The 57671-nt window shown below is 36.5% G+C and carries 50 protein-coding genes (1 of these 50 only partly in view); 19 read left to right on the forward strand and 31 right to left on the reverse strand.

Features of this window, described 5'->3' with window-relative positions; all coding sequences use genetic code 11:
• A protein-coding gene (locus tag ACFQ13_RS14460; RefSeq protein ID WP_386118556.1) for a GEVED domain-containing protein crosses the window boundary here: on the reverse strand, positions 1–3354 show its 5' portion. It extends 2670 nt beyond the left edge of the window; the window shows 3354 of its 6024 coding nt (coding positions 1–3354); it begins with the start codon at positions 3352–3354; its stop codon lies beyond the left edge, outside the window.
• A gap of 225 nt (positions 3355–3579) precedes the next feature.
• A complete protein-coding gene (locus ACFQ13_RS14465; protein WP_386118558.1) occupies positions 3580–4530 on the reverse strand; it encodes an endonuclease/exonuclease/phosphatase family protein in 951 nt (316 codons plus the stop codon).
• 72 nt (positions 4531–4602) lie between these two features.
• Here ACFQ13_RS14465 and hflX point away from each other — a divergent pair, with 72 nt between their 5' ends.
• Both hflX and ACFQ13_RS14475 read left to right on the forward strand, forming a co-directional pair.
• Entirely contained in the window at positions 4603–5814 is a 1212-nt protein-coding gene (gene hflX, locus ACFQ13_RS14470) for a GTPase HflX (RefSeq protein WP_114308217.1), read from the forward strand.
• 17 nt (positions 5815–5831) lie between these two features.
• Positions 5832–8102, forward strand: a complete 2271-nt coding sequence (locus ACFQ13_RS14475) for a penicillin-binding protein 1A (protein WP_386118561.1) — start codon at positions 5832–5834, stop codon at positions 8100–8102.
• 76 nt (positions 8103–8178) lie between these two features.
• Here the strand turns inward: ACFQ13_RS14475 and ACFQ13_RS14480 are convergent, their stop codons facing one another.
• The 13 genes from ACFQ13_RS14480 to ACFQ13_RS14540 form a co-directional block, all read right to left on the reverse strand.
• Positions 8179–9108 carry a DUF3078 domain-containing protein gene (locus ACFQ13_RS14480; RefSeq protein WP_386119466.1) on the reverse strand — a complete coding sequence of 310 codons (930 nt, stop codon included), beginning with the start codon at positions 9106–9108 and terminating at the stop codon, positions 8179–8181.
• Between the two features lie 208 nt (positions 9109–9316).
• A complete protein-coding gene (locus tag ACFQ13_RS14485; RefSeq protein WP_386118563.1) occupies positions 9317–9832 on the reverse strand; it encodes a DUF2480 family protein in 516 nt (171 codons plus the stop codon).
• A gap of 21 nt (positions 9833–9853) precedes the next feature.
• Complete coding sequence (locus tag ACFQ13_RS14490; protein WP_386118566.1) at positions 9854–11689, reverse strand: ABC transporter ATP-binding protein; 1836 nt, start codon at positions 11687–11689, stop codon at positions 9854–9856.
• 13 nt (positions 11690–11702) lie between these two features.
• Positions 11703–12026 (reverse strand): iron-sulfur cluster assembly protein, encoded by a 324-nt coding sequence (locus tag ACFQ13_RS14495; protein ID WP_114308221.1) that lies wholly within the window; start codon positions 12024–12026, stop codon positions 11703–11705.
• Between the two features lie 79 nt (positions 12027–12105).
• Complete coding sequence (locus ACFQ13_RS14500) at positions 12106–12528, reverse strand: SufE family protein (RefSeq protein WP_386118568.1); 423 nt, start codon at positions 12526–12528, stop codon at positions 12106–12108.
• 33 nt (positions 12529–12561) lie between these two features.
• Entirely contained in the window at positions 12562–13386 is an 825-nt protein-coding gene (locus ACFQ13_RS14505) for an META domain-containing protein (protein ID WP_386118570.1), read from the reverse strand.
• 45 nt (positions 13387–13431) lie between these two features.
• A complete protein-coding gene (locus ACFQ13_RS14510; RefSeq protein ID WP_386118572.1) occupies positions 13432–14646 on the reverse strand; it encodes an aminotransferase class V-fold PLP-dependent enzyme in 1215 nt (404 codons plus the stop codon).
• 60 nt (positions 14647–14706) lie between these two features.
• Positions 14707–16020 (reverse strand): Fe-S cluster assembly protein SufD, encoded by a 1314-nt coding sequence (gene sufD / locus ACFQ13_RS14515; RefSeq protein ID WP_386118575.1) that lies wholly within the window; start codon positions 16018–16020, stop codon positions 14707–14709.
• 154 nt (positions 16021–16174) lie between these two features.
• The gene (gene sufC / locus ACFQ13_RS14520) at positions 16175–16927 is read right to left on the reverse strand and encodes a Fe-S cluster assembly ATPase SufC (protein ID WP_386118577.1); all 753 of its coding nucleotides are present in this window, start codon (positions 16925–16927) and stop codon (positions 16175–16177) included.
• Positions 16928–16931: 4 nt separating this feature from the next.
• Positions 16932–17339: a hypothetical protein gene (locus ACFQ13_RS14525; RefSeq protein ID WP_386118580.1), complete on the reverse strand. Its 408-nt coding sequence runs from the start codon at positions 17337–17339 to the stop codon at positions 16932–16934.
• A 64-nt stretch (positions 17340–17403) separates the two neighbouring features.
• The gene (gene sufB / locus ACFQ13_RS14530; RefSeq protein WP_114308228.1) at positions 17404–18852 is read right to left on the reverse strand and encodes a Fe-S cluster assembly protein SufB; all 1449 of its coding nucleotides are present in this window, start codon (positions 18850–18852) and stop codon (positions 17404–17406) included.
• A 57-nt stretch (positions 18853–18909) separates the two neighbouring features.
• The gene (locus tag ACFQ13_RS14535) at positions 18910–19239 is read right to left on the reverse strand and encodes a HesB/IscA family protein (protein WP_386118582.1); all 330 of its coding nucleotides are present in this window, start codon (positions 19237–19239) and stop codon (positions 18910–18912) included.
• 145 nt (positions 19240–19384) lie between these two features.
• On the reverse strand, positions 19385–19624 hold the full coding sequence (locus tag ACFQ13_RS14540) for a hypothetical protein (protein WP_386118585.1): 240 nt from the start codon (positions 19622–19624) through the stop codon (positions 19385–19387).
• 300 nt (positions 19625–19924) lie between these two features.
• Here ACFQ13_RS14540 and thiL point away from each other — a divergent pair, with 300 nt between their 5' ends.
• Positions 19925–20980: a thiamine-phosphate kinase gene (gene thiL, locus ACFQ13_RS14545; RefSeq protein WP_386118587.1), complete on the forward strand. Its 1056-nt coding sequence runs from the start codon at positions 19925–19927 to the stop codon at positions 20978–20980.
• Here thiL and ACFQ13_RS14550 read toward each other — a convergent pair.
• The 3 genes from ACFQ13_RS14550 to ACFQ13_RS14560 form a co-directional block, all read right to left on the reverse strand.
• A complete protein-coding gene (locus ACFQ13_RS14550) occupies positions 20961–21194 on the reverse strand; it encodes a hypothetical protein (protein ID WP_114308232.1) in 234 nt (77 codons plus the stop codon). The genes thiL and ACFQ13_RS14550 overlap by 20 nt on opposite strands.
• Positions 21195–21276: 82 nt before the next feature.
• Positions 21277–21519, reverse strand: coding sequence for a hypothetical protein (locus ACFQ13_RS14555; protein ID WP_114308233.1), 243 nt, complete (start codon positions 21517–21519; stop codon positions 21277–21279).
• A 77-nt stretch (positions 21520–21596) separates the two neighbouring features.
• On the reverse strand, positions 21597–22373 hold the full coding sequence (locus ACFQ13_RS14560) for an alpha/beta fold hydrolase (protein WP_386118590.1): 777 nt from the start codon (positions 22371–22373) through the stop codon (positions 21597–21599).
• Between the two features lie 93 nt (positions 22374–22466).
• Here ACFQ13_RS14560 and ACFQ13_RS14565 point away from each other — a divergent pair, with 93 nt between their 5' ends.
• The 3 genes from ACFQ13_RS14565 to ACFQ13_RS14575 all read left to right on the forward strand — a co-directional run bounded on the left by ACFQ13_RS14565 (position 22467) and on the right by ACFQ13_RS14575 (position 26837).
• Positions 22467–24020 (forward strand): serine hydrolase, encoded by a 1554-nt coding sequence (locus tag ACFQ13_RS14565; RefSeq protein WP_386118593.1) that lies wholly within the window; start codon positions 22467–22469, stop codon positions 24018–24020.
• Positions 24021–25331: a branched-chain amino acid transport system II carrier protein gene (brnQ, locus tag ACFQ13_RS14570; protein WP_386118595.1), complete on the forward strand. Its 1311-nt coding sequence runs from the start codon at positions 24021–24023 to the stop codon at positions 25329–25331.
• A 177-nt stretch (positions 25332–25508) separates the two neighbouring features.
• The gene (locus tag ACFQ13_RS14575; RefSeq protein ID WP_386118601.1) at positions 25509–26837 is read left to right on the forward strand and encodes an aspartate kinase; all 1329 of its coding nucleotides are present in this window, start codon (positions 25509–25511) and stop codon (positions 26835–26837) included.
• A 77-nt stretch (positions 26838–26914) separates the two neighbouring features.
• Here ACFQ13_RS14575 and ACFQ13_RS14580 read toward each other — a convergent pair whose 3' ends face one another.
• Entirely contained in the window at positions 26915–28210 is a 1296-nt protein-coding gene (locus tag ACFQ13_RS14580) for an aminopeptidase P family protein (RefSeq protein ID WP_114308238.1), read from the reverse strand.
• A 354-nt stretch (positions 28211–28564) separates the two neighbouring features.
• Between ACFQ13_RS14580 and ACFQ13_RS14585 the strand changes: the two genes are divergently transcribed.
• The 5 genes from ACFQ13_RS14585 to ACFQ13_RS14605 all read left to right on the forward strand — a co-directional run bounded on the left by ACFQ13_RS14585 (position 28565) and on the right by ACFQ13_RS14605 (position 35725).
• Positions 28565–30181, forward strand: coding sequence for an aspartate:alanine exchanger family transporter (locus ACFQ13_RS14585; RefSeq protein ID WP_386118606.1), 1617 nt, complete (start codon positions 28565–28567; stop codon positions 30179–30181).
• A gap of 206 nt (positions 30182–30387) precedes the next feature.
• Positions 30388–31059 (forward strand): succinate dehydrogenase cytochrome b subunit, encoded by a 672-nt coding sequence (locus tag ACFQ13_RS14590; protein WP_114308240.1) that lies wholly within the window; start codon positions 30388–30390, stop codon positions 31057–31059.
• A 12-nt stretch (positions 31060–31071) separates the two neighbouring features.
• The gene (locus ACFQ13_RS14595) at positions 31072–33084 is read left to right on the forward strand and encodes a fumarate reductase/succinate dehydrogenase flavoprotein subunit (RefSeq protein WP_386118609.1); all 2013 of its coding nucleotides are present in this window, start codon (positions 31072–31074) and stop codon (positions 33082–33084) included.
• Positions 33085–33094: 10 nt separating this feature from the next.
• The gene (locus tag ACFQ13_RS14600) at positions 33095–33841 is read left to right on the forward strand and encodes a succinate dehydrogenase/fumarate reductase iron-sulfur subunit (RefSeq protein ID WP_114308242.1); all 747 of its coding nucleotides are present in this window, start codon (positions 33095–33097) and stop codon (positions 33839–33841) included.
• Between the two features lie 111 nt (positions 33842–33952).
• Positions 33953–35725, forward strand: a complete 1773-nt coding sequence (locus tag ACFQ13_RS14605; RefSeq protein WP_386118611.1) for a MutS-related protein — start codon at positions 33953–33955, stop codon at positions 35723–35725.
• Positions 35726–35727: 2 nt separating this feature from the next.
• Here the strand turns inward: ACFQ13_RS14605 and ACFQ13_RS14610 are convergent, their stop codons facing one another.
• The 3 genes from ACFQ13_RS14610 to rplU all read right to left on the reverse strand — a co-directional run bounded on the left by ACFQ13_RS14610 (position 35728) and on the right by rplU (position 37100).
• Complete coding sequence (locus ACFQ13_RS14610) at positions 35728–36066, reverse strand: hypothetical protein (RefSeq protein WP_386118613.1); 339 nt, start codon at positions 36064–36066, stop codon at positions 35728–35730.
• 88 nt (positions 36067–36154) lie between these two features.
• Positions 36155–36415 (reverse strand): 50S ribosomal protein L27, encoded by a 261-nt coding sequence (rpmA, locus tag ACFQ13_RS14615; protein ID WP_013869859.1) that lies wholly within the window; start codon positions 36413–36415, stop codon positions 36155–36157.
• A 43-nt stretch (positions 36416–36458) separates the two neighbouring features.
• The gene (gene rplU, locus ACFQ13_RS14620) at positions 36459–37100 is read right to left on the reverse strand and encodes a 50S ribosomal protein L21 (protein ID WP_114308245.1); all 642 of its coding nucleotides are present in this window, start codon (positions 37098–37100) and stop codon (positions 36459–36461) included.
• A 298-nt stretch (positions 37101–37398) separates the two neighbouring features.
• Here rplU and ACFQ13_RS14625 point away from each other — a divergent pair, with 298 nt between their 5' ends.
• Together ACFQ13_RS14625 and ACFQ13_RS14630 are read left to right on the forward strand one after the other, a co-directional pair.
• The gene (locus ACFQ13_RS14625; RefSeq protein ID WP_386118617.1) at positions 37399–38718 is read left to right on the forward strand and encodes a M16 family metallopeptidase; all 1320 of its coding nucleotides are present in this window, start codon (positions 37399–37401) and stop codon (positions 38716–38718) included.
• A 1-nt stretch (position 38719) separates the two neighbouring features.
• Positions 38720–40795: a M16 family metallopeptidase gene (locus ACFQ13_RS14630; protein ID WP_386118620.1), complete on the forward strand. Its 2076-nt coding sequence runs from the start codon at positions 38720–38722 to the stop codon at positions 40793–40795.
• Between the two features lie 67 nt (positions 40796–40862).
• Here ACFQ13_RS14630 and ACFQ13_RS14635 read toward each other — a convergent pair whose 3' ends face one another.
• The gene (locus tag ACFQ13_RS14635) at positions 40863–41747 is read right to left on the reverse strand and encodes a DMT family transporter (RefSeq protein ID WP_386118623.1); all 885 of its coding nucleotides are present in this window, start codon (positions 41745–41747) and stop codon (positions 40863–40865) included.
• A gap of 96 nt (positions 41748–41843) precedes the next feature.
• Between ACFQ13_RS14635 and ACFQ13_RS14640 the strand changes: the two genes are divergently transcribed.
• On the forward strand, positions 41844–42359 hold the full coding sequence (locus ACFQ13_RS14640) for a cation transporter (protein ID WP_386118626.1): 516 nt from the start codon (positions 41844–41846) through the stop codon (positions 42357–42359).
• Positions 42360–42438: 79 nt separating this feature from the next.
• On the opposite strand, the gene ACFQ13_RS14645 is transcribed toward ACFQ13_RS14640, so the two are convergent.
• The 3 genes from ACFQ13_RS14645 to ACFQ13_RS14655 form a co-directional block, all read right to left on the reverse strand.
• Complete coding sequence (locus tag ACFQ13_RS14645; RefSeq protein ID WP_386118629.1) at positions 42439–42807, reverse strand: hypothetical protein; 369 nt, start codon at positions 42805–42807, stop codon at positions 42439–42441.
• Positions 42808–42879: 72 nt separating this feature from the next.
• Positions 42880–44337 (reverse strand): DUF5689 domain-containing protein, encoded by a 1458-nt coding sequence (locus ACFQ13_RS14650; protein WP_386118631.1) that lies wholly within the window; start codon positions 44335–44337, stop codon positions 42880–42882.
• 42 nt (positions 44338–44379) lie between these two features.
• Positions 44380–47142: a carboxypeptidase regulatory-like domain-containing protein gene (locus ACFQ13_RS14655; protein ID WP_386118633.1), complete on the reverse strand. Its 2763-nt coding sequence runs from the start codon at positions 47140–47142 to the stop codon at positions 44380–44382.
• A 156-nt stretch (positions 47143–47298) separates the two neighbouring features.
• Here ACFQ13_RS14655 and ACFQ13_RS14660 point away from each other — a divergent pair, with 156 nt between their 5' ends.
• A complete protein-coding gene (locus tag ACFQ13_RS14660; protein ID WP_386118635.1) occupies positions 47299–48354 on the forward strand; it encodes an endonuclease/exonuclease/phosphatase family protein in 1056 nt (351 codons plus the stop codon).
• Between the two features lie 65 nt (positions 48355–48419).
• Here the strand turns inward: ACFQ13_RS14660 and ACFQ13_RS14665 are convergent, their stop codons facing one another.
• On the reverse strand, positions 48420–48866 hold the full coding sequence (locus tag ACFQ13_RS14665; RefSeq protein WP_386118637.1) for a hypothetical protein: 447 nt from the start codon (positions 48864–48866) through the stop codon (positions 48420–48422).
• 547 nt (positions 48867–49413) lie between these two features.
• The gene (locus ACFQ13_RS14670) at positions 49414–50265 is read right to left on the reverse strand and encodes an SH3 domain-containing protein (protein ID WP_386118639.1); all 852 of its coding nucleotides are present in this window, start codon (positions 50263–50265) and stop codon (positions 49414–49416) included.
• Between the two features lie 483 nt (positions 50266–50748).
• Here ACFQ13_RS14670 and amaB point away from each other — a divergent pair, with 483 nt between their 5' ends.
• From amaB to ACFQ13_RS14685, 3 genes are all read left to right on the forward strand, one after another.
• Positions 50749–52302 carry an L-piperidine-6-carboxylate dehydrogenase gene (gene amaB / locus ACFQ13_RS14675; RefSeq protein ID WP_386118641.1) on the forward strand — a complete coding sequence of 518 codons (1554 nt, stop codon included), beginning with the start codon at positions 50749–50751 and terminating at the stop codon, positions 52300–52302.
• A gap of 125 nt (positions 52303–52427) precedes the next feature.
• Positions 52428–53123 carry a hypothetical protein gene (locus tag ACFQ13_RS14680; RefSeq protein ID WP_386118643.1) on the forward strand — a complete coding sequence of 232 codons (696 nt, stop codon included), beginning with the start codon at positions 52428–52430 and terminating at the stop codon, positions 53121–53123.
• A complete protein-coding gene (locus ACFQ13_RS14685) occupies positions 53101–53805 on the forward strand; it encodes an outer membrane beta-barrel protein (protein ID WP_386118645.1) in 705 nt (234 codons plus the stop codon). Before ACFQ13_RS14680 ends, ACFQ13_RS14685 begins: the two co-directional genes overlap by 23 nt.
• Before the next feature lie 217 nt (positions 53806–54022).
• Here ACFQ13_RS14685 and ACFQ13_RS14690 read toward each other — a convergent pair whose 3' ends face one another.
• The 3 genes from ACFQ13_RS14690 to ACFQ13_RS14700 are packed head-to-tail and all read right to left on the reverse strand — an operon-like array spanning position 54023 to position 56873.
• A complete protein-coding gene (locus ACFQ13_RS14690) occupies positions 54023–55156 on the reverse strand; it encodes an ATP-binding protein (protein ID WP_386118648.1) in 1134 nt (377 codons plus the stop codon).
• Positions 55157–55200: 44 nt separating this feature from the next.
• Complete coding sequence (locus ACFQ13_RS14695) at positions 55201–55962, reverse strand: SDR family NAD(P)-dependent oxidoreductase (protein WP_386118650.1); 762 nt, start codon at positions 55960–55962, stop codon at positions 55201–55203.
• Between the two features lie 47 nt (positions 55963–56009).
• A complete protein-coding gene (locus tag ACFQ13_RS14700) occupies positions 56010–56873 on the reverse strand; it encodes an aldo/keto reductase (protein ID WP_386118653.1) in 864 nt (287 codons plus the stop codon).
• 105 nt (positions 56874–56978) lie between these two features.
• Between ACFQ13_RS14700 and ACFQ13_RS14705 the strand changes: the two genes are divergently transcribed.
• On the forward strand, positions 56979–57542 hold the full coding sequence (locus ACFQ13_RS14705; protein ID WP_386118656.1) for a DUF4382 domain-containing protein: 564 nt from the start codon (positions 56979–56981) through the stop codon (positions 57540–57542).
• Positions 57543–57671: the final 129 nt, after the last annotated feature.

The raw sequence follows: 57671 nt of genomic DNA on the forward strand, positions 1-57671 counted from the left end.
TGATGTATCACTGAAGTCAGCACCTTCTGATTCTCCATCGAAAACCATCTCTGTATCATCAAATACTAAATCGTCATTAAAATCAATCCAAACACTTGTGTAATACGTTGAAGTATGTCCAAACACGATTTCAAGGTTGGTATCAATACCTTGGAAGACATCAACTACAGGAGTAAGATGACTTTCGTAATTGACATCACCTTCACTAGTGAAATCTGTATAAGCTAAGGTAACACTGTCTACACCAGATCCTGTATTACTTGTAGGAATAGATTCACAGTAACCTGTATAGAATTCGTAAGGTCCAAAGAATGAACTGATGTCATCTGTACTACATACAGATTGTACATAAAATTCATAAGAAGTATCAGGTTCTAAATCTGTTAAAACATAAGGGTTGGTTGTAATATCAGAGATAGTAGTACCGTCACCTAATAAGAATCCAGCTTCACCATATTGGATATTCCAAGCTGAAGAAGAACCCGTTTCTGTCCATCCTAATTCCGTAGATGTTAACGATAAGTTTGTTGCTGTTAAATCTGCTGGCTCAGGACAAGTTGGAATTCCTCTAACTCTAAAGTTATCGACAAAAACTTGATTATCTTCAGAATCATTTACAGTACCTTCAGAAGCGTAAATAGCAAACTGAGCGGTTTGTCCACTGTAAGCGGTTAAATCTACAACTGGGTGATCTCCGTTAATAGTAAAAACAGAAGTATTGTCATAGGTTACTAAGACAGTCCATGTAGCACCGTTATCGGTAGTCATTACTAATTGTACAACATCATCAGAACCTAAAGTTCCTGGTGTAGTTGTACTTGCGTATTGCATAACTCCAAAGTCAAACTCTACTTGGAAAGGACCTCCAGTTAAATCAAATTGAGGAGAGATAATCCAATCGCTCTTAGTAGCTACCCATAAATTAATTTCGTAAGATCCTGAGGTTCCATCGTTAAGGAATCCATCTGCTCCCCAAGAACTCGTTCCGAAGTCCGTAGGTCCTGTTGTTGGATCTCCACCATCTGCTACTTCCCAACAATCAGGAATAATAGTAGAGAAGGTTTGAATATAGTCTGGTACAAAAATGTCACATTCTGTAGTAAAAGATGCAGGACCGGTATACATACTTAGGTCACCACTACAATCTGCTTGTACATAAACGTCATAAGAAGTAATAGCATCTAAACCTGTTAAAACATAAGGGTTAGAAACATTGGTTGCTGTAGGCGTTCCTGTTGGAGTATCTCCGGCAGCAACAACTTCTATATTCCATACTGTAGAAGTTCCTGCTTCTACCCATGAAACTTCAGCTTCTGTTGCTGTAACGTTACTAACCACTAAGTCATTAGGTTCTGGACAGCTAGGAATATCTCTAACTTCAAAATTATCAACAAAAACCTGAACATCTTCAGGGTCGTTTACAGTTCCTTCAGAAGCGTAAAATGCAAACTGAACCGTTTGACCACTGTAAGCTGTTAAATCTACTACTGGGTGAATTCCATCAGCAGAAACTACTGAAGTATTGTCATAACTTAAAAGCGATGTCCATGTTGTACCTCCATCTGTAGAAATAAAGAAATCAACGGTATCATCAGATCCTAAAATCCCTGCTACTGTTGAGCTTGCATAATCCATGATTCCAAAATCAAACTCTACTTGGAAAGGACCACCTGTTAAGTCAAATTGTGGTGAAAGAATCCAGTCACTTTTATTTGTTGAATATAGGTTAATAGAATAAGCTCCTGTGAAACCGTTATTAAGGAATCCGTCTGCAGTCCAAGAACCGGCACCAAAATTTTGAGGTCCTGTAGTGGCATCTCCAGCATCTGCTTCTTCCCAACATTCTGGAGCAATACTAAAGGTAACATCGGCAAAGTCTTCAAGATAATAAGGTGTATAAGCACCACATGGTGTTGTAAATGAGAATGGGCCTGCCCAAGAACTCAATTCAGTTCCACAATTAGCTTGTACGTAATAGTCATAAGTTGTTAAGCCAGTAAGGCCTGTTGCAGTGTAAGGGTTTGAAATGTTTGTAGCGGTTGGAGTTCCTGTTGGTGTTACTCCAGATTCTACAACTTCAACATTCCATTGCGATACTGTTCCTACTTGATCCCAGCTCAATTCTGCTGATTCTGATGTAATTTCCGTTGCTGTTAATGCACTTGGAGGAATACAGGTTGGTGCTGCAGTAATGTTAATACGTGCGTCTATAGTAACACCATAAGACCCTGAGTAACATGGGTTAGGTGTCGCCTGACCAGAGTCTGCTGTACCGATTCTCATGTTGTAAACCCCTAAAGGTACATCTGGAACTAAGAAAGACGCATTAAGCGTATATGTTGTTGCTGTTTCAGATTCGCCTTGGAAGAAAAGTTCAGTTTCGTTATCAAAAGATAAATCGTTGTTAAGGTCAATCCAAACGTTAGTATAGTAGCTAAAGTAAGTCGCAAATGTAATTTGTAAATTAGCTGTTACCTGTGCTTGTACGTCTACAGTTGTTGCTGTAAAATCTTCATACGTAAGATCACCTCCTGAGGTTAGTGTTTCTTCTCCTAATTCAATTTGTGAGATTCCTGTGTAATCATTAGATGATGGTACAGATTCACAATATCCTGTAAGAGTTGTAAATGGTCCAACCCATTCACTAGTTCCGTCTTCAGTACCACAATCGGCCTGGTAGTAAATAAAATAGTTCGTGTATTCCGTTAATCCTGTAAGCGATGCTTCAGGAGTTCCTGTAACCACTATAGTATTGTCTGCATCTCCAGTACCTGGTACAAAATTTTCTGTTTTATATTCTAAGTTCCATGTGGTTTCTGAAAAACCAGCACTCCACTCTAAATCTATCGAAGTTGTTGTCACTAATGTTGTAGCCATACCTGTAGGTATTACACATGTAGGACTTTCAAATAAAGTAACTACAATGTTAGACCAATCGGCATCAGAACCTGAGTAGCTTTGCGAGAGTGTTAAATCTAAATATCCATCACTCGTAGGAGCATAAATAGCTGGAAAATCACCTGTAAAAGTCAATACAGTGTCCGAACTAGAATTAGCACCGCCTTCAGTAGGTTCAAGGGTAAGCGCGCCTGCGGTTGTCGTAATTGTAAGATCGGCTTCAGAAGCCCATGGGCCGCCTGCGCCAGCTGACCAATCTACAGTTATAGAAAATGAGCTGTAGCTGCCTGATGCTCCGGCTGGAACCCCAGCTGTATTTGCAACATCATTTAAACTAAGCGTCACTGGTGACCCCTCAACCACATTGGTCGGGCCTGTAACGGTGGGGAAACTATACTGTGCTGTTGCCGTAAGGCAAAAACCTAGCATAATTAAAAAGAGAGTAATTTTTTTCATTAGTAATCGGTTTGTTAAAAATTGTTCATTTCCTTTATAACCTTTTGATTATAAAGAGATTTGTTAGTTAGACAGAAAATTAGAGATGAAAATCGTATAGTTAGTGTTGGTTGGACAGCATTATCTATACGATCCCGAATATATAAAAAAGCAGTATTAACAAGGTGTTAACAGTGCTAAAATAGATGAACGACACTTTTTATCGTTAAAATGTTTGGTTGTTTTTCAGGAAGGTTGTAATTCAATGAAAACAGGGAAATGATCGCTATATCCTCCATGGTATTTTTGACCTACAAAAGTGCGAAAAGGTTGGCCTTTGTATTTTCCATGCTGCTGAGTGATAAATTTACTGTTAAAAACCTGAGCATTTTTAAAAATTAGCTTGGGGTTAGAGGTGTCGAAGAAATTAGTGGAAAATAGAATTTGATCAAAGAGTTGCCACTGAAAATTGTGGTTTACACTTCCGCGATCGTAAGACCAAACCGTTTTAAACGGATTAAAAAGTCCGCTTTCGGTTTCCATTAAATGGATGCTTTTGCAATTGGGGTTATCATTAAAATCGCCCATAACAATAATCTTAGCTTCCGGATCTTCTTCTTTTAAGGTTTTAATCACAGCATTAACCACCTTTGCAGCAGCTATACGTTTAAATTCTGTTTCTTTAATCCCTTCTCTTCGTGAGGACCAGTGGTTAATTAAGACACTAATAGGGGCTTGGTCTAGGGTGCCTTTAACCAATAGAATATCTCGGGTATAATCTTGTTCGCCATTAGGGCGTTCTAAATACACGGAATAAGGCTGAGAATGTGTAACTTCAAAATGGTCTGTATTGTAGAGTAAGGCGACATCAATGCCACGTTCATCTGGAGAATCATAATGAATAAAACTATAATTTTTATCTTTGAGTTCCGGACTGTTGATTAAATCTGAAAGTGCCTTTTCATTTTCAACTTCAGCCAAACCTACTAAAACGGGAGGCGTTTGCGTGTTTTCCTTACCAATTTTAGAAATTACAGTGCCTAGCTTTTCAACTTTATTACGATAACGCTTTTTGGTCCATTGTTTTTTAGACGTTGGTAAAAAATCACGATCGTTTATAAATTTATTATTTTCTATGTCGAATAAATTTTCGATATTATAAAATGCAATGGTGTAATCTGTAGGTGTTGTATTCATAGGGATTAAATATAGTTTTTTAACATTACATGTTGCGCATTCAATTGCTTAACTTTGTACTTTACTTAATATATGATAGAAAAAAAAGATATAGATTTAGAAAAAGCAGTACTTATTGGTGTTGTAACACAAAATCAAGATGAGGAAAAGTCTAAAGAATATTTAGATGAACTCGAGTTCTTAACGTTTACCGCCGGTGGTGAAGTGATCAAGCGCTTTACGCAGAAAATGGCTATCCCCAATCCTAAGACCTTTATAGGAACCGGAAAAATGGAAGATGTAAGACAGTTTGTAGAAGCTAATAATGTAGGAACTGTAATTTTTGATGACGAATTATCACCTGCTCAAGAACGTAATATTAGTAAGATTCTGAACTGTAAGATTCTAGATAGAACCAATCTTATTCTCGATATTTTTGCCCAACGCGCCCAAACCAGTTACGCCAGAACCCAAGTAGAACTCGCTCAGTGCGAATATCTGCTGCCACGACTAAAAGGAATGTGGACACACCTTGAGCGTCAAAAAGGGGGAATTGGAATGCGTGGACCTGGAGAAACCGAGATTGAAACCGATAGACGTATTGTCCGTGATAAAATTGCTTTACTAAAAGCAAAGATTAAAACCATTGATAAGCAACAGGCCGTACAACGGGGTAACCGTGGAAAAATGGTGCGTGTGGCCTTAGTGGGCTATACCAATGTTGGGAAATCTACGTTGATGAATGTTATTAGTAAAAGTGAAGTTTTTGCTGAAAACAAATTGTTCGCCACCTTAGATACTACCGTACGTAAAGTGGTGATTGGTAATCTGCCGTTTTTAATGAGTGATACCGTTGGGTTTATTAGAAAATTACCAACGCAACTTGTAGAGTCTTTTAAAAGTACTTTAGATGAAGTTCGAGAGGCTGATTTACTACTTCATGTGGTAGATATTTCTCATAATAACTTTGAAGAGCATATTGATTCCGTTAATCAGATTTTAGACGAAATTGATAGTAAAGACAAACCAACCATTATGGTGTTCAATAAGATTGATGCTTATGAAGCCGAACCTTTTGATGATGATAATTTGGTAGACGAACGTACGAAAGCCAATTACACCATAGAGGAATGGAAAAAAACATGGATGTCTCGCATGGATGGGAATGCCTTATTTATTTCGGCCTTAAACAAAGAAAATATGGACGAGTTTAGAAAACGTGTTTATCAAGAAGTGCGCGAAATTCATATTACAAGATTTCCTTACAATCATTTCTTATATCCAGACGTTGAAGATATAGAATAATAACAACTGCGTTTTTTATGAATACATCTTCGTCGGGTTTAAAGTCTTTATTTCAGAAGATTTTAAAAAATAAGTGGATTAAGGGCGTTATCGTTCTTGGTCTTTTTGCCGTGCTATGCTTGGTTGGCTTATATATAAGTATCTATTTTGGTGTTTTTGGAAAAGTGCCGAGTATAGAGGAGATCAGTTCTATAAAACAAGAACAGGCTACCCAACTTTTAGATAAGGACCAGAAGTTAATTGGTAAATATTATATCTATGATCGGCAGCCCGTTGTTTTTGAAGACTTTCCTAAGCACCTTATTGAAGCCTTAGTCGCTACTGAAGATTCGCGATTTTATGAGCACGATGGTATTGATAATATCAGTTTAATGCGCGTGTTTGTAAAGAATCTTATCCTTCAAGATAAATCGGCAGGCGGCGGAAGTACCATTACCCTGCAATTGGCTAAAAATTTATATGGCAGAAAAAATTACGCCATGTTCAGTATGCTTATTAATAAATTTAAAGAGTCTATTGTTGCCAAGCGGATTGAAACGGTGTATTCTAAAAACGAAATTCTAACCTTATACCTTAATACTGTACCATTTTCAGATAATACCTATGGTATAGAAAGTTCTGCGCTTAAGTTTTTTAATAAGTCGGTTAATGACCTTTCAGTTGTAGAAGCGGCTGCATTGGTAGGGACGCTAAAGGCGAATTCTTATTACAATCCTAGAGTGCATTTAGAGCGAAGTAGAGATCGTAGAAATGTGGTTTTAGACCAGATGAAAAATTACGGTTATCTGTCTGAAGATTCCTTAAGGTTTTATGCGGCTAAACCCTTGGAGTTAGATTACCGTTCTTTTAATCATGATGTAGGCCTAGCGCCTTATTTTAGGGCAGAAGTTAAGAAGCAACTAGAAAAAATCTTAGATACCTTAAAAACGCCCAATGGTGAAAAGTACGACCTTTATAAAGATGGACTTATTGTACACACCACGTTAGATTATAAGATGCAAGAGTTGGCCGAGCAAGCCATGCAAGAGCATATGAAATTCTTGCAGGCGGCTTTTGAAAAGTCTTATGGCACCTCAGGTCCTTGGGAGGTCAATTCTAAAGTATTACAAAGTGAAATTAACAAATTGCCGCGGGTTAAAGCGTATAAAGCACTAGGATTAACAGCGCAGCAAATTAAAGACTCTTTAAACTTAAAGCGTCCTGTAGATTTATTTCGTTGGAAAGGGGATACGCTTCAGCAAGTTTCTGCTATAGATAGTATAAAGCATTATCTAAAGTTTTTGAACACCGGGATGTTGGCTATTGAACCGACTACCGGAGCGGTGCGCAGTTATATAGGAGGTATAGATTACCGCTATTTTAAATATGATCATGTTTCGCAGAGCGAACGCCAAGTTGGGTCTACCTTTAAACCTTTTGTTTATACCGCAGCGATTGACGAAGGATTAAATCCTTGTAGCTACTTCTCGTTAAATAAAGTAACCTATACCAATTATGAAAATTGGACACCGAGTAATGCGGGAGCTAAGGAAGACGATCCTTATATTAATTACACCCTTGAAAAAGCCTTAAGTAATTCTGTTAATACCATTTCCGTTAAGGTTTTAGAGGAGGTGGGTATTCCGAAGGTTATAGCACAAGTAAAAAAATTAGGCATCACTAAAACAATGCCTGAAGAGCCCTCTTTAGCTTTGGGGGTTGCTCAGATTAATTTAGAGGAATTAACTGGGGCTTATGCCAGCTATTTAAATGAAAGTAAAACGGTAAAGCCTTACTACATTACCAAAATAGAAGATAAATCAGGGCGTATTATTGCGCAATTTGAACCTGAGGTAGCAGAAGAGCAAGCCTATAGTGATTACACTAGGCAAGTGCTTTTAGAGATGATGCAGTCTACTGTAAATTCGGGTACGGCCACCCGATTACGACAGACTTATGGCTTAACAAATGCTATTGCCGGAAAAACAGGAACCACACAGAATAACAAAGATGGTTGGTTTGTAGGATTGACACCGCATTTAGTTACGGTGACTTGGGTTGGGAATGACAATCATAGTATTGGTTTTAAGTCAACAGGGATGGGACAAGGCGCTAATTCGGCCTTACCCATTTTTGCTAAGTTCTATCAGAAATTAAATAAAGACGCAGATTATAAGGCTATTACCCAAGCCAAATTTGAGGAACCTTCCGATGAGGTCGTCCTGACTATGGATTGCGAACCTACTAAACGCGATGGTTTTATAAAACGACTGTTTAAGAGAAAAGAGAAGAAGAAAAAGTTTCACTAAGCGTTAATTTGAAGCATAAAAAAACCTGTCTAAATTGAATCTAGACAGGTTTTTTTTGAGTTGGATTATGTGACATTTAGAACGCGTATGATAAACCAACAGTGTAATAAGATTGTAATTTGTTATCTACAGAATCAAAAGTTTCTGCAGTATTTCCTAACGTATTTACTGAGTAATCTAAAGCTTCTTGCTTGTTGCTACGTAAACCAAAATCAAAACCTACACCAATCATTTTCCATAATTTATAGCTGAAAGAGTTTGTCCAAGTGAAGTTAGAAAGGTCTGAACTTTCATAGCTTTGGAAAGCAGAAAGGTTTGTTTTGAAGCTAATAGCACCGATTTGTCTTGTATAATCAGCCACAATTTTAGCACCTAAAGAAGATTCAAAAATAGTATCGTCATCAGCAAAAACAAAGTTGTAGTTTAATGGGTGTACGACAACAATTAAGTTTTCAATAGGCGTCCAAGTTGCACCAATACCAAGATCTAAATAACCTGGGTCATTGAAATTATCTAAAACCGTTGTTCTGTATTCTCCTAAACCAGAGATTGCAATTTTTTCACTAAGCTTATAACCGTATAAAGATGAAATGTTGAAAACATCTGTTGTAGATTCGAAAGAATCACTGTCAGTAGCATCATCCTTGTCATCTAATTTTACCCACGCAAAATTTGTAGTTAAAGCATTTCTCCAGAAATATTTTGCTTCAATTTTGTTCGCAAAGGCATTAAAAGAAATCCCAATGTTACCAGAGCTGTTGTTAGGTGTTCCTTGAGAATACCAATCGTTAAATTCAGATAAGCTACCACCAATGGTACCGAAAGCTCCAACTCTCCATCCTGGTAAGGCATCAATTTGTGCTTGTAAGGCATTCGCTTCGCTCTGGAATTTGTCAGCTTCCGCTTGTTTTTCGGCTTTTTGAGCCTGCAATTCTTCTTTTGATTGAGAAAAACCAAGACTTAGAGCAAGCATCATTGCTGCTGATAAAAATAATTTTTTGTTCATATTCATAATGAGGTGAATTTTAAAAGTTTATAGTTATGTTAATTAATCACTCTTGTTAGACACAGGCATTATTCAGAAGTCACAATTAAAATGAGTTTGCAACGCCTTTATAACATTAGTATAGGCTAACGAGACTTGGGAACAAAATTATTTCGCTTTTATAGATAATACCAACAGTGGTATGGATTTTAATAAAATTTTAAGGTTTTTATCGGGCTTTTGCTTTTTTATATAAAGGAACGGCCGAGCAGGCTTCACCAAACATCATAGACTTAACTACAGGTTTTAATTTTTGAGACAATAACATCATTGCGTTAGCAGGTACAGGCTTATTAGAACAGCCTTTAATAATTACAGGAGCATCTTGGTATTCCGAAACTTCTAAATTTTCAATGATAGTTACATATAAAAGGGATTCTAAAGCCTCTAAATCTCCAATAATAGTACGCTGACTATAGGGTTCTAACTCTAGGGCTATGAGCATGTAGGCCCAATCGGGTACAATGGCATCGGTAGAACAGTGTAAGGCTACGAAACAGTCTTGGTACTGCGACCAGTTATGTGCTGCAACACTTGCTCTAAACTCTTTTTCGCGCAGTACTAAGCCTTCTAATAACCAAGGCTTAATATCAAATAAGACCCGTTTACCGCTTGGGTAATAATCTTCTAGATCTATAACTTTTAAGTTACTATTTGCGACTCTATTTATAATTTCTTCTGCCATATGTCTTTAAAGATAAATATTTTATTGATAGCCTTCTGCTTGTAACGTAAACAATTCGGCATATAATTTCTGATTTTCCATCAGTTCCTCGTGAGTTCCAATTTCTAGGGCACTTCCTTGTTCTAGAACTAAAATTCTATCTGCTTGCCTTACGGTGCTAAAACGGTGCGAAATAATAATGCTAGTTTTTCCTTCGGTTAAACCAATAAAACGATCAAAAACTTCGCTCTCGGCACGGGCATCTAAGGCTGATGTAGGTTCATCTAAGACCATCACTTCCGCATTTTTCATATAAGCCCTGGCTAAGGCTACTTTTTGCCATTGACCGCCCGATAATTCTTGTCCGTTGTAAAAACGTTTTCCTAATTGCTGATTGTAGCCTTTTTTTAATTCTGAAACCACGCTATTTGCTAAACTTAATTCAGCGGCATTCTCTATTTTTTCCTGATTTTCTAGCTCATCAATATCTCCGATAGCGATGTTTTCTTTAACGGTAAATTCATAGCGAAAGAAATCTTGAAATATCACACCAAAATACTCCTGATATTCGGCAATATTATAGCGGTTGATGTTAACACCATCTAATAAGATCTCCCCGGCGGTAGGTTCGTAAAACCTCAGGAGGAGTTTAATTAAGGTCGTTTTTCCGGCGCCATTCTGTCCTACAAAGGCTAACTTTTCACCTGCTTTTAGTGTAAAGGAGATGCCTTTTAAAATTTCATTTTCAGAATTAGGGTAGGCAAAACGGACGTCTTTAAACTCAAATCCGGTTTTAATCTTTTTAGGAAGGGAAAGGTTTTCTTGTGTTTCTGAGCCTAGAGAAATATCAATAAAATCGAAATAATCTTTTAGATACAAGGCACTTTCAGAAATCTTAGTGAATCTAGAAAAGAAATCCTGTAGGTTTTTCATTAAACGGTTAAATGATCCGGATAAAAAGGTCAGTTCCCCTAAGGTTATAGCTCCCGATAGCACTCTGTAAATAATAAATACATAAGCGCCGTAGTAACTAATAGACCCTAAAACATTAAATAAAAATCCTAGTGCAGAGCGCTTTATGGCTAGGGTTTTATTGAGTTGGTAATACTCTTCCGAAAGGTTTTGAAAACGATTAACGATAAAGTCTGTTAAACCAAAAAGTTTAATTTCTTTAGCGGTTTTATCATTGGCGCCAATAAAGCGTAAATAGTCCAATTCTCGGCGTTCTGAGGTCCAGCTACGGGCAAGGGAATACTGTTGTTGGCTAAAGCGTATCTCGTTAATAAACGAAGGGATAATGCTTAAGACTAAAAGAATAATTAAATAGGGTTCAAAATAAATTAAACCGGCCACCAGCGTGGTAATAGAGATGCCGCTTTGTACTTGAGCTAAGACGTTAGACATTAAGCCCACACGACCGTTAGTTTGAGTTCTAGCGCGTTCTAATTTATCGTAAAACTCAGAATCTTCTAACAGACTAATATTAATCTGATTGGTTTTTTTTATAATACTTACCGAGCTGGTAATATTATACTCATCCCCTAATAAACCGTCAGTCAAAGAGATGGCTCTACTTATAAGGTCTGAAAGGATCACTAATGCAAATTCTGCCCCTACGTAGGTCCACAAGGTATAATAGTCGGGGTTGTCTAATGAAATTTGTAAGATAATTTCATCTACAATAAGTTTCCCTATCCATAAGATAACGACAGGGAGTAGGGCGCCAATAAGGCGACAAAATGCAGATAATAGGAAGAGGCCTTTATTGACTTTCCAAATTTCTTTGAAAAATCTAGGGATGTAGATTAAAGCATTAAAGGACGATTTTATATTAGTTTTCTTATCGTCCTTTAATGATGTAAATGGGCGTCTTGGCATAGGCGAGGTTTAATTAAAGCATACCAAGCTCTAACTTGGCTTCTTCGCTCATTAATTCTTGAGACCATGGCGGATCGAAAGTGATTTCTACTTCGGCATCCTTAACCTCATTTATAGATTTTACTTTCTCTTCAACCTCTAAAGGTAAAGTTTCTGCCACCGGACAATTTGGTGTGGTTAAGGTCATTAAGATTTTTACTTCGAAATCTTCGTTAATTAAAACGTCATAGATTAATCCTAATTCATAGATGTCTACAGGAATTTCAGGATCGTAAATGGTCTTGATAACTTTAAGGATTTTTTCTCCTATTATGGTGGTGTCTATTTGTTCGCTCATTGAAAAAAAATTAGTGCCGAGGTCTTGCAATTTTATAGGTAAAACGCTTTTTTAGCGTTATTGCTTTCCTTGGGGTGTATTAATTTAATTGGGTTTGGTATGCAATGGCATACATTTTTAACTGCTTTATCATGCTCACTAAACCATTAGCTCTGGTGGGTGATAAATGCTCTTTTAATCCTATTTGATCAATAAAATCCGTATTGGCTTCAATGATGGCTTTAGGATGTTGGTTAGAAAAGGTACGAATTAAAATGGCAATAATACCTTTAGTGATAATAGCATCGCTATCTGCGGTAAATTGAACCTTATCATCTTCTAAATTGGCATGTACCCATACTTTACTCTGACAACCTTTTATAATATTGTCATCAGTCTTATATTTTTCGTCAATTAAAGGAAGGTCTTTCCCTAAATCGATCATATATTGGTAACGCTCTTCCCAATCTTCAAACATGGAAAATTCGTCAATAATTTCATTCTGTACGTCTTCAATAGTCATAGTCTCTTCGTTTAATGCAAAATTACAAAATCGTTAGGGCTTTCTAAGATTTTCTTTTATGGATAACACTTTATTAACTAAAGCCTCAATGCTTTTGGGTGGATTACCATGATCAAAAGCAGGGCTAGCGTATTCTACATCGCCTACAGTGATAGCTAAGCTGGCATGCGGAGCGCCATCGTACTGATGGGCAGTTGAAGGCGGTGTGAGCGTTGTTATTTCAGACAACTCAATAGCATCGATTAATACTTTTAATGCCTTCCAATCATCTGCTGGCATTGGGGTAATCGTTGTTTTTTGTAAGCCTTTATCTTTTGAGGTAACGGCTTGTACTTTGGATAGAAGGATAAAATCAAAATCCGTTCTAGAAAAGCTTTCGTATTTTACACGAAGTCGATCCTTGTAATCGACCTCCTTAGGCGTTTTAACAGCTTCTACTTGCAGTTGTCCTTTAATGAGAGGTCCTTCTGTATTTGAAAAGCTTATCGTGGCCCCATCGACGTTAAAATGAGTAGCTTGTTTTAAAGCCGTGAAATAGTCATTTTCTAACTGACTAATGGCTTTAGGACATAGTTTTTTTGAGGCTGCAATTGGGCTAAAGGCTATTTCGTTGCCTTCAGTGGTGTAGGTCGCAAAAAAGCTATTGCATCCGCCATGACCTGTAACTTTGCCCGTTGTAGGGTTAAAAGTAATATTTAAAGCACCAGGGTTTATCGTTTCAGAATTAACTTCAGTAATAAGATAAGTGGCTGCTGGTATGGTCTGTGGCATTGTATCCTTATTTTCAAGGGCTGTTTTAGACGAGTTACAAGAACTCAAAGTCAGGATAATTATAAATAAATGGAGTACTGTTTTCATCTTTGAAGTGTTTACTGATTAAAGTTACACTTTTAATGCCAAAGTTTATGAGAGCATCATAATGGCTTTTTTAAGCGCAACGACGAAGGCATCAATTTCCGCTTTAGTATTATAGAACATAAAAGAAGCCCTGATGGTTCCAGGAATCTTGAAAAAGTCCATAATAGGCTGTGCACAATGATGACCTGTACGTACGGCAACGCCCATTTTATCAAGGATCGTTCCGATGTCGTAAGGGTGAATAGTACCAACATTAAAAGAAATCACCGAAGTTTTTTCTTCTGAGGTTCCGTAAATTTTTAAATCGTCAATTTGAAGTAATTGCTCCGTAGCATAGCTGAGAAGCTCATTTTCGTAAGCGGCAATGTTTTCAAATCCTATAGCATTCATATAATCTAAAGCCGCCGCAAACGCGATACCGCCACATATATTTGGCGTTCCGGCTTCAAATTTATGAGGAAGTCCTGCATAGGTGGTTTTTTCAAAACTTACTTCAGCAATCATCTCTCCACCACCTTGATAAGGAGGGAGTTTTTCAAGCCATTCTTCTTTTCCGTAAAGCATACCTACACCAGTAGGTCCACAAATTTTATGCGCTGAACAGACATAGAAATCCACATCTAAAGCTTGAACATCCGGTTTTAAATGCGGGCAAGATTGAGCGCCATCTACTAAAACCGCAGCTCCCACGCTGTGAGCACGATCTATAATGTATTCTATAGGATTAATGGTCCCTAAAGCGTTAGAAATATGATTAACAAACACCAATTTGGTGGCTTCGTTTAATAAAGCATCAAAATCGGCTAAGATTAATTCGCCATCCTCGTTCATAGGAATGACTTTTAAGATGGCTCCTGTACGTTCGCAAAGCATTTGCCAAGGCACAATATTACTATGGTGCTCTAAGGCCGAAACAATAATTTCATCTCCTTTCTTTAATAAAGATGAAAAGCCATTAGCAACGAGATTAATACCGTGGGTGGTCCCAGATGTATAAATTATCTCATGCGCTTCTTTGGCGTTAAAATGCTTCTGAATGGTTATCCGTGCTTTCTCGTAAGCATCCGTTGCTTCTTGACTTAAGCTGTGAACGCCACGGTGTATATTCGCATTATAATTGCTGTAGTACGATACAATGACATCTATAACTTGCTGCGGGGTTTGTGAGGTGGCAGCGTTATCAAAATAAATTAATGGTTTTCCGTTTACCTTACGGTTTAGAATAGGAAAGTCTTTGCGGATATCTTGTACGTTGAGCATGGTCTAGTTTAAATAAGAGACCTGTTTAAGTATGATGGATAAACAGGTCTTTGGTATGGTTTACAAATCAAACCCGATGTTTACACCTAATTTATTGGCAATGATTTTTGTAATTCTATTTTTAATCTCTGGGATTTTAACAGAATCTAAAACTGTGTTACTAAAGGCAAACATGAGTAAGGCTTTGGCTTCTTTTTCAGGAATACCACGTGAGCGTAAATAAAACATGGCACTTTCATCTAATTGACCAATGGTACAACCGTGAGAACATTTTACATCATCAGCAAAAATCTCTAGTTGAGGTTTGGTGTTAATGCTCGCTTTATCACTAACTAAAATGTTGTTATTAGCCTGAAAAGCATTGGTTTTCTGAGCGAGTTTTTCTACAACAACTTTTCCGTTGAAAACACCCGTAGATTTATCATCAAAGATCCCTTTGTAATCTTGGTGACTTTCGCAATTTGGTTCAATATGATGTACTAAAGTGTTATGATCTACATGTTGTTTATCACCAATAACGGTAATACCTTTCATGGTAGAGTCTATACGTTCGCCATTTTGATAAAACTCTAAATTGTTTCTTACCAATTTCCCTCCGAATGAAAAGGTGTGGACTTTGGCTAAACTTTCTTGCTTCTGATTGATAAAGGTATTATCAATAATAGAAGCCGTTTGTTTATCATTTTGAATTTTGTAATAATCAACAATGGCACGTTTGTTTGTAAAAATCTCTGTGACAGAATTGGTTAAAACAGGATTATCGGTTAAACTCTGATGACGTTCTATAATCTGAACATGTGCATTTTCGTTAACGATAATTAAATTTCTTGGTTGTAGCATTACTGCAGCTTCATTTCCGGTAGAGAAATGTATAATTTGAATCGGCTTATCAACCACCTTGTTTTTAGGAATGTTGATATAAGCCCCTTCGTAAGCAAATGCAGTATTTAAAGAGGATAGACCGTCTTTCTTGGCAATTTTATTGAAATAATTGTCTATAATAACCTTGTACTTGGGCTTTGTTAAAGCGGCAGACATAAGGCAGACGTCTAAACCATCATGTGTGGTTTGCGATAAATGTGACGCGTATTTACCATCGATAAAGATGATTTTGTAAGCATCAATATCATGAATAAAGTATTTCTTAACATCCTTAAATTCAATCTCATTATCTTGCTTAGGAAACACACTATAATCCTGCTTTAAAACGGAATTTAAGGACGTGTATTTCCAAGCTTCTAACTTTTTAGTCGGAAAGCCTTCTGCTTCAAATGTTTTTATAGCTTCAGTTCGTATATCATGTATCGACGAGTTCACATCTACGTTGTCCTCAAAGGCCATAAACGACGATACTAATTTTTCTTTTAATTCCATTTTTGTTCAGTTTTCAGTTTTTCACCTGCTCTACCGTATTCTGGGAAGTGCAATAAAAAACTGTGTCCTTATTTTTTTATTAAAAACATGCTAGGTAAGCGGGGGTTGTGCTGTGTTTGGTATGACCAAAGACAAGCCTATCCTAAAAAGGAAATTAGGCACCCACCTCTTCTTTAATCCAATCGTAACCTTTAGCTTCTAACTCGTGTGCTAATTCTTTGGTACCTGATTTTACGATCTTACCATTTAATAAAACGTGTACAAAATCTGGAACGATATAATCTAATAAACGTTGGTAGTGTGTAATTACAATTACAGCGTTGTCTTTAGATTTTAGTTTGTTAACACCATTAGAAACAATACGTAGGGCGTCAATATCTAAACCAGAATCGGTTTCATCTAAAATGGCTAATTTAGGATCTAACATGGCCATTTGGAAAATTTCGTTTCTCTTTTTTTCACCTCCAGAGAAGCCTTCATTAAGAGAACGCGATAAGAACTTACGGTCTATTTCTAATAATTCAGATTTCTCACGAATCATCTTTAACATGTCTTTAGCTGGCATGTCTTCTAAACCTTTAGCTTTACGTGAAGAATTGATGGCTGTTTTCATAAAGTTAGTTACGCTAACTCCAGGGATTTCAACAGGATATTGAAACGATAAAAAGACGCCTTTGTGGGCACGCTCTTCTGCGGCTAATTCTTCAATGTCTTCCTCTTCTAATAAAATAGAACCTTCCGTAACTTCGTAGTCTTCTTTACCTGCAATAACAGAAGCTAAGGTACTCTTACCAGAACCGTTTGGTCCCATAATAGCATGAACTTCTCCTGGTTTTACTTCAAGATTTATCCCCTTTAAAATGGCTTTATCTCCTATACTTGCATGTAAATTATTAATCTTTAACATAGTCTTAATTTGCTAATTTTATAACGTCTTTTCCTTCTGGATCAGGTGCTTCCACCTTTAAAATTTCTTTTATTTCTACACGGTATTGCCATCCTTCTTCGTCTTTGTTTTTTTCAAACTTTCTGACTTTTACGGTGACTGGTACCATATCTGTGTCTTCATTTTTTAAAGCAGTGACCTGCTTATTGAGTTGGTGCATCTTTTCATCAATAACAACTCCGTAAATTTCTGAAGGGGTTTGTAATACGGCCGCATCGGCATAGTATACAAAGTCACCTTTTAAGGTAACATAAGCTTCAGATGTCGTTTTAGTTATGGGGTTTTCGTCTTTAGAATTGGCCTCTTGTTTAGGCTCGTTTTTACAAGCAAAAAAGACTAAAGTTAAAACAATAATGACGCTAATTTTTCTCATATTTCAATGGTTGGATTTGCAATATTATTACCCTTAAACAAAGTGGTGACCACTTTTAAATGTTCTATCCTACAGAACCTTCTAAACTAATTTCTAATAGTTTTTGTGCTTCTACAGCAAACTCCATAGGAAGTTTGTTTAGGACTTCTTTACTAAACCCATTTACGATTAAGGCAATGGCTTTTTCAGTATCGATTCCTCTTTGGTTACAATAGAAAATCTGGTCTTCTCCAATTTTACTCGTGGTAGCCTCGTGCTCAATCATGGCACTTTTATTTTTGGCTTCGATATATGGGAAAGTGTGTGCGCCACATTCATTCCCCATTAATAAACTATCACACTGGGAGAAGTTACGAGCATTCTCAGCACGCGAATTAATTTGTACCAATCCACGGTAAGAGTTTTGCGATTTTCCTGCAGAAATTCCCTTAGATATAATGGTCGATTTGGTGTTCTTCCCTAAGTGAATCATTTTAGTTCCTGTATCGGCCTGTTGGTAATTATTAGTAACGGCAATAGAGTAAAATTCTCCGACAGAGTTATCACCTTTTAAGATACAAGATGGGTATTTCCATGTTACGGCAGACCCGGTTTCTACTTGTGTCCAAGATATTTTGGCGTTCTTCTCACAAAGGCCTCTTTTGGTGACAAAATTGTATACCCCACCTTTTCCTTCAGCATTTCCTGGGAACCAGTTTTGTACTGTTGAGTATTTTATTTCAGCGTCATCTAAGGCAATAAGTTCTACAACGGCCGCGTGTAATTGGTTTTCGTCTCTACTTGGAGCGGTACAACCTTCTAAATAGGAAACGTAACTGCCTTCATCTGCAATAACAAGGGTTCTTTCAAACTGACCTGTTCCGGCTTGGTTAATTCTGAAATAAGTAGATAATTCCATTGGGCAACGCACGCCTTTAGGAATGTAACAGAAACTACCATCACTAAATACTGCAGAATTTAAAGCGGCGTAAAAATTATCTTTTTGTGGTACGACGGTTCCTAAGTATTTCTTTACCAATTCTGGGTGTTCTTTTATGGCTTCTGAAATACTCATAAAAATAATACCCTTTTCTCCTAAAGTCTTTTTAAAGGTCGTAGCGACTGAAACGGAATCTACAACCACGTCCATAGCAACGCCAGCAAGCTTTTTCTGCTCGTCTAGTGAGATGCCTAATTTTTCAAACGTGGCTAATAATTCTGGGTCAACTTCGTCAATACTATCGTATTTTGGTTTGTTGTTGGGTGCAGAATAATAAGAGATCGCCTGAAAATCGGGTTTTTTGTAGTTAACGTTAGCCCAATCTGGTTCTGTCATTTCTTTCCAAACTTTAAAAGCTTCAAGACGCCAAGCGGTCATCCATTCTGGCTCTTCTTTTTTCTTGGAAATAGCAATAACAATCTCTTCATTAAGACCATTAGGGAAGGTTTCTGATTCTATATCAGTATAAAAACCATATTCGTATTCTTTGGTTTTTAATTCTTCTCTAAGATCGTCTTCTGTATATTTACTCATAATAATTTTTGCGTTTTTTTAAGCGCCTTCTCTAAGGAAGGTTGGGGTAAGCTCGATTTAAAGTGAAAAAGATTCGCCACAACCGCAGGTGCGATTGGCATTAGGGTTGTTAAAAACAAAACCAGTTCCATTTAAGCCTCCAGAATATTCTAAGGTGGTACCAATAAGATATAAGAAACTCTTTTTGTCTACAATGATTTTAATATCATTGGCTTCAAAAACTTTGTCATCTTCTAATTGTGTTTTGTCAAACTTTAAATCGTAAGATAAACCCGAGCAGCCACCACTTTTTACACCGACTCTTACGTAGTCTGTGCTAGGGTCATAGCCGTCATCAGTCATAAGTTCTATAACTTTCTTTTTTGCATGTTCAGAGACATTGATCATATTGAATAACTAGATTAGTTCTAAATAGAATGCAAATATACGATATAGCAAGTGTTTAACCATAGCTACTAACATTATATTAGTATATGATTTCATAAGCAATGGCTATGACGCCAAAGCTAGTAAAAGCCGAGAAGAGTGTATGCTACGATGCTACACGTGTTTTAGATAATTGACGTGTAAGTTGGTATAACTCCCGTAACGTGTCTGCAATTTCTGGATTTTTAAGGGTATTATTCTCAAAATTGCCAGAGCTATCCGTCATAACTACGGTGTTGCAATGCGTGCAAGTAAGTTCTACAGTTTGGTCTGAATTGGTTTTAGAACGAACATAATTGTGGCCAAAAACGGCACAAGGTAGGGGCTTTTTGTTGGTAGGTTTCATAGGTTTGGGGTGTTTTGGGGAGGACAATTTATATAAATCGTGAGAAATATAGGTTAAAACGCATAATTTTTCGACGAAATGCATTAAATTTTTGTAATATCATGTCGTTTAGGTCCTTATGAACGCTCTTTTTTAGCCTAGGATAGCGTATTGAAGTCCTGAATGAACTCACCTAAATGGTTGGTTTTGAATAAGAAAATAGCTGAAATTACAGTTTGTTTATAGGGTTGTACTTTGGAATAAGATGGAATAAATACGTTAAATGCATCGTATTTAAAAAAAGGATAATATTTTTGCAGTATGATTGAAGATAAAAACCCACAGCGAACTCCTTTAAGTGAATTAGGAGAGTTTAAATTAATAGAGCATTTAACTGAGCATTTTACAGTGACTCAAAAATCGACCGTAAAAAGTATTGGTGATGATGCTGCCGTTCTAAACTTTGATAAAAAACAAATTGTAGTCTCTACAGATTTATTGGTAGAAGGTGTGCATTTTGATTTGACTTATGCTCCTTTAAAACATTTAGGTTATAAAGCTGTAGTGGTTAATCTCTCGGATATTTATGCCATGAATGCGATGGCTACTCAAGTTACAGTCTCTATTGCGGTGTCTAACCGATTTCCCTTAGAAGCTTTAGAAGAGTTGTATGCTGGGATTACGATGGCTGCCAAATATTATAATGTAGACGTTGTTGGTGGAGATACTACATCTTCAACTTCGGGTTTAATTATTTCGGTAACCGCTATTGGTGAAGTAGAGAAAGGGCACGAAGTGTTAAGATCTGGTGCTAAACCTAACGATCTTTTAGTGCTTACGGGAGATATAGGAGGCGCTTATATGGGCTTGCAAGTTTTAGAACGCGAAAAGCAAGTTTTTAAGGTGAATCCTCAAAATCAGCCCGATTTATCGATGTATACTTACATCATTGAACGTCAATTAAAACCAGAAGCCCGTAAGGATATTGTGGAGCTTTTAAAAGAGTTAGACGTGAAGCCTACAAGTATGATTGATGTAAGTGATGGTTTATCTTCTGAAGTGATCCACTTATGTAAACAAAGTAAGGTTGGGGTTGATGTGTATGAAAATAAAATTCCTCTAGATCCGCAAGTGATTGCCACTTGTGAAGAATTTAATATTGATAGTACGACGATTGCTTTAAGTGGTGGTGAAGATTATGAATTGCTCATGACCATTTCACAAGAAGATTTTCCGAAAATAAAAGGGAATCCTAATTTAACGATTATAGGATATATCACCGATGAAGATCGTGGGATGCATTTGGTAACTCGTGGAGAGGAAAAAATTCCGATTATTGCTAAAGGTTGGAATGCGCTTACTGATGATCCAGCGTAAAAAGTTGCTGTCGCTTTTTTAAGCGCTTCTTATGAATGCGATGTAAAATTTTATTGATTTCTTTGAATTTCGGGGTGAGTGGTGTCAGGGCACCATCGCCATTGATGGTCATTTCTGTCTTGCAATGTTTACATTTGTATTCTTTTACGTGATAGGTCACTTTTTTGGACACCTGATATCTATGACCAAAGAGTGAACAGTAAATGTTTTTCATTAACTGGAATTCTTAGGGGTTGTGCATCTTATTGACAGGGCTTGGAATATAAGAAAAATAGGCGTTAGTTTGGGATTTGCACCTAATAAATCGACGAATGGACGGTTTTTCGCTTTAAACGCATTAGCTTATGGTTGTAAATTCGCTCTAAAGCCAAATTAATGTCTTGGTGTTTAGGGGTTAGAGCCGTAAGTTGACCATTGCTATCGGTAGTGAGTTGTTTTTTACAGCAAGTACAGGTGTACTCTTTTACATGATTGGTGACTTTTTTGGTAATCTCGTAATTATGACCAAATAAATCACAGTAGATTTTTGTAGGCGTCATATCTAAATTATTACAATAAAGGGGTTAACGTATGAAGTAAACCTACGCAATAAATGAAGATAAAACGTTAAAAGGGTTTATTTTTCGACAAACTGTAAGATATTGTAAGTCAATTCTTTCTTGTTTTCAATATAGCTCATATGTCCTTCAGAAAATTCTACATAAGTAATGCGGCTGCCTTCAATAGTTTTTAAGACCTGTTCCCTATTTATAAGCTGATCTTTTTTTCCGGCGATGATTAATTGCTGTCCTTCTAAGTTTTTAAAAACCTCTAAACGATTAGGTCTTAGTTTCATCCCTTCTTGTGCAGCAATGTAGCCTTGTAAGGGCGTTTGTAAAGCTTCATTTAAGGCGTTTTGGTAAGCCTCTTTATATGTGGTTTTGCTTTCTTCAGAAAATAAATTAGCAAAAGAGAGTTCTATAAGGGTTTGGTAGTTGTGTTGCGCCATTTTACAAGCCCGGGTTCTAATCTGTTGCCTTTCTGGAGTATCGGCTTCAAAAGTAGAATTCATCAGGCAAAGGCCTTTAAACAACTCTGGCTGTTGTTCAGCTAGGGCTAAAGCCACATAAGCTCCCATAGAATGTCCTATAAAATGTGCCTTTTCCACTTGCTCATGTTGTAATACGGCTAAAACAACGTCTGCCATAGTTTCCATACGATGCACGTAACCCAGGCATTCGGTTTCACCATGACCTAAAAGGTCTATACTTATCACTTGGTGTGTTTTGGTTAAGGCGGGTAAAATCGGTTGCCACATTTTTAGGTTTTCTAAAAAACCATGAAGCAAAACAACCGGTGACCCTTCACCTTCAATCGTATAGTGAACCTGACAATTCTTGTAGTTTATAATCATAAGCGCAAAGATAACTGAAGCAAAGTTTTTCAACCGTAATCCTTATAACATTTTAGTATCTTTGAAGGCTTTCTATAACTAATTCTATAACTCATGAGATTAAAGGCTTTATTTTCATTTCTATTACTTATTACACTTTCCTTCGGGTATGCTCAAATTGAGGACAAGCAACTCGATTCATTAATCGTGGAAACTTTAAGCACCTTTAAAGTGCCTGGTATTTCAGTAGGGATTTATAAAGATGGCGAAATTGTCTATGCTAAGGGGCATGGTCTAAGGTCTTTAGATAATAAGAAAGCGATGAATGCTGAAACCTTAGTGGGGATTGCTTCTAATAGTAAAGGATTTACCTGCTTTGCTTTGGCTATGATGGTCGATGCTGGAAAACTTAATTGGGATGATAAAGTCAGAACTCATATTCCCGAGTTTCAGTTGTCTGATCCTTGGGTAACTGAAGCCTTTACAGTACGCGATCTCGTTACGCATCGCAGTGGGTTGGGTTTAGGTGCTGGTGATTTAATGTTCTTTCCGGAAGGCAGTGATTTTACCGTAGAAGATATCATTTCTAATTTGCGGTATTTAGAGCCTGAAAGTTCCTTTAGAAGTACATTTCAATACAATAACAATATGTTTATCGTGGCAGGTGAAGTTCTAAAACGTGTAAGTGGCATGACTTGGGAAGCCTTTATTGAGTCTCAAATATTATCACCTGTTGGCATGACTAATAGTAAGGCGTCTTATAACCGTGTTACGGACCGGTCTAATATTATTGAGGCGCACACTAGAGCGGAAGGTGAGGTTATTCAGATTCCTCATGATTGGAGCGCAACAGCAAATCCTGCAGGGGGAATTATTAGTAATGTACCCGATATGTTAACCTGGGCGGCGTTTTTAATGAATGATGCCGTGACTAACAATGGTGAACGTCTATTAAGTTCAGAGCAATTGCATGAGCTTTGGCAATTACAGACGCCATTACATGTGTCTCCGGATGATGCCTATGATGCACATTTTAAAGGTTATGGTTTAGGTTGGTTTTTGTCTGACGTTAAAGGTGGTTATAAACAAGTATACCATACCGGAGGTTTATTAGGGACCGTAACACAATTTACAATGATTCCTGATTTAGATTTAGGGATTGTGGTCTTAACCAATCAAATGAATGGGTCGGCCTTTAATACCATAACAAATACAATTAAAGATGCCTATCTAGGATACGAAAATAGAAAATGGTTAACGACCTATGGAAACCGTAATCGTGCTTTTATTCAGTATAATGATAGTATTAAAGCGGAAGTTTATAATCGTGTAAAAGCGGCAGAAAAATTAAAAGGTCTACCAAAACCTAAAGATATTGTGGGGACGTATACGGACGATTGGTTTGGGGATGTTCATATTACCTATAACGCAAAAAAAGGCTACACTATTAAAAGTGAAAGATCATCAAGGTTATCGGGGCAATTGTTGCCTTTAAATGCCACGACGTTTGTGGCAAAATGGGATAATAGAAGTTATGATGCTGATGTTTATGTAAAGTTCACTTTTGATGCTCATGGAGAGGCGGTGTCTGCAACAATGAGTTATATAGCACCTATTACCGATTTTAGCTTTGATTTTCAGGATCTAGAACTTAAGAAAACGAAATAAGTGGATATTCGGCAAAAAGAATTACTCATCACGAGTTTTGGATTGTTCTCTTTATTTTTTGGAGCGGGCAATCTTCTTATTCCACCATTATTAGGCTATCAAGCAGGTGAGAGTTGGTTTTTGGTGACCCTAGGATTTATGATCACGGCGGTGGTCATTCCTATTTTAGGCATTTTGGCGCACGCTAGACTGCAAGGGACCTTGTTCGATTTTGGAAAAAAGGTGTCTAAGTCCTTTAGTATTGTTTATTGTATTCTAATCTACCTTATTGCTGTTGCTATTCCGTCGCCTCGTACTGCTGTAGCAACCCATGAGATTGCTGTATTTCCTACGTTTGGTACTACGCCTTTGCTAACAAGTGCTGTGTACTTTTCTTTGGTCTTGATTTTTGTGCTCAACCGAACTAAAATTTTAAATATTATCGGGAAGTTCTTAACGCCTTTTATTGTTATACTGCTATTGGCGGTTATTGGAATTGCCTTAATGTCTTCTGAATTTTCAACAGGAGTTGCAATGTCTGAGACCCCAATGATTACAGGGTTTTTAGAAGGGTATCAAACGTTTGATGCTATTGCCTCTGTGGTTGTTGGTGCAGTGATTATTGTGTCTATCAATTTTGATAATATGGCCGTGGAAGCCTACGGCTCTAAGCGAACTCTAATTCGAAAATCGGGCTTTATCGCAGGTTTAGGTCTTTTTGTCATATATGCTGGTTTAATTGCGGTAGGGGCGTATTATAGTTCAGATATTACTATTGATACCGGATTGAGTAATGATATGCAACGTGCTAATTTATTGCGAGGTATTAGTATTTCGTCTTTGGGCGAATTTGGTAATGCCGTATTGAGTGTTTTAATTGCTTTGGCCTGTTTAACCACTGCGATAGGGATTGTAGCAGGAGCGGCAGATTATTTTAAAGGCTTATTTCATAACTCTCAAAGGGTTTATGTGGTAACGGCCGTATTGGCTTGTGTCTGTGGTGTGATTGTGGGGCAACTCGATTTTAAGGCTATTATACAAGTCGGAATTCCGGTGTTATTGTTTATTTATCCGATTACCATTATTCTAATTTTGCTCAATATCTTATCTGAAAAATGGGCGAGTCCTTTGGTGTTTAGAGGCGTTGTTATGGTGACGGTGTTATTTAGTATTCCCGATGTCCTTGGTTTTTTAAGTCCTTCCGAAGGTGTTTCAAAACTAATTTCCTTAATTCCATTGGCTCAATATAGCTTGGGTTGGGTTTTACCGGCGCTTTTTACTTTCTTTTTAATTTCTGGATTACGCGTGTTAGGACGTTCGTCTGAAGCTTAGTTTTAGTAAATTTTATTCGAATTTAACCTGTTTAAAGTCCGCTTTTAGAGTGTCTTAGGCTGTATTAGTTTCAATTGTGTTATATATTTAACAATATGTGTAAAAAATAACTATTTTTTTTATTTTTATGTTTATTTGAAAGTCCGCCTCTACATTTGCGGTATAAAAATAAAAGTTATGTTAGTATACAAGTTTGGAGGTACGTCTGTAGGTTCTGTTCTTAACATGAACCACGTAAAAGAAATTATCAGTACAGGAGGTAAGAAAGTTGTAGTGTTATCAGCGATGTCTGGTACCACAAATGCCTTGGTTGAAATTTCAGGTTTAATTAAAGCGAAAGACACAGCGCAAGCAGAAAAACAGATTAAGACCTTGCAAGCTACTTATGTTGCTACGGTGCAAGAGTTAATTCAAAATGAAACCCTTGAGCAAGATACGCAAGACTATGTCGCTTCTATTTTTAAGGCTTTATTAGAAACGGTTACACAGCCTTATTCGCAATGGCTTCACAATACTATTGTGGCTAATGGTGAACTGCTTTCTACGTATATGTTTAGTCGCTTATTGCTTCAAGATGGTGTCGATGCGGCCTTGTTGCCGGCTTTAGAATTTATGCGTATCGACAGATCTAGTGAGCCTGATAATTTTTATATCAAACAAAATTTAGAGCGTTTAATTGCTCAAACTCCCGATGCTGAGGTTTATATTACACAAGGCTTTATTTGTTTAGATGCCGATGGTGTTATAACCAACTTACAACGTGGTGGAAGTGATTATACCGCAACGATTATAGGTGCGGCGATTAAAGCTGATGAAGTTCAGATCTGGACTGATATTGATGGGTTCCATAATAACGACCCACGATTTGTAGAAGATACCAAAGCGCTGTCTCATTTGTCTTATGACGAAGCTGCAGAGTTGGCTTATTTTGGAGCAAAAATTTTACATCCACAAACGGTAATGCCGGTTTGTACTTTAGATATTCCGTTAAGGTTGAAGAACACGATGGATCCTGATGCTCATGGGACTTTAATTACAAACCAAGTTCATGGTGAAGGTATAAAAGCCATTGCGGCAAAAGATAATATTACAGCTATAAAAATTAAGTCTGTACGTATGCTTTTGGCTCATGGGTTTTTAAAGAAAGTCTTTGAGGTTTTTGAAAAGTATGAAACGTCAATAGATATGATTACCACGTCCGAAATTGCCGTGTCTCTTACTATTGATGATACGACGCACCTGGAGGCGATTGTAGAGGAATTAGAGAAGTTTGCTACCGTGGCTATTGATGATTATATGAGTATTGTCTGTTTAGTAGGAAATCATATTATTTACCATCCAGATACGCCAGAATTGTTTCAGGTATTGCAAGATGTTAATGTCCGCATGATTGCTTACGGCGGTAGTAATAATAATATTTCGCTACTCGTAAATACCAGTGATAAATTAGAAACCCTACAAAAATTACAACGTTATGTTTTTGAAGAAAGTGTAGTTGCACTTTAAGACCACACATAACGCTATAAAAAAAAACCAAAACATGAAGATGTTTTGGTTTTTTTTATTGTGTTTAATCGGCTGTATTAAGCTTCATTCATAAGCGTTTCAATCTCATCTGCTTCAATAGGAATATTGCGCATTAAGTTAAAAGGTGCTCCACTATCTTGTATAACCACATCATCTTCTAAACGAATACCAAATCCTTCATCTGGAATATAGATACCAGGCTCAACTGTAAATACCATATTGCTTTGCATAGGTTCGTGTAGTATACCGTAATCATGAGTATCTAAGCCCATATGGTGAGAGGTACCATGCATAAAGTATTTCTTATACGCTGGCCAATCTTTATTTTCGTTTTGTACATCGGCTTTATCTAAAAGTCCAAGACCAATAAGTTCTGAAGTCATTAGTTTACCAACTTCCACATGGTAATCGGCCCATATAGTGCCAGGAACTAACATTTTTGTTGCTTCATTTTTAACACGGTTAACGGCGTTATAAACTTCTTTTTGACGTTTAGAGAAGGTTCCTGAAACCGGAATCGTTCTACTCATATCACTCGCGTAGTTAGCATATTCCGCACCAATATCTAATAGAATTAAATCGCCAGCTTTACACTGTTGGTTGTTTTCAATATAATGCAGAACATTGGCGTTGTTACCAGAAGCCACAATAGGGGTGTAAGCAAAGCCTTTAGAACGGTTGTTTAAAAACTCGTGCATAAATTCGGCTTCAATATTATATTCCCAAACTCCAGGTTTTACAAAGTTTAAAAGGCGTCTAAATCCTTTTTCTGTAATGTTACAGGCTTCTTGTATAAGGTCTAATTCAATCTTGTGTTTTACGGAGCGCAAGCGTTGTAAAATAGGGTTACTTTTTTCAACTTTATGTGCAGGGAATTGTGCTCTTACCATTTTATTAAAACGATCTTCACGCGTTTCAGTAGCAGTGCTAGCACGGTAATGTTCGTTGGTATTGATGTAAATCGTATCCGCTTGAGACATGATCTCTTTCATAACACGATCGAAATCTTGAAGCCAATAAACGGTTTTAATTCCTGAAGTTTCAAGGGCTTTCTCTTTGGTTAATTTTTCACCTTCCCAAACGGCGATATGAGCGTTTGTTTCGGTTAAAAATAAAATTTCACGGTGCTTCGGGTTTGGACATTCTGGGTAAAGGACCAAAATGCTTTCTTCTTGGTCTACACCACTTAAGTAAAATATATTCCTATCTTGTTGAAAAGGCATTGTGCTGTCAGCACCGATCGGGTAAACATCATTAGAGTTAAACACAGCTAAGCTGTTACTAACCATCTTATTTTTGAAGTTTTCTCTATTATGTATAAAGAGATCGGCGTTAATTTTATTGTATTTCATGATATGAATTTTAATTGAATTACAAAGCTAAGGTTTTATTTAGCCAATACTAAAAATACGCGATTTGGATGTGTAGTTTTTAACATTTTGTAAATTTAAAGGCTTAGACGATCTTTTTCAGGTGAAAGAGGTCTTATTTCAGCTTAAAAAACGTGTTGATTATAAGGACGCTAAAAGACTTTAAAAAAAAGTTACGCTAACGTATTCGTTCCCTATTTACGGGGCTTACGGCGATTTTTTTGATGGCGTAATTTCGTCTCAATTGGCAGAAAGTGATATTAATCATATTCTGCCACTGTTAGGGACAATACATTTGTTGGATGAACTGAAATTTTAATATAATTGCTATAGTTTATGGACTTTATTTTAGAATTGCTTACTAAAGATTACTTCGTATTATTCCTGGTTATCGGCTTCGGGATTGCCTTAGGGAATGTACGGATTAGGGGAATCAGTTTTGATACCTCGGCGGTTATATTTGTGGCAATTTTCCTCGGTTATCTTTATAATTTATACGGAGTTCATTTTAGTATTCCTTCTATAATTCAAAGTGTAGGTTTGGTGTTGTTTATCTATACCATAGGGATGCAAGCCGGTCCTTCGTTTTTTAGTTCGTTTAAAGAACAAGGAACAAAACTTATTCTTCTAGCCAGTACAACGGTTATTGTTGGGGGACTTACGGCAGTTGCTATTTCATACCTCTATGATGTAGATATGAATATGATGAGTGGTTTGTTAACCGGAGCCTTAACCTCTACACCAGGTTTGGCAGCGTCTATTGAGGCGTCTCAGTCGCCATTAGCGTCAATTGGCTATGGTATTGCTTATCCGTTTGGTGTGTTAGGTGTTATTTTGTTTGTGAAGTTAGGACCTACCTTGTTTCGAGTTAATATAAAAGAAGAGGAGAAAAAGTACAAAGACAGTGTTAGTCTTAATACGCCTATGGTGATTAATAAGAACATCATTATTTCTAATGAAAATGTCAATGGGAAAACCATCAAGGAATTGCGTATTCGTTTTATGACGAAGGCGAATATTTCTCGTATCATGAAACCCAATCAGCTTCCTATTTCCCCAACCAGTGATACCATTTTAGAAACTGGTGATATTATTAAAGCCGTAGGTACCGTAAATGCTTTAGACCGTATAGAGCTGTTATTGGGAAAGGTGACCGATGTTGAAATTCCGCGAAGTGGCCGTTACGATATAAAATGGTATGTGGTGAGTAATGATTCTGTGGTGAATAAAACCATCCAAGAGTTGAATCTTCTAGAAAACTATTCTGCAACCATAACTCGGATTAGAAGAGCGAGTATAGATTTAGCACCACACCCAACAACGCGTATTAAGTACGGTGATAAAATATTGGTGTCTTCATCTAAAGGAAACGTACCAGCGGTAACACAATTGTTTGGAGATAGTTTAAAACGTATTGGTCAGACCAGTTTTTTACCTGTCGCCTTTGGGATTGTTATTGGGGTTTTAGTGGGTGCTATTGCCATTCCGCTTGGAAATTTACATTTTAAATTAGGCCTAACAGGAGGTGTACTTTTAACGTCTATTTATTTAAGTTGGCGTGGTAAGTTTGCTTCTGTAATTTGGAATTTACCAGGGCCAGCCAATCAGATATTACGTCAATTTGGACTCTTGTTATTCCTAACGCCGGTAGGCTTAAGTGCAGGACAAAGTTTAGTGGCGGCTATTGAAGCACATGGACTTATTTTGTTTTTATACGGAGCGTTAATTACGTTAATACCTATGTTGGTTACGGTGTTGGTAGGGCGCTTTATTTTCAAAATTAATTTTCTGTCTATTTTGGGGGCTTTAACAGGAGGGATGACCTCTACTCCCGGATTAAGTGCAGCGGATTCTATGACCGATTCTGAAGCGCCGCAAACGGCATATGCTACGGTTTATCCGGTTTCTTTAGTCCTAATTATTATTGTTGCCGAGATTATGGCACTACTTTAAGGTGTGAATTTTTATCCTTATTTTTAAACCTAATAATTGTTAAGGGCCTGTTAGGGGCTTGGTTTTTAGGGTGATGAGGTTGGTTAGTGTTTTTGTTGAAATTCTCCTACTTAAATTCATTCTAAATAAATTAATAATGAGACTGTGTAGTTGTCTAAAACCCAATTGCACTGTATCTTTGTTTAACTAAATTAATATAAGCTACAATGAGCGGAATTCTTAATTCGTCGATTGGAAGAAAATTTGCCATGGCACTTTCGGCTTTCTTCCTAATGATTTTTGTCTTACAACATTTTGCAATCAATTTACTTTCTGTATTAAGTCCAGATACTTTTAATGAAGTATCGCACTTTATGGGAACCTTTTGGGTGGTTCAATTTGTTATTCAACCCATTTTAATTATCGGTGTTATTTTTCACTTTGTAATGGGATTTGTTCTTGAAATCAAGAATAAAAAAGCAAACGGTGTTAATTATGTGAGAAACAATGGGGCTGCCAATTCTACATGGATGAGCAGAAACATGATTTGGAGTGGTGGATTTATCCTCGTCTTCTTAGTGATTCACTTTATTGACTTTTGGTTTCCAGAAATGAATACCAAATACATCGTTGGAGATATGTCTGGTTTACACAATGGTGAATTTAGATATTTCCACGAGTTACAAGAAAAGTTTGTACCTATTTGGAGAGTTGCACTATACAGTTTAGGGTTTGTGTTTTTAGCACTACACCTTTTACATGGTTTCGATTCGGCTTTTCAGTCAGTCGGTGCAAATAATAAATATACCAAAGGATTAAAGGGATTCGGAAAAGCGTATGCAATTGTTATTCCAGTAGGATTCATTTTTATTGCATTGTTTCATCACTTTAATCATTAAAATACATCTAATATGGCTTTAGATTCAAAAGTACCAAAGGGTCCAATTAAAGATAAGTGGACAGACTATAAAAATAAAATTAACCTTGTAAACCCAGCAAACAAACGTCATATCGATGTTATCGTTGTGGGTACAGGTTTAGCTGGTGGTTCTGCTGCAGCAACTTTAGCAGAGTTAGGCTATAATGTAAAAGCATTTGCTTACCAAGATTCACCTCGTAGAGCGCACTCTATTGCTGCTCAAGGGGGAATTAACGCCGCTAAAAATTACCAAGGTGATGGCGATTCAACCTATAGATTATTTTACGATACTGTAAAAGGAGGCGATTACCGTTCTCGTGAAGCTAACGTTTACCGTTTAGCAGAAGTATCTGCCAATATTATTGATCAATGTGTGGCTCAAGGTGTTCCTTTTGCACGTGATTATGGTGGATTACTAGATAACCGTTCTTTCGGTGGGGTTTTAGTCTCTAGAACATTTTATGCTAAAGGGCAAACCGGACAGCAGTTATTGTTAGGGGCTTACTCTGCAATGAACCGTCAGATTGCACGTGGTAAAATTGAAATGTTTAACCGTCACGAAATGCTAGACGTTGTTATTGTAGACGGAAAAGCAAGAGGTATTATTGCTCGTAATTTAGTTACAGGTGAAATAGAAAGACATTCAGCACACGCGGTTGTTGTAGGTTCTGGTGGATATGGAAATGTATATTTCTTATCGACAAATGCAATGGGATCTAACGCTACTGCAGCTTGGAAAATTCATAAAAAAGGAGCGTATTTCGCAAATCCTTGTTACACACAAATTCACCCAACGTGTATTCCACGTTCTGGGGATTACCAATCGAAACTGACTTTAATGTCAGAATCATTAAGAAATGATGGTCGTATTTGGGTTCCTAAGCATATGGAAGACGTTATGGCGATTAGAGAAGGTCGTAAAAAACCTACCGATTTATCGGAAGACGAACGCGATTATTACCTAGAAAGACGTTATCCTGCTTTTGGTAACTTAGTACCACGTGATGTTGCCTCTCGTGCCGCAAAAGAGCGTTGTGATGCAGGTTACGGTGTTAACCAAACAGGAGAAGCAGTATACTTAGATTTTGCTTCAGCTTTTGAACGTTACGGAAAAGAGCAAGCAAAAATTCAGAACATACAAAATCCTACACCAGCTAAGATTAAAGAACTTGGTCAGGCTATTGTAGAAGCTAAATACGGAAACTTATTCCAAATGTACGAGAAGATCATTGATCAGAATCCGTACGAAACCCCAATGATGATTTATCCGGCAGTACACTACACAATGGGTGGTGTTTGGGTAGATTACAACTTAATGACTACCATTCCGGGATGTTACTGTATTGGAGAAGCTAATTTCTCTGATCATGGTGCTAACCGTTTAGGAGCTTCAGCCTTAATGCAAGGTTTAGCGGATGGTTATTTTGTGTTACCTTATACCATTGGCGATTATTTAGCTGATGATATTCGTACTGGAAAAATTCCAACAGACAGCAAAGAATTTGATGAAGCAGAAAAGGAAGTGACAGACCGAATTAATTTCTTCGTGAATAATAAAGGAACTAAATCCGTAGATTATTTCCATAAGAAATTAGGTAAAGTGATGTGGGATAAGGCTGGGATGTCTAGAAACGCTCAAGGTCTTACAGAAGCGATGGCTGAAATTAAAGCGATTAGAGAAGAGTTTTGGAAAGAGGTTTCTGTACCAGGAGGTGCAAATGAAATGAATCCTGAACTTGAAAAAGCAGGTCGTGTTGCAGATTTCCTAGAATTAGGAGAATTGTTCGCTAAAGATGCCTTAGTTAGAGCAGAATCTTGTGGAGGACACTTTAGAGAAGAATCTGCAGAGTTAGATGGTCCTCAAAAAGGTGAAGCGAAGCGTAATGATGAAGAATTTGCGTTTGTATCCGCTTGGGAATATAAAGGAGAGCCTTCAGAAGCGATTTTACATAAAGAACAACTAGAATTTAAAGATATTGAACTAAAACAACGTTCATACAAATAAGAAAGACGATATGAATTTAACACTTAAAATTTGGAGACAAAAAGACTCAAATACAAAGGGTCAAATGGTCGATTACAAAGTTACTGACATTTCAGAGCACATGTCTTTCTTAGAAATGATGGATGTTTTAAATGAACAGTTGGTAAATTCAGGTGAAGAGCCTGTAGCCTTTGATCACGATTGTCGCGAGGGAATTTGTGGTATGTGTTCTATGTATATTAATGGTGAGGCTCATGGTCCTGATAGAGGGGTAACCACTTGTCAATTACATATGCGTATGTTTAACGATGGCGATACCATTACTATTGAGCCGTTTAGAGCAGCAGCTTTCCCGGTAATTAAAGATTTAGTTGTAGACAGAATGTCTTTTGAACGTATTCAGCAAGCTGGTGGATATATTTCAGTAAACACTTCTGGAAATACGCAAGATGCCAATAGTATTCCTATTTCTAAGCATGCTGCAGATGAAGCTATGGATGCAGCAACCTGTATTGGATGTGGTGCCTGTGTAGCGAGTTGTAAAAACTCTTCAGCAATGTTATTTGTTGGTGCTAAAGTATCTCAATATGCCTTATTACCACAAGGTCAAGTAGAAGCTGCAGAACGTGTACAAAACATGGTAGCGCAAATGGATTTGGAAGGTTTTGGTAACTGTACAAATACCGGAGCTTGTGAGGTAGAGTGTCCTAAAGGGATTTCTTTAGAGAATATTGCACGTATGAACCGTGAATATTTATCGGCTAATTTAAAAGGTTAAGACCATAGAATTACGGCTTCTAATAAGAAGACGTTAAATGAACTATAAATCCCAAGCATAATGATGTCTTGGGATTTTTCTTTTCTTATATTTCCGTTTTATTAAAGATTTATGCAAAACCCAGCATCCTTTTACAAAACGCAATTAGAACGTCATCAAACTGCGTCCAAAAAAATATTTAAAAAACTTAGCCTTCTTAGTGTATTGCGGTTGGCTGTTTTTTTACTCACCGCATTAGGGATATACATTAGCTTTGAAAACTGGAGAATAGCTGCAGCTATTGCTGTTGTTGGTATTGTAGGGTTTTTATACCTACTTTCTGTCTATACCGATTTAAAGGCCAAACGCAACTTACATAAGCGTCTTGTAGCCATAAATAACGAAGAAATTGAGATTGCTAAGGGGCAATTTCATGAGCGTCCCGATGGTGAAACGTTTCAAGATCCAAGTCATTTTTTTTGCCTTGATATCGATTTATTCGGTAAAGGTTCCTTCTTTCAATATAGCAACCGAACAGCGCTTAAAGAAGGGACTGAAAAATTCAGTAAAATGTTGTTATCTAACAATACTGAAGGGATTACAGATCGGCAAGAAGCCATTAAGGAATTAGCGTCTTTACCGGCCTGGCGTCAAAATTATGAGGCGGTAGCACAAGGGGTTCAAATAGAACATTCCGCAGCCTCTATTATTTCTTGGTTAAAAGCCTATCAGCCTTTTCTCGGGAAAACCCAATATGTCTTAACCTTACTTTACGCCGTTGCCTCGGTAGTGCTTATTGGTTTAGGTGTGGCCGAAATTATTCCGATTTCTATCGCAGGATATTGGTTGCTTCTTGGTTTAGGGATTACCGGGCGTTATCTAAAACAGATTAATAATTTATCGCAACATACCGAACGGGCTAAAGATACCTTTAAGCAATACGCTTTATTATTAAAAGCTATTGAATCTACCACCTTTAAAGCACCCTTATTGACAGAGAAGCAGAAATTAATTCAGTCAGAAGCGCTTAAAGCCTCTGCTATTTTTTCAAAGTTTTCTAAAACCTTAGACGCCTTAGAAAATAGAAATAATCTTATCTCTGCGGTCTTTGGTAACGGATTTTTACTCGTAGATATTAGGAACAGTTACCACGTGGAGCAGTGGATTGCAAAATATGGTCATAAAGTAGACGATTGGTTTGAGGTGGTCACCTTTTTTGATGCTTTAAATAGCTTCGGAAATTATGCCTTTAACCATCAAAGTTTTACCTATCCCATCATCACGGACCAACCGGTGACCATTAAGGCCGATGGCTTAGGGCATCCTTTGTTAAATGCTGAAAAACGAGTAAATAGCGACTTAACGCTTGAAGAAGAGCAATTCTTTATTGTTACAGGTGCAAACATGGCTGGAAAAAGCACCTTTTTAAGAACCGTGGCGCTTCATATTGTTATGGCTAATGTTGGACTACCAATTTGTGCAAAACAGAGCAAATACAAGCCTATTAAGTTAATTACAAGTATGCGAACTACAGATTCGTTAACCGATGATAGTTCTTACTTCTTTAGTGAGCTAACACGTCTTAAATTTGTGGTGGATACAATAGCTAAGGATAAAAATTATTTCGTCATTTTAGATGAAATTTTAAAAGGAACCAATAGTACCGATAAAGCGATAGGCTCTAGGAAGTTTGTTGAAAAACTAGTGAAGCAAAATGCCACGGGGATTATTGCCACGCACGATTTAAGTTTAACGGAAATTGAAAACGAACTCACAGCGGTAAAAAATTACTACTTCGACGCAGAAATTATAAATGACGAACTCTTTTTTGATTACAAACTAAAACAAGGCGTCTGTCAGAATATGAATGCGAGTTTCTTATTAAAAAAGATGGAGATTATCTAAGGCTATTTTATAATGCTAATAGAAATAGGAGCTAAGCGTTCTCCAGATTCTAATTTAATATCAAATAAAAGGACCACATCACCAACTTTAGCGGTAGAGGCGTATTTTCTAGCCTCAGCATTAAGTTGACTGCCTTTTATAACAACCGTTTTCTGTTTGGGAACTTTAAATTTAAATTCCGCTATGGTTTTATGCTCTAATTCCTGACAATCAATAGATAATGGTTTTAATAGCAATACCTTTTTTGTCATTTCAACATTACAATCACTAGTCGTGCGTTGTGCTTGTGCATGTGTTTGAAAAGAAGCTAGAAGAAAAAGAAAGATCACAAAATGTTTCATAAGGATGAATATTAGATCATAAATTTAAATAAAAAACCCTTTCTATAGCAATAGAAAGGGTTTAAATTCTTCAAGGAAGAAAAGGTTCTTAAGCCTCGAAAGGTTCAATAGAAACGTAAGACTTGTTGTCTTTTTTCTTAGTAAATTTTACTAAACCATCCACTTTAGCATGTAAAGTATGATCTTTTCCTTGGTATACGTTTTCACCTGGGTGATGTGTGTTACCACGTTGTCTTATGATAATGTTACCAGCAATAGCAGCTTGTCCACCAAAAATCTTCACACCTAAGCGTTTTGATTCTGATTCTCTACCATTCTTCGAACTACCAACTCCTTTTTTATGAGCCATGATCTTAAGGTTTTATTTTGTTAATAATAATGATATTGAAAAATTACTTTTCAATTCCACCGTCTAATCTGTCTTGTAATTCTTTTAACTCGTCCCACTTCCCTTCAGCAGCTAATTTAGCTTGCTTTGGCCAAGTTTCAGTAACGATGTGTGCTAATCTAGAGCTTGCTTCAGAAAGAATTTTGCTTAATTCTTCAGGTTTAGCATCTGCTACTTTTGCAAACGTATCTAAACCAGCGTTAACCATTGCTTCAGCAGCTTTTGGTCCAGCACCTTCAATTTTCTTTAAGTCATCAGCTTTTCCTGTTGCTTTTTTAGCTTTAGGAGCGTCTGCTTTCTTAGTTTCCTTCTTTGGGGCAGCTTTCTTTGCTCCAGAAGCAGTAATACCTTCAATTACGATTTCAGTTAAAGATTGTCTGTGTCCGTTTTTTACACGGTAACCTTTACGTCTTTTCTTTTTGAATACGATTACTTTGTCACCTTTAAGGTGTTTTAAGACTTTGGCACTTACTTGTGCTCCGTCTATAGCTGGGGCGCCTAAAGTTACATTGTCACCATCACCTATCAAAAGAACGTTGTCGAAAGAAACTTCCTGACCTTCTTCTGAAGCTAAACGGTTAACAAAAACTCTTTGGTCTTTTGCAACTTTAAATTGCTGCCCTGCTATCTCTACAATTGCGTACATAGCGTAACGTTTTTATTAAATTGTTTATGTATATAATATGCCTTCTTCTCAGAAAGCGGATGCAAATATACTCCTAATTTCTTAATCTACAAACGTTTTAATGATTTTCAACACCCTAAGGGCCTAAATAAAGTCAAGTGGCTGAGGCTATTGAAATAGACCGACTTAGCTAGCCTAGTTTTCACATTTAATTTCAGGTAAAAGCCTTAGCATTGTTTATTTTTGTAAGACTTAGTGTAACATTTTATACCAAGTGTAGACATATACCTAAACAATTTAAATTTTAAACAAAACTACAATGAAAAACTATTTACTGGCTTTGGCTTCTTTGTTGTTATTTAGTCAGCAGGCTATGGCACAAAAAGTTGAATTTGAGGAATTTGACTTAGATAACGGATTGCACGTTATTATGCATCAAGATAATACTGCTCCCGTGGTTATTACCTCTGTGATGTATGATGTTGGAGGAAAAGATGGTGATCGTGAACGTACAGGATTTGCCCACTTTTTTGAACATTTATTATTTGAAGGTTCAGAAAATATTGGACGTGGAGAATTTATGAAAATTATCCCTGCAAACGGAGGAACCTTTAATGCCAACACGTCTCAAGATAGAACGTATTATTACGAGATTTTTCCATCTAATAAATTAGAATTAGGATTGTGGTTAGAGTCAGAACGTATGTTACACCCGGTAATTGATCAGGTTGGTGTAGATACGCAAAACGAGGTGGTTAAAGAAGAAAAGCGCCAAAGTAATGACAACAGACCTTATGGTGGATTGTTTAAAACGATAGGAGAAAACTTATTTTCAGTACACCCTTATAAGGATGAAAATATTGGTAAAATGGCTCATTTAGATGCGGCTACTCTAGAAGAATTTAATGCTTTTTTCGATAAGTATTACGTGCCTAACAACGCGGTTTTAGTGGTTGCTGGTGATATTGATTATGATGAAACTAAGAAAATGGTGCAAGACTATTTCAGTGCTGTTAAAAAAGGTCCTGAAGTGGTTCGTAATTTTCCTGAAGAAGCGCCTATTACTGAAACAAGATATGCAACGGCTTATGATAAGAACATTCAGATTCCAGCAATTATAGCGGCTTACAGATTACCAGGGCAGTCTACACGTGATGCTTATGTTTTAGATATGATCTCTAGTTATTTAAGTGGAGGTAAAAGTTCTGTACTTCAAAAGAAATTAATGGATGAGCAAAAACAAGCTTTAGCGGTACAAGCGGTAAATATTGGTCAGGTAGATTATAATATCTTCGCTCTATTTGCTTTACCATTAGGAGATGTAAGCTTAGATACATTATTAGCTGAGATTGATGAAGAAATTGTAAAAATGCAAAACGAATTAATCAGTGAACGCGATTATCAAAAATTATTAAATCAGTTTGAAAATAATTTTGTGAACTCTAACTCTAGTGTAGCAGGGATTGCAAGTTCTTTAGCAACTTACTATTTGTTATATGGTGATGTAAATATCATTAACAACCAGTTAGAAACTTACAGATCTATTACAAGAGAAGACATTCAGGCAGCGGCTAAAAAATACTTAAGCCCAAACCAACGTGTAGAGATCAAATACCTACCTAAAAAAGACGAACAATAATATGAAAACAGCATTAAAAATGAACACTAAAATAGTAGCGTTTTTCGCATTATTTATATTAACGGTTAGTGCTAATGCACAAATCGATAGATCTAAGCCACCAGTGGCTGGGCCTGAACCAGAAATCTCAATTGATAAGCCAGAGGAGTTTACCTTAAAAAATGGTTTAAAAGTTATGGTCGTAGAAAACCATAAACTTCCTAAAGTATCATACTCACTTCGTATTGATAATCCACCAATTGCTACCGGAAAAAAAGCAGGAATAGAAAGCTTAATCGGAAGTATGTTAGGAAACGGAACCACGAGCATTTCTAAAGATGAGTTTAATGAAGAGATCGATTTCTTAGGAGCTAACTTAAACTTTGGAATTACAGGAGGTTATGCAAGTTCTTTATCTAAATATTCTGACCGAATTTTAGAGTTAATGGCAGATGCTGCTATCAATCCTTTATTAACTGAGGAAGAATTTGAAAAAGAGAAAACTAAATTATTAGAAGGTTTAAAGGCCGATGCTAAAAGTACAGATGCTATTGCAAGTCGTGTAGGTTATGCTTTATCTTTTGGGACGAAGCACCCTTATGGTGAGTATGTAACAGAAGAGACTATTAACAACGTGTCTTTCGGTGATGCTTTAGCCTTTTACGAGAAGAACTTTAATCCTGAGAATGCCTATTTAGTGGTTATCGGTGATGTAGATTACAAAACGGTAAAGAAGCAAATCAAGAAATATTTTAAAGATTGGAAAAAATCTGTAGATATTAAGCACACGGTACCAAAGCCAAATCCTAATGTACAATACACGCAAATTAATTTTGTAAATGTACCTGGAGCAACACAGTCTAACTTATCAATTACTAATAATGTAGACTTAAAGATGAGCGATGAAGATTATCATGCTGCTTTAATTACAAACAACATCCTTGGTGGTGGTGGTGAAGGTTATTTATTTAAAAACCTTAGAGAAGAACACGGTTATACTTACGGAGCGTATTCTAATTTAGGAAATGATAGATATGGAGCTGCACGTTTTAGCGCTACAGCTAAAGTAAGAAATGCTGTAACGGATAGTGCTGTTGTAGAGGCTTTAAAAGAAATTAACCGTATAAGAACAGAGCCGGTAGATGCACAATTATTAAAAGATGCAAAAGCAAAGTATGTTGGTAATTTTGTGATGGCTTTAGAGCGTCCGCAAACGGTAGCTAACTATGCTTTAAACATTGAATTAAATAACTTACCTGAAGATTTTTACACGACGTATTTACAGAAAATAAATGATGTTTCTGTGGAAGATATCCAACGTGTAGCTAACAAATATTTTAAGGCTGATAACCTAAGAATTGTTGTGGTAGGAAATGGTGCTGAAGTTTTAGAGAACTTAGAGAAAACAGGAATTCCAATTATGTATTACGATACGTATGCGAATCCAACTGAAAAGCCAAAATTTGAAGTAAAATTACCAGAAGGTGTTAATGCTAAGTCGGTATTTAATGCTTATATCGATGCTATTGGTGGTCAGGAAAAAGTAGCAGCAATCAATTCTATTTTAGTAAAATATGAAGCGAGTGCAATGGGTGCTACCGTAATTAGTGAAGAAAAGAAAATGGATGGGAAATTAAAGCAGACTATTTTTATGAATGGTAATGCTATGATGACTGTTTTAACTACGCAAGAGAAAGTGACGATGAATAATAATCCACTTCCGGAAAACATGGTAAATGATATGAAAACTTTAGGCGGATTATTCACAGAATTGAACCTTTTAAACAATGATTCAGCTAAAATTACGGCGATTGAAAGTGTAGAAGGACGTGATGCTTATAAAGTTCAAGTTCCTGGAGAAGTGGTTTCATTAACGTATTATTACGATGTTGAAACAGGTTTAAAAGTAAAAGAAGTACAGACAACTTCTATGAAAGGACAAACCCAAAGTCAAGAAGTAGTTTTAAAAGACTATAAAGATTTTGAAGGTATTAAATTCCCTGCAACACGAGAGGGAACTCAAATGGGTCAGCTTGTTGTTTATAAGCTTTTAGAAGCTAAACTAAATGAAGGCGTTTCAGATGCTGATTTTAACTAGTTGAAAACAACTATAATTTTAAGGATTAAAACCGAAGCTTAGGCTTCGGTTTTTTTTATAGCCTATTTTAAGGTTTGGGCTTGGGTTGATGGGCTAAAAACACGCCTAATAGAATAAGGATTGCCGCTAAGCCTTGAGTAGGGCTGAAGTGCTCTCCATCTAAAATTCCCCACATCAAAGCCACTACAGGCATCATATAAGTTACAGATGAAGCAAATACCGGCGTAGACATTTGCACCAACTTAAAGTATAATATCTTGGCAAGAGCAGTCCCGAAGACGGCTAAAATAGTAATATAGCCCATGGCGCTTAAAAACTCCGGCTGATTAGAGGTGTCTGCACTAAAAAATCCTGTAAAGACCAATACAATGAGCGCAGGAATACTAATAAAGGCATAATTTCCGGCGGCTATAGCCAAGGCTTTAACATCTTGTAAATGACGTTTTATAATATTTATATTCGCAGCATACATCAGTGTGGAGATAATGATATAACCGGCGTATAAATAGTTTTGATTAGGGTTCAGTTCGGCACCTTTTAAAATAAGAATTGCCGTACCTATAAAGCCAATAATCACACCGATAACTTGGCGTGTTGTCGAGGTAATTTTAAAGACCGCGAAACCTAAGAGAATGGTGTTTAAAGGAACTAAGGAGTTTAAGACTGAAGCTACGGCACTGTCAATTTCAGTTTCGGCTATGGCAATTAAAAAAGCGGGAATAAAAGAGCCTATAAGACCAGAGACTAAAAGCCATTTCCATTTATCCTTAGGGATTGTTTTTAACTTCTTAAAACCAAAACTCAGCAGTATAATACCCGTAAATACGGTTCGTAAGGCACCAATCTGATAGGCCGTTAAGCCTAAAAGTGATTTCTTAATAAGGATAAATGAACTTCCCCATATTATAGAAAGTAAAATAAGGAAGAGCCATTTTAAATTAAGGTTTTTCATACAAAAACACTATAAATTAGTCATAAAATTCGTTAATTGTCGCACAAGAAACAGCAATATTTCTTAGTTTTAACCAAAATTTAATTAGTTATTTCAATGAAGACATTTAGAACATTAAGTATAGTAGCAATGATGGCTTTGATTTTTACCTCTTGTAAAAACGAATCGCAGCCCGAAGTTAAAACTGTAGAAGTAGAAACGGTTAAGACGGACGTCGCTCAAACTTTAGATCCTAACGCCACTTATGCTAAAGTAGAATTCGGAATTGAAGGAATGACTTGTGCCATGGGTTGTGCGAAAACTATTGAAAAGAAAATGGCTAAAATGGACGGTGTAAAATCGGCTAAGGTTGATTTTGATGCCCGTTTAGCAATGGTAGAATATGATGAAGCTAAAGTAACGCCACAATCTTTAGAAGAGGCGGTAGTGCAAGTTGCAGATATCTATAAGGTAAAAGATATGCATCAAGTAGAGGCTTTTGGTGGCGAGAAAAAAACTTGTGATGCCGATTGTAAAAAAGCGTGTTGTGCAAATAAAACGGATGCTGAAAAAGTAGCCTGTGCAAAAGACTGTGAAAAGGCATGTTGTGCTAAAACAAAAGAAGCAGCTTAAAAAAAAACATTTTAAAATAAAAAAACGCCATCTCTACGATGGCGTTTTTTTTATGCTTTAATTTTATGTTAGTATTCCACTACACTTGTAATAGAATACACGCAATAAGGATGCATCCTACGGGCATAAGCCATAATAAAGAAAGGCTATGGGTATTGCGTATGGTTTTAGTGTTTAAAATGGATCTTTTCTTCCCGTTGTAGCGCATCCAATTTTTAAATACAATAAAGACGGCAATTAAGGCAAAGATCACCCAAAACTTAGTGTTAGAGAGAATCACCATTTTCATTTGTGTGGCAAACGCTTTAAAAAAAGCGCCTAAGGCCAAAATGAAAGAAAACTCTAATAAGCAAACATAAAGCAGGGCGATAGTGATGCTTTTCTTTCCATAATTCTTTTTGTAATGGTTAAATATGGAGATGTATTTCTGGTCTGCAAATGTTGCCATAAGTCTTAAGGTTTTAAAAAAATAAAACCTGCTAATTTAACATCAGCAGGTTTTAAAGAATACGTGTATGTTTTAGTTTTCTCCTAAAACTTTGTAGTTATCAATTTCAAAAGTACCATCGATATTTCCACTAGAAGGGAAACCTCCGATATATTTAAAAGCAACATAAGCTGTTCCAGAATAAGAACTTAAGTTAATTAATCCTGAATCGAACCAATCTTCGTAATATTCATCATCTCCAACAATGATAGCAGGTAATGCCGTCCATGTTGCTGTAGCGATGTTTGCCGTTGTACCATCCCAATCTGTAGAGATTAAAACTTCTAATTCACTATCATCAGAGAAACTGTTTGATGATTGGAAGTTTACAAATTCTGTGTTTTGTGCATCTAAATCAATTGATGGGCTAATTAACCAAGCAATATTTTCATCTGTACTAGAGTTGTAAGCACCCATAGAAGCGATTGTGTTTCCTGGTCCAGGGTTTCCTTCATCACTTGTAGTTAAAGCTCTCCAGTTGTAAGATCCTACTTCAGCGTAAGATGTCCATCCGTTGCTAGAAATAGCAGATCCTGTTGGCATACCTTCAAAATCTTCTTCAAAAAGAGTAACAAACTCGTCAAGGTCTAATAAAGAACATCTGTCACCATCCATAGCTACATCGTCAACAGAGTTTAAAGCTAATACAAAATTGCTAGCGTCAAAGGTTTTGCTTACTACAGCTTGGATAGATCCGTTTCCTAATGGTAAATCCATTTCTTTAAAATCAGCAAAAGAGCTTGTTTCTAATAAGAACGTATCATAACCAAAACCACTACAAGATTGTAAAGTTCTAGATGTATCGTATACTTCAATAGGATCAAAATATTGTAATCCTGCTAAATCATCAGCAAACTCAACACCATCAATTTGAACAAACATACCAACGTGTTGGTTTGTAATTTCAGCAAACGTAATGTTTAAAGGCACAATTTCCTCTGTAGTGTTAGATCTTAAAACGTTTTGAGCAATTTGGTTAAAGTTTAAGCTTGTTACCGTACCACCATATTGGTCAAATTCTGTTCCTCCACCAATAGTGTAAACGCCACTACCTGTACGTTCTTCACCAATGAAAAGTCCAGTTAACTTAATGTAAACCTCTCTACCTTTATTAAATTGGTTGTAGTTAGAAACTTGGTCTAAAACTACTTTAATAGCGCTTGTTGGGTTTTCAGCTTTATTCTGAATGTATAATTCTTTGTAAAAGTTTCCAGTTCTATCGCTAGAAGATACATAACCTTTAATGTAGATTTCGTTTTCTACTGCAAAAGGAATAGCGTCATCTGTATCACCATCACCATTAGGATCTGAGTTGTATAGGTCCTTAGCATAATCAAATGAAACTTCTGTTGCATTATCTAATAAATCTTGAAGTGCATAGTTCTCTTCGTCTCCTAAGCTTGAAGGAATCGTGTAATCGTCATCTTGTACACAGGATGTAATCGCAACTGAAGCCATTACAAGCAATATAAAGTTTAAAAATTTATTCATTTTCATAATTTGTAATAATAAATATTAATTAATTTTTCTTTTTTAGAATCTTACGTTTAAGTTAACAAAGTAGTTAGCACCACGTCCGTACCAGTATTTAGAACCAAACTGAGGGTTACCATCAGCGTTATCGTCTCTAAGTTCTGTATAGTTAGCGTTTCTACCTTGCTCAAAACCTCCAGTTTTATAAACTTCATCTAATAGGTTACCTACACTAGCAAATAAGCTGATGTAGTAGTCTCCTACTTTCCAAGATTTACCACCAACAAGGTTTACGACCATATAATCACTGATTTTTTCTTGCTTTAATAATTCAGCAGCTAAATCTTCGTCATAATCGTTAATTGGTAATCCGTCTGAAGCTAAGTAGAAGTTCTCTGTTCTCGTTAACGCATTTACATCAATATAAGCGTTAGAGAAGAAGTTGGCTGTTGCACCAAACCACCAGAAATCTGGATCTCTATATTCAAAACCAATAGACGCCGCTCTTTGAGGACCTCCGGCAAGTTTGTAATCTTTTAAATTAGCTTCTCCGTAATCTATAGATCCATCTTCAGTTTCAAAACTAGCAGATGTTAAGTATAGGTTAGGGTTGTTATCGTAAGTGTATTGACCTACAGAAGCGGCTCCTTTTAATTTAATAGTTGGAGTTACCTGTGCTTCAATACCAAATTCTACACCAATGTGTTTTTTGTCAATACCTTGTAAAACCTCTTGTACAAAGGCAGAAGTATCGTTGTCTGCAATAGCGTTACCACCACTAATTCCATCGGCATAGTAAAAACCAACTTCGTTAGCATCTTGAATAGTGGTATAAAATCCAGTAAGTTTTGCATTTACAATTGGAGATCTAAAAATGTAACTCGCATCAAAAGAAGTTACAATTTCTTCGCTAATATCTTTTACGATACTGTGGTTTTCTCTAGAGTTAGAGAAGGTGTTACGTAAATTAGGAGCTCTAGTTAAGTATCCTGCATTAACATCAAATAAGTGTTTTCCTGTAAATTTATAGGTGAAACCAGCTTTTCCGCCTACACCTGTAAAAGAAAGTTCTTCTCCTTTACCGTAAGATAAATCTCCTGCAAAACGACTGTGTTCCCATAAACCTTCTCTTTGATAAGTGGTGTTGGTTACATTACCAGAAACGTAGAAATCTACTTTGTTGTAGGTAAACTGGGCTTGAGCGTAACCAGAAACAACTTCAGCAAATAAATTGTAGTTGTAACGGTACTTATCACCTTCTTCTAAAAGACGGCCTGGGTTTTGAGCATCGTACTGAAATCCATCAAATGAATCCACGTTAGATAATCCAACGGTAGATCCTAAAAGATCTAATACCTCTCCGAAGTTTTCAGATTTTAAGTGTTTGTAATTAACGGCACCATTAAGAATAATGTGCTCATTAAGTTCTGACGTAAAAATAGAATTTACGGTTAATTGCGTATCATCTGCACGATCTTCATATAAAGCGTATGCAGAGCTAATATCGTTGACGTTATTGGTAAGGTTAGCATCTAAAATACGTTCCCAATCAATTTGTCCATCATTAATGAATTCTTGTTGTGCTAAGTAAGCTCCTTCAAGATCATCTCTTTGCTCGTGGTAGCTTGGTAAGTCTTGGTAGTATGCCGGACTTGGGTTAGAACCACCAGAATAATCGATACGGCTATTTCCTAATTTACCAAATTGGTACCCAACATTAGTGTTTAAACGCGTTTTAGAAGAGATGTCCCAGTAGTGGTTTAACATAAAAATAGGCTCTTCTACTTCTTTAATACGTGAGTTACGTTGTTCACCATCTAAGCTTCCCCAGTACTCGTTGTATTTAATCCCTTTAAGATCGTAAACTTCTTGCGTGTTTGGAGATGATTTACCTCTTCTATTTGGTGTGTAAATAGAGGTGAAGTTAATACTGTGCTTGTCGTTAATCTTCTTCTCTATAGACGCGAAAAATGAATTAGAATCATAAAGTGTAGCATCTACAAATCCTTCTTCACCCCAACGTCTTCCTAGCATAAGAGCAAAAGACCATCCGTCTTCTAATAATCCAGAAGCGTAGCTTGCCATAACACGGTTAGTGTAACTTCTGTTAGAAGATGATAAGGTAATACGTCCTCCTTTTCTGTAAGAAGAAGCTCTAGTAATAATGTTAGAGGTTCCTAAAACCCCACCAAAGTTGTAGTCTGAAGGCGTAAGTCCTGTGGTTAGAACTTGGTTACGCATCATGTCATTTAAACCACCCCAGTTACTCCATTGTGGTCTTCCGTTATAAAGCTTGTTCATCTCTATACCGTTCATTAATACCGATCCGTTTTCAGAATCTAAACCTCTTACCTTGAAGAAAGAAGAACTAAATTCAAAAGCCGCAGTTCTTTGGAAAACATCTAATGAAGAAGAAAGTAATCCAGAAATGTTATCTGCACCACTTGTATCGTCATTAAGTTCATCATCCGATAACGTAATGGTAAACATGTCTTGAACATCAGTAACATCGATATCTAAAGTCATGTCTGTGATATTAACCGTTTGTCCTTCGTTAATGATAATAGGATAACGTTTTGTAGTGTAACCCGCTTTAGAGATTTTTAAAACATGCTCTCCAAGAGGTACATTTGTAGAAAAGTTAAATTCTCCAAATCCATTTGTTAAGGTTGATTGTTGTGTTTCTTCAATGGTTACAGTGACATCTGGAATGGGTTCAGAAGATGCCGCATCTTTTACACTTCCTTTTACAATCGTGCTTTGCGCCATCATGCTGAAAGAAGTTAAAACTCCAAAGAGTAAAATGATTAAACTTTTTTTCATACCTAATTTTAAAGTTAATAGTCTTTTTTAAATGTTAATAGTCTTTGTACATTAAATAAAAGTTATTTAAGGCCTGCAAATCTACATTATTTATAATAAATATATACTTTTGGCTCAAGATTTGTAAAGTAATTAATGTTAACATAACATACAAAAATGAAAGTATTTAAACACAGACTGGTTGTATTATTTGTTTTAATTTTTATGGGTGCACAGGCCCAAGAAAAGAAAACCTATAAGATACATACCGTAGCGTTCTACAATTTAGAAAATTTATTTGATACCATTAACGATACTACAAAGTATGATGAGGCTAGTCCTATAATGGAATTAAACGAAGCTTTAAGAGGTGAAGCTTATAAGAAAAAACTTCATAACATGGCTAAGGTTGTGGCTGATATCGGACTTAGCGATACGCATAATTCACCAGCTATAATTGGGGTGTCTGAGGTAGAAAACAGACAGGTATTAGTAGATTTACTCAATGAGCCAGAGCTTATTGGTAAGGATTATGGGATTATTCATTTTGAATCTCCAGACAAGAGAGGGATTGATGTGGCCTTATTATATCAAAAAGCGTTATTTAAACCTTTAGAGTCTAAAGCTCATGAGTTATTAGTGTATGACGATTCGTCTAGAGAGCGTGTCTACACTAGAGATCAATTATTAGTGAGCGGTGAATTAGAAGGCGATTTAATTCATGTTATTGTGAATCACTGGCCATCACGAAGTGGAGGAGAAGCAAGAAGCCGTTTTAAACGTGTTGCTGCTGGAAAATTAAATAAGAAAATTATAGATTCTCTTCAGGCTATTGATCCTTATGCGAAAGTGATTACTATGGGCGATTTTAACGATAACCCAACAAATGATAGTATGAAAAAAGCCATGGGAACTGTTGCTGATAAAGATCGTGTTAAGCTGAAAGGGATTTATAACCCTTACGAAAATCAGTATAAGAAAATGGGCTTAGGAACTACAGGCTATAGAGATGCGTGGAGTTTATTTGATCAAATCTTATTTACACAGCCATTTTTAGAAAAAGATTATTCTTCTTTTAGATTTTATAAAGCCGGAATTTTTAATAAAAGTTATTTAACAAATAAAGAAGGGCGTTATAAAGGTTACCCGTTAAGAATGAGTAACGCAGGACTTTCAGGTGGTTATAGTGATCACTTCCCTGTTTATATTTATCTTATCAAGGAAAACGAATAGGTTGTGGCTTGTGGCCACAGTATAAAAAAAGCGTCTAAATATAGTTTAGACGCTTTTTTTATGGATTAATTTGAAGGAAACCAAAGGCTCCAAGGAATTTTTGCCAAGACCAAAATTAAAGCCAAAGTGTAAAAGATAGCCAGTAGCTTAAATTTTGGTTTAGAGGTTAATTTCTTTTTATGCTTAGAGTACCCAATAGTGATTAAGGTTACAGCAATAATCATGGTTAAAGGATGTTCTATAATCACATTTCTTAATGCAGGGGTCTTCATAACTTGTCCCATACCACCAACTTGTTCAATGGTAGAAAAATAATCTTTAGTGAAAAATAAGATTAGACCTAATAGCAATTGAATGTGCATAGTAATCAGCGCAAAAAGCGAGATTCTAAAATCGTTATTAGAAAATTCTTTGTCTCCAAAAAACTTAATAAGGGCATTAAAAGTGGCAAGCACTAATACCAACAGGACTAAATACGCCCATTTTGAATGTATAAATTGAAAAATTTCCATAGTAATAAGTTAATTAATTTCTGCAAAAGTAGGGATTTACTCATGAAAGTGGTGATAAGCAAATCGTAATTTAATTTTAGGGCACCGCAATTGTATAAGGTAAAGCTTTAGAATAAGCGTTTAAAATCCTGAATTCAAGGTTTAGAGTTGGTCATGCTAAGGACAGCCTTCAGAGGATAAAATAGTTGATGGATATAGATAAGTTGCTCATTATCTCAAAGTGGTGTGATTTACTTTTTAATTATTAAGGTTTTTAGCCGTAGGCGCTGTTGTTTTCTGCATGTTATAAAATTCAAATTATCAATTTAACCTTAACCATAGGTGTATAAAATTATATAATAACATTAACGTCGTTGTGCGGTCATAGGTACCTTACGTTTTTGAACACCGGTACATGGGTAATTGCTATACCGTGTAAAAAACGCACCACCGTTTTAGGATGGTACGTTTAATAATGAGCTGCTGCCTAATTTAGATTATTGGTAGCGTATTGTTATAGACGGTCAGGTCTATGCGGAATACTTTACCCTAAGAAATTAAAGCTTATCTAACAGTTTGTTGGGAGCTTAAATTCTATGATCTTTTCTGTAATCGTATCATCAGAATCGGTAATGATAAATTTTAAAAAGATTCGCTTTGTTGTCATTTGTATAGGGTTGTCTTTAAGATTGTCTACCCTTTGCAATTCATGTAACCAAGCTTCACCACATTGTTCAATAATTTCAGGTTTTAAGGCTTCTAAGGCTGTACTTGCAAACTGTGCCCAATCTTCACCAGAAAAAGTCAGTAGCTTAAAATTGCGAGAATTGCGTTGTTCTATAGGGGTCCATTCAGTGTTAAAGGCTGTCCAAACCTTAGTCTCGCAAGGTTGATTAGGACTTGTATAAGCAATGCTATTTTCATAACGTTGAAAGATGCTCACTTGTTTATAGTCGTTGTTTACTAAGGTCAGTTGTTTTCCCTCTGGTGAGGCTTCTAAATCTACTTCAATAGTTAAGGAATCGTTCTGTTTTAAATTGTGCTGGCGTTTGTAATTTTTAGTCGCTAAATTTTTGAGTTCTACCTGTAGTTGTTCAAATTCAAAATTAATGGTTTTAGAAATTTTGGTCGGCGATAAGTAGCCGTTAAAGACATAACCAATATGTTGGCGGGTTTCTACTTTTACCCAGTTGCCGCTTATTTTTTCTCCGCCATCGAGAATTACAAGTTTTTCATCTGTGTTTTCTAAAACGCCAATAGCTTCTCCATAAGGAAGTTTGCTTAATAATTTGCCGTGTACATCGGGTTGGTCTCTAAGAGATAAGCCGCTTTCTGCAGCAACATACGCATTGTTCTGAGCGGTGGCGAAGGCCGTAGATAAAACCAAGGCAATCGCTAAAATTTGTTTTGTGTTGTTCATAATGTTTTGTTTTTGGGTTACACATGTTTTAGCGGTTTAGTGTTTTAGGATCCTTGCCTTCCGGACGGCGAGTTTTAGTTCACTTAAAATTGTAATTCGTTGTAAAAGCGGTAAAATTAGGTCTAGCCTAAGACTTGAAACTTGGGGTAATAAGCCTCTGAATAGTTACATATTTAGAGGAGGTAAGCTTTTAAAATATAAGGAGTGGTTTTGTAGGTAAAATAAGTACGTTGATCTAAAAGGGTTTAGACTTTATGCAATTGTTAAAATGGTATTAAAGTTAATTTTACCCGCTAATGCGTTAAGCTGATTAAAATATTTCTTTATTGAAATATACCCTAGACCTTCAAAATAAGAGGTAGAATATTAGGTGTAAGCGGGGCAATCCTTAAGGTTCTATTAAAAGCTGTTGTGTTTCGGCTAACCAACATTTTATTAGTAACTTCGTAAAGAAATTTAATAATTCATAAAAAATAAGCAAATATGGAGGCAGTAGCTACCGATTTCGGAATAAAAGAGGCTTTACAGCAATTGGGTGTTAAGGATATTAATGAGGGATCTTCTACAGGGTCAGAACATTTTTCAAATGGCGAGATTATCGCGTCTTATTCTCCTGTTGATGGGCAATTAATTGCTAAAGTAAAAACAACAACAAAAGCTGATTATGAAAACGTAATGAAGGCAGCAACAAGCGCCTTTAAGACCTGGAGAGATGTGCCTGCACCACAGCGTGGTGAAATTGTACGTCAGTTCGGTAATAAATTAAGAGACCTTAAAGAACCTTTAGGAAAATTAGTGTCTTATGAAATGGGGAAATCCTTACAGGAAGGTTATGGCGAAGTGCAAGAAATGATTGATATCTGTGATTTTGCAGTTGGGTTATCTCGTCAATTAAACGGACAAACAATGCCGTCAGAACGTCCTGGTCACGTAATGAGAGAGCAATGGCATCCTATTGGTGTTGTCGGTATAATTTCAGCTTTTAATTTTCCAGTGGCCGTTTGGGCTTGGAATACCGCTTTAGCTTGGATTTGTGGAGATGTTTGTGTGTGGAAAGCTTCTGAGAAATCATTATTATGTTCTATTGCTTGCCAAAATATTATTGCAGATATTCTAAAAGAGAATAATCTCCCAGAGGGAATCTCTTGTATCATTAATGGTGATTATAAAGTGGGTGAAATGATGACTACCGATCCTAGAATTCCTCTAGTATCTGCTACAGGTTCTACTAGAATGGGACGTATAGTAGGAAAAACCGTGGCGGAACGTTTTGGGAAATCTTTATTAGAATTAGGAGGAAACAATGCGATTATAATCACACCTACTGCCGATTTAAAAGTGGTGGTTCCTGGTGCTGTGTTTGGTGCCGTTGGGACCTGTGGGCAACGTTGTACATCGACACGTCGTTTAATTATACACGAGTCGGTTTACGATAAAGTAAGAGACGCCATTGTTGGGGCTTACGGACAAATTAAAATTGGAAATCCTTTAGATGAAAATAATCACGTTGGACCATTAATCGATAAAGATTCTGTAGATACCTATTTAGCGGCAATTGAAAAAGCCAAAGCTGAGGGTGGAAATGTTTTAGTTGAAGGTGGTGTTTTACAAGGTGAAGGTTATGAGAGTGGTTGTTATGTAAAACCCGCTATTATTGAGGCTGAAAATCATTTTGAAATTGTTCAACATGAAACTTTTGCCCCAATATTATATTTAATGAAGTATTCTGGTGATGTTGAAAATGCCATTGCTAAGCAAAACGGTGTAGCGCAAGGCTTATCTTCTGCGATTATGACTAATGAAATGAAGGAAGCCGAAAAGTTCTTGTCTTATGCGGGTTCTGACTGCGGAATTGCAAACGTTAATATTGGAACTTCTGGTGCAGAAATTGGAGGTGCTTTTGGTGGCGAAAAAGAAACTGGTGGCGGACGTGAATCGGGTTCTGATGCTTGGAAAGTGTATATGCGTAGACAAACAAATACCATTAATTATTCTGATGAATTGCCACTAGCGCAAGGTATTAAGTTTGATCTTTAACTAAAGGTTAAATTTTAAAGTTCTTATAAAGCCATATTGAAAAATATGGCTTTATTTTTTTACATTGTAACACGCAACCCTTTGGTAAGATTTACATCTTTAAAGTAATTGAATTCCATTAAATTATGACGTTAAAATTAAAAGGCCTCATGGCCTTAAGTTTGCTTTTTCTGCTGTGTAGTTGTGAGGTCCAACTAGAGGATAATATGCGTATCGTTGTTAAAGGTCAGGTGCAAGACCAGTACCAAGCCGCTATCCCCGAAGCTAAAATTACGGTACAGACCAGACGTGGTAATTATAGTGGTTCACAAAGCTCTTATGTTTTGGGAGAAGGGTTTAGCACAGCAGACGGTCAGTTTTCGGTGATTTCTTTTTATGATGGAGATGAAGATTTTGCCATTGAAGTTTCAGCAGGAGACGATTACAGTTCTTACGTTTACAAGCAAAACACAGTTAATTTTACGCCTTCAGATTATACGTTTAATCTTGAAACTGTCGCTTTAAAATCTATGGCAGATTTTAATTTGAAGGTGTTAAGGACGAGTGGTGAAGGGAATACCTTAACTTATAGCCTAACGTATACTGAAGGGTTTTGTCTTGAGTTTTATGAAGGCGAACAACCTAATCCTTACGATAACACTTGTTATCCCCAGCGTATGGTAAGTCTGCAATTGAATGATAATGGCCCTGATATAGAAAAAACCTATCGTGTGCCTATAGGCGAGCCCGTAGTGTTTACATACAGCATCAATGACGAACCAGAAATTACAGAAATCATCACCGTAAATACCGCTTCTTATGACTTTTCATTCTCTTATTAAGACCACCGTAGTGGGCGCTTTTTGTTTATGGTTTTCTATAGGAACTGCTCAAGAGCTAGATGAAACAAATACTGCGGAAACGGAAAGCACTTCAACTTTTTATAATAACGAAGCCAGACAACGGTTTTTTGCCTTTATGATTGGAGGGCACAGAGCTTTTACGAGTGGCGATAACTTTATGGGTGAAGGTTTAGAGGGAGGTTCGGGCATAGATTTTAGAGTTCAGATGTATGTTTATAAGCACTTTTTTGTCGGACTCGCATCTAACGCCACCTATTTTGATGTTAAAAATCAAGAACTTCTCGGAAGTTATAGAAACTCTAGAGTCGCTGAAAATTATGTGTATTTAGGCTATGAGTTTCTTCCGGCTGAAGATTTTAGGTTAGGGCTACAAGTGTCAGTTTCTGGAGATGTAGATTTTAAAAATACAGGGTTTAGTACTACTGATATTGCCGAACAACATGATTCTGCACGTTTAAATCGCTATGGGTTCTATCTTAATTACGAACTGGCACCGCATTTTATGCTCTACCTAGATTATGGGTATAACGTATTGCATACCGATATTGAAGCACCTAGTGCTTATGAAAGTTTTTTTAGTAAAGGTACCTATAGCACTGTAGGTTTAGGTTTGGTCTTTACGATTGGTCGCCGTGATTTAATATCCCGATTTTTAGAGTAAACCGTCTAAAACTATTATAAAAAATAAACCTTGTTTCGGTCTCAACGTTAAGCTGATGGAAACAAGGTTTAAAAATTGATTAATAGCAATGCAAATTTGCATTTTAAATTTAGTCGTGAGTAAATGTAATGAGGAAAAAGATTGTAATTAAATTATTTCAGGTCTTTTTAAGGCTTCTTCGATAAATTGTAAAATTTAAAGATTAAAGGCGCTAAAATTAGTTGTATTTTACTTTTCTGAGAATCCTAATACTTTCCTTGTAAGCGCTATAGAGTTTTAAACTGTGATTTTTTATGTAAGGTTTTGCAGTTTCTAATTGCGTTAAAGCATTTTCAAAACCGTTGAGGTAGCAAATAAGATAGCTTGCTGCTAAATCCTTTAAATCGGCTTCTTCGCTAGGTTTTAAACCTTGGTTGGTTTCTAATTTTTTTAAAATTGAATTGTTCGCATTGTAAATATGATGCAAGACTTTTTTATCAAATTGTGGCGGCTCAAAAATTAATTTAGCCTCAATGGTGTAATTGGCATTCTCGCTAAAATGAATCGTTTTTTCTTCAAGTTTATAATATTTAAAAGAGTTATGCAGCCCTAATCTTACGTATTCAACGATTTTAAAAGAATCTTCAGTAAAAGATATGGCCACTTCATCTAAGGCCGAATAAAATAAAAGAACGCGTTCGTTAATCAATTCAATATCAACTCTAGAATAGAAAGTTTCATCATTAATTTGTTTTCGAGCTCCAGACCAACATAACACAAAGTATTCTTTAAAGACCATGTATTTGGGGTTGAAGTCTTGGCGTTTATTCATAAAATCAAACACCCCATCAAGCGTTAATTGTATATTGTTTTGAGCGTTATTTTCTATAGCTCCAACAATTTTAGAATTAACGTCTTTAATTTCAATATCAAACACTTTAGGCATACTCATGCTACCATCTCTAAAGAAAACGGAGCCGCCGTAATATTTCCAAATGTTCTTTTTTAATGAGGTAATACTATCAATAGGTCTAATGGTCACTAAGCCAACAACCTTATGGTCGGGTAAATGCGGAAAAGGGATGTTTTCATACTGAACAATAGGAGGATTGCTAAGGTAGGCATTAATAAGGTTTTGAATTTTACTATCGTCAAAGAAATCGACGCCTATTATTTTATTGTCCTCGTCTTTAACCCCAATAACAATATAAGAATTGTTGTTGGGGTTGCTATTGGATAGCGCACATATATGCTTTAAAAATTTTCCTTTGCCTTCTTTGGTGCCAATTTCTATTTTACGCTTTTTGTCATAAAAACTATTCTCATCGTTATGAGCAAGTAAATGTTTTATGAGTAAGCGTTTATTAATCATAGAATATCAGCGCATATTAGGAGTGAAAAACTTTAAAAGGTGCATTACAATTCTTTTTTAACTAGGGTTGAATTCGCTTGTGCTGTACAAAACATTAAAACATCGGCGATATTGACATGTGGTGGTCTAGAGATGGCAAAATAGATAACGTCAGCAACGTCTTCGGGCTGTAAGGCTTTGTAACCTTTGTAAACGGTATCTGCTTTTGCATCACCTTTAAAGCGTACTTCTGAAAATTCGGTTTCTACCAAACCTGGATTTATAGCGCCTACTTTTATTCCGAAGGGGTTTAAATCTATACGCATACCTTCCGTTATGGCTAAAACCGCATGCTTACTACCACAGTAGACATTTCCGTAGGGATACACTTCTTTTCCGGCCGAAGAACCAATGTTTATAATATGCCCAGATTGACGTGCGGTCATTCCCGGAATAATGGCTTTGCTAACGTAAAGAAGACCTTTTACATTAATATCCATCATGGCATCCCAATCGTCTAGATCTCCTGTTTGTATAGGGTCTAAACCATGAGCATTACCGGCATTATTTAAAAGGATATCTATTGTTTTAAATGCGTCTGGTAATCCGGCGATGGCTTCTAATGTTTGGGCTCTATCACGAACATCAAAATTTAAGGTGTAAACCTCAGTTTTTTTTGACAAATCTGCTTTGAGACTATCTAAGCGCTCTTGTCTACGGCCACATATCACTAAATGAATGCCGTGCTTGGCAAATTCTTGGGCTGTTGCTCTACCAATACCACTGGTCGCTCCAGTAATTAAGGCCACTTTATTTTTATTTGTCATGGGGTTTTAAACGTATTAAGATCGTTTTAAAAAGGGATTAATATAGGTTATGGAACTTCGTGACCTTGATAGGCTACTAAGATTAAAAACCAATCTTCAAGTTCTAAGTCAATGGATGTTGCTTCTATGGCGCGTTTTAATCGGCTTTGTGTTGTAGTCCCTACCACCGGATGTATTTGTGAAGGGTGCTTCATAATCCAAGCCAGTAAAAGTTGGTCTTCCGTAGCCTTATATTTATCGGTTAAGGCGGCAAGCTGTTGGTGAACACGCTTAGATTGTTCATTATTATCTTTAAAAATATGACCTAAAGGAGACCAAGCCATGGGTTTAATACCATTAGCAGTCATATAATCTAAGGTGCCATTATGCATAGCAGAATGCTCCGTAAGGGAGAATTCTATCTGATTAACGTCAATATCCATACGTAAACCAATGAGATCCATTTGAGACGCGGTAAAATTAGAAACCCCAAAATCTTTAATTTTTCCTTCTTTTTTTAAGATGGTTATGGCCTCAGCAATTTCTTCGGCGACCATTAATGGGCTTGGCCTATGAAGAAGAAAAAGATCGAGATAATCCGTTTCTAGGTTACGCAAGGATTCTTCTGCAGACCAAATAATATAGTCCTTAGTATAGTTATAGTGTTTTACAATATTGTTTCGGTTGTCGCATTGCAGTTGAATACCACATTTTGTAATCAGCTGTATGCTGTCGCGTTTAATTTCAGAATCTTTTAAGGCTTTTCCAAATTCAGCTTCTGTAAGGTATCCGCCATAAATATCAGCATGGTCAAAAGTGGTTATGTTATGATCGGTACAGAAATTTATTAACGCCTCCATTTCCTTTTTAGAAAGTTGTTTTCCCCAAGCACCCCAAGTCATGGTACCTGCAATTAATCGAGAATATTTCACTTTATTTTCAGTTTATATGGGTTTTTATGCAATTCATGTATAAAAATAGTCAAAACATTGGCAATGAAGCTATCATTGTAGTGTAATTATTCAAAACCCCAAATTATGAAACTTTTACAACACCTAAAATCTGTTACCTTAATCTTAGTGGTCCTTATTAGCTTTTCTAGCTGCTCTAAAGAAGAGTTAAATTCTGACGGAGAATTATCAGGGATTTCTGTAAGTTTAAAATCTTCATCGGCCTTAACTTCTGAGGTGTATTTAGAAATTGAAGCGGTACAAGTAAGAACAGGAAAAGATGCAAATTCTGAAGCATCTTGGGTGAGTTTAACGGATATTAATGCAGGGACTTATAACGTGAGTGATTTAACCGACGACCTAGAATTAACCTTGGTCAATGAGTCTGAAATGGCATCGGGTTTTATCTACGAAATGCGTTTGGTTTTAGGGGATAATAACTTTTTAAATATGAATGAGGTCTTAGTAAGTTTAGATGTTGTCGGTGATAAGACGCCTTCTAATGTTGTTGAGACGGAGTTTATGGCCAATCGGTTTTATGACGTGATTATAAACTTAGATTTAGATGAAGCCATAAGCTATGACGAAAATACAGCGATGATGACCATTAACCCTAAGCTTTATACTGAGATTAGACAAATGCAATTCTAAGACGATTAATTTTCATAATATACTTACAAAAAGAGTAATACTTCGGTGTTACTCTTTCTTTTTTAACCAATTGTTAACAGCAACTAACGAATAATTTTAACACTTTGCAGCGTAGAAAATATTTGTATA

This window comes from Winogradskyella rapida, from assembly GCF_042675845.1.
Taxonomy (GTDB): Bacteria; Bacteroidota; Bacteroidia; order Flavobacteriales; family Flavobacteriaceae; genus Winogradskyella; species Winogradskyella rapida.

Excerpts from the sequence above, each read along its gene's own strand:
- ACFQ13_RS14465 (WP_386118558.1), bottom strand. The coding sequence starts at position 4,530 with ATGAATACAACACCTACAGATTACACCATTGCATTTTATAATATCGAA.
- hflX (WP_114308217.1), top strand. The coding sequence starts at position 4,603 with ATGATAGAAAAAAAAGATATAGATTTAGAAAAAGCAGTACTTATTGGT.
- ACFQ13_RS14475 (WP_386118561.1), top strand. The coding sequence starts at position 5,832 with ATGAATACATCTTCGTCGGGTTTAAAGTCTTTATTTCAGAAGATTTTA.
- ACFQ13_RS14480 (WP_386119466.1), bottom strand. The coding sequence starts at position 9,108 with ATGAACAAAAAATTATTTTTATCAGCAGCAATGATGCTTGCTCTAAGT.
- ACFQ13_RS14485 (WP_386118563.1), bottom strand. The coding sequence starts at position 9,832 with ATGGCAGAAGAAATTATAAATAGAGTCGCAAATAGTAACTTAAAAGTT.
- ACFQ13_RS14490 (WP_386118566.1), bottom strand. The coding sequence starts at position 11,689 with ATGCCAAGACGCCCATTTACATCATTAAAGGACGATAAGAAAACTAAT.
- ACFQ13_RS14495 (WP_114308221.1), bottom strand. The coding sequence starts at position 12,026 with ATGAGCGAACAAATAGACACCACCATAATAGGAGAAAAAATCCTTAAA.
- ACFQ13_RS14500 (WP_386118568.1), bottom strand. The coding sequence starts at position 12,528 with ATGACTATTGAAGACGTACAGAATGAAATTATTGACGAATTTTCCATG.
- ACFQ13_RS14505 (WP_386118570.1), bottom strand. The coding sequence starts at position 13,386 with ATGAAAACAGTACTCCATTTATTTATAATTATCCTGACTTTGAGTTCT.
- ACFQ13_RS14510 (WP_386118572.1), bottom strand. The coding sequence starts at position 14,646 with ATGCTCAACGTACAAGATATCCGCAAAGACTTTCCTATTCTAAACCGT.
- sufD (WP_386118575.1), bottom strand. The coding sequence starts at position 16,020 with ATGGAATTAAAAGAAAAATTAGTATCGTCGTTTATGGCCTTTGAGGAC.
- sufC (WP_386118577.1), bottom strand. The coding sequence starts at position 16,927 with ATGTTAAAGATTAATAATTTACATGCAAGTATAGGAGATAAAGCCATT.
- ACFQ13_RS14525 (WP_386118580.1), bottom strand. The coding sequence starts at position 17,339 with ATGAGAAAAATTAGCGTCATTATTGTTTTAACTTTAGTCTTTTTTGCT.
- sufB (WP_114308228.1), bottom strand. The coding sequence starts at position 18,852 with ATGAGTAAATATACAGAAGACGATCTTAGAGAAGAATTAAAAACCAAA.
- ACFQ13_RS14535 (WP_386118582.1), bottom strand. The coding sequence starts at position 19,239 with ATGATCAATGTCTCTGAACATGCAAAAAAGAAAGTTATAGAACTTATG.
- ACFQ13_RS14540 (WP_386118585.1), bottom strand. The coding sequence starts at position 19,624 with ATGAAACCTACCAACAAAAAGCCCCTACCTTGTGCCGTTTTTGGCCAC.
- thiL (WP_386118587.1), top strand. The coding sequence starts at position 19,925 with ATGATTGAAGATAAAAACCCACAGCGAACTCCTTTAAGTGAATTAGGA.
- ACFQ13_RS14550 (WP_114308232.1), bottom strand. The coding sequence starts at position 21,194 with ATGAAAAACATTTACTGTTCACTCTTTGGTCATAGATATCAGGTGTCC.
- ACFQ13_RS14555 (WP_114308233.1), bottom strand. The coding sequence starts at position 21,519 with ATGACGCCTACAAAAATCTACTGTGATTTATTTGGTCATAATTACGAG.
- ACFQ13_RS14560 (WP_386118590.1), bottom strand. The coding sequence starts at position 22,373 with ATGATTATAAACTACAAGAATTGTCAGGTTCACTATACGATTGAAGGT.
- ACFQ13_RS14565 (WP_386118593.1), top strand. The coding sequence starts at position 22,467 with ATGAGATTAAAGGCTTTATTTTCATTTCTATTACTTATTACACTTTCC.
- ACFQ13_RS14575 (WP_386118601.1), top strand. The coding sequence starts at position 25,509 with ATGTTAGTATACAAGTTTGGAGGTACGTCTGTAGGTTCTGTTCTTAAC.
- ACFQ13_RS14580 (WP_114308238.1), bottom strand. The coding sequence starts at position 28,210 with ATGAAATACAATAAAATTAACGCCGATCTCTTTATACATAATAGAGAA.
- ACFQ13_RS14585 (WP_386118606.1), top strand. The coding sequence starts at position 28,565 with ATGGACTTTATTTTAGAATTGCTTACTAAAGATTACTTCGTATTATTC.
- ACFQ13_RS14590 (WP_114308240.1), top strand. The coding sequence starts at position 30,388 with ATGAGCGGAATTCTTAATTCGTCGATTGGAAGAAAATTTGCCATGGCA.
- ACFQ13_RS14595 (WP_386118609.1), top strand. The coding sequence starts at position 31,072 with ATGGCTTTAGATTCAAAAGTACCAAAGGGTCCAATTAAAGATAAGTGG.
- ACFQ13_RS14600 (WP_114308242.1), top strand. The coding sequence starts at position 33,095 with ATGAATTTAACACTTAAAATTTGGAGACAAAAAGACTCAAATACAAAG.
- ACFQ13_RS14605 (WP_386118611.1), top strand. The coding sequence starts at position 33,953 with ATGCAAAACCCAGCATCCTTTTACAAAACGCAATTAGAACGTCATCAA.
- ACFQ13_RS14610 (WP_386118613.1), bottom strand. The coding sequence starts at position 36,066 with ATGAAACATTTTGTGATCTTTCTTTTTCTTCTAGCTTCTTTTCAAACA.
- rpmA (WP_013869859.1), bottom strand. The coding sequence starts at position 36,415 with ATGGCTCATAAAAAAGGAGTTGGTAGTTCGAAGAATGGTAGAGAATCA.
- rplU (WP_114308245.1), bottom strand. The coding sequence starts at position 37,100 with ATGTACGCAATTGTAGAGATAGCAGGGCAGCAATTTAAAGTTGCAAAA.
- ACFQ13_RS14625 (WP_386118617.1), top strand. The coding sequence starts at position 37,399 with ATGAAAAACTATTTACTGGCTTTGGCTTCTTTGTTGTTATTTAGTCAG.
- ACFQ13_RS14630 (WP_386118620.1), top strand. The coding sequence starts at position 38,720 with ATGAAAACAGCATTAAAAATGAACACTAAAATAGTAGCGTTTTTCGCA.
- ACFQ13_RS14635 (WP_386118623.1), bottom strand. The coding sequence starts at position 41,747 with ATGAAAAACCTTAATTTAAAATGGCTCTTCCTTATTTTACTTTCTATA.
- ACFQ13_RS14640 (WP_386118626.1), top strand. The coding sequence starts at position 41,844 with ATGAAGACATTTAGAACATTAAGTATAGTAGCAATGATGGCTTTGATT.
- ACFQ13_RS14645 (WP_386118629.1), bottom strand. The coding sequence starts at position 42,807 with ATGGCAACATTTGCAGACCAGAAATACATCTCCATATTTAACCATTAC.
- ACFQ13_RS14650 (WP_386118631.1), bottom strand. The coding sequence starts at position 44,337 with ATGAATAAATTTTTAAACTTTATATTGCTTGTAATGGCTTCAGTTGCG.
- ACFQ13_RS14655 (WP_386118633.1), bottom strand. The coding sequence starts at position 47,142 with ATGAAAAAAAGTTTAATCATTTTACTCTTTGGAGTTTTAACTTCTTTC.
- ACFQ13_RS14660 (WP_386118635.1), top strand. The coding sequence starts at position 47,299 with ATGAAAGTATTTAAACACAGACTGGTTGTATTATTTGTTTTAATTTTT.
- ACFQ13_RS14665 (WP_386118637.1), bottom strand. The coding sequence starts at position 48,866 with ATGGAAATTTTTCAATTTATACATTCAAAATGGGCGTATTTAGTCCTG.
- ACFQ13_RS14670 (WP_386118639.1), bottom strand. The coding sequence starts at position 50,265 with ATGAACAACACAAAACAAATTTTAGCGATTGCCTTGGTTTTATCTACG.
- amaB (WP_386118641.1), top strand. The coding sequence starts at position 50,749 with ATGGAGGCAGTAGCTACCGATTTCGGAATAAAAGAGGCTTTACAGCAA.
- ACFQ13_RS14680 (WP_386118643.1), top strand. The coding sequence starts at position 52,428 with ATGACGTTAAAATTAAAAGGCCTCATGGCCTTAAGTTTGCTTTTTCTG.
- ACFQ13_RS14685 (WP_386118645.1), top strand. The coding sequence starts at position 53,101 with ATGACTTTTCATTCTCTTATTAAGACCACCGTAGTGGGCGCTTTTTGT.
- ACFQ13_RS14690 (WP_386118648.1), bottom strand. The coding sequence starts at position 55,156 with ATGATTAATAAACGCTTACTCATAAAACATTTACTTGCTCATAACGAT.
- ACFQ13_RS14695 (WP_386118650.1), bottom strand. The coding sequence starts at position 55,962 with ATGACAAATAAAAATAAAGTGGCCTTAATTACTGGAGCGACCAGTGGT.
- ACFQ13_RS14705 (WP_386118656.1), top strand. The coding sequence starts at position 56,979 with ATGAAACTTTTACAACACCTAAAATCTGTTACCTTAATCTTAGTGGTC.